This is a genomic window from Ligilactobacillus equi DSM 15833 = JCM 10991, assembly GCF_000615765.1.
Taxonomy (GTDB): domain Bacteria; phylum Bacillota; class Bacilli; order Lactobacillales; family Lactobacillaceae; genus Ligilactobacillus; species Ligilactobacillus equi.
Genome location: NZ_BAMI01000006.1, coordinates 1 through 57671, shown reverse-complemented (window position 1 = coordinate 57671; position 57671 = coordinate 1). Strand labels below are relative to the sequence as shown.

Below are 57671 nucleotides of genomic sequence, written 5' to 3'. Positions count from 1 at the left end.
CAACAAATGACCTGGATATTGGGACTTTAACGGTTTTAGAAGATTACCTGGATAATTTTAATGGTACGGTTATCACCGTTTCTCACGATCGTTACTTCTTAGACAAGGTAGCTGATAACCTTTTGGTTTTCCAAGGGCAGGCACAAATTGACCATTATAATGGGCTCTTTACAGAATACCTCGCTAAGACTTTGAATACTAGCAAGAAGAAGCCAACTAAGGTTAAGGTGGCAGTGACGGAAGAAGTAGCAGAAAAAGCGAAAGTTAAGACCAAATTAACTTATGCCGAACAGATTGAATACGATAAATTAGAGGGTGAAATTGAAGCTTTGGAGGAAAAACAAGCCCAGCTTCAAGCAGAAATGGAACAAACCCCAGGAACCGACTACGGAAAACTAGGAGAGCTTCAGGCACAAATTGATGACCTGGAAGTTCAAAGTTTAGAAAAAATGGAGCGTTGGGAAGAACTCAGCCAGTATGTATAAGGAGAGATTTGATGAGTTTAGAAGAACCATATCTACAATTAATCCGCGATGTTTTAGATCACGGATATGATAAAGATGACCGGACTAATACTGGAACGAAAAGTTTATTTGGTTATCAGATGCGTTTTGACTTGAGTCAAGGTTTTCCCTTGTTAACTACCAAGAAAGTGGCTTTTGGTCTAATTAAAAGTGAATTACTATGGTTCTTAAAAGGTGATACTAATATCCAGTATTTACTTAAACATAAAAACCATATTTGGGATGAGTGGGCCTTTAAAAATTGGGTAGAGAGTCCTGAGTATCATGGTCCTGACATGACCGATTTTGGCTTGCGTGCCCAAACAGATGTAGATTTTAACCAAGTATACCAAGCTGAAAAGGTAAAGTTCTGTCAAAAAATTGTAGCTGATGATGACTTTGCCCAAAAGTATGGGAACTTAGGGGATGTTTACGGGGCTCAGTGGCGGCAATGGAAAACAAGTCAAGGTGAAACTATTGATCAAATCAAAAATGTAATTAATGATATTAAAACTAACCCCAATTCTCGGCGCTTAATTGTGACTGCTTGGAATCCAGAATCTGTACCAACAAGTGCTTTACCCCCTTGTCATAGCCTTTTCCAATTTTATGTGGCCAATGGTAAGCTATCATGTCAACTTTACCAAAGAAGTGGTGATATTTTCTTAGGAGTACCGTTTAATATAGCTTCTTATGCTTTATTAACACACCTTATTGCTAAAGAATGTGGCTTAGAAGTTGGAGAATTTGTACACACTTTAGGAGATGCTCACATTTACAAGAATCATATTACCCAGGTGCAGGAGCAATTAGGGCGCACACCAAGTGAGAAGATTCCACGATTGTGGTTAAACCCCGACAAACAATCTGTTTTTGATTATGATGTCAAAGATATCAAGGTTAAAAATTACGATCCAGCCCCTGCTATTAAAGCACCGGTGGCGGTTTAAGGAGGAATTGAATGTTAATGTTTGTGTGGGCAGAAGATAAAGCTCATAATATTGGTTACCAAGGTCACCTACCTTGGCATTTACCAGATGATTTAGCATATTTTAAAAAAGTTACTATGGGGCATCCCATGATTATGGGGAAAACGACCTTTGCTTCATTTCCTAAGCTTTTGCCAGGGAGACTTCATGTGGTTTTAACTCACCAAAAGGATTTAGGTGTTGAGTCAGACCAATTAATTTTAGTTCATAATTTTGTGGAGCTCCAAGCCTGGATTAAGGCGCACCAAGATCAAGAAATCGCAGTTATTGGTGGTGCAGGACTGTTTGAACTTTTAAAAGACCAGGTTGAGATTTTGCATAAAACTGAGATTCAAGGGGTCTTTCCTGCTGATACCAAGATGGTGGCACTGGACTATGATCAATTTGAAGAAATTAGTCGGACGCCAGGTGTTGTGGATGCTAAAAATCAGTATGCTCATGATTTTGTGGTCTACCAACGGAGGAAAGAAGTTTATGAATAAGTTATCTAAAAGTATGGTCATACTTTTGATGGGAGTGTGCTTTTGGTTAGCTTTTAATTTACCAGTGCGGATAGCTGAAGCCAAGACAATTAACTTGGTTGCTGTCGGAGATTCTTTGACTTATGGGCAAGGTGATACCCACCATAATGGAGGCTATGTCGGCTTGATTAAGCAGGATTTAGACAAAAAGCAAAAAGCTAAGGTTAAGACACAGAATTTTGGTAAGGTGGGTGACCGCTCAGATCAAATCATGACGAGAGTCAAGAATAGCACCAAAATTCAAAAGGCCTTGGCACAGGCGGATGTGATTACCATGACCGTGGGTGGAAATGATATGATGAAGGTAATTCAAGATAACTTCATGTTGATGCTGACAGATCAATTAGATGGGGTTATGCCCAAGGAAAAAAAGAGTTATCAAAAAAAATTGCAAGCTTTAATCAGGACCGTGCGATACTACAATCCTAAAGCGCCAATATTCTTGTTTTCAATCTACAATCCTTTTTATGTTTATTTTCCAACGATTCAAGATTTACCTAAATACACAGCTGATTGGAATGATATTGCTTTAGAGCAAGCGGAAAATGATGGTAATATTTATTTTGTTGATATTAATGACCGTCTTTCTCAAGGACAGTATCTCAATAAGGATCAAACACAGCTCAAGAAAGAATCGCAACTTGATTTAAATAAAACTTCATCGACTAAAGTGGAGAAGATGTTGGCAGATGAAGAAGAAAAAATGATTATCTTTCGAGTGATGATCACTTTCACCCCAACGATAAGGGGTACCGTTACATGACAAGTCGACTCTATAAGGTTATGATAAAGCATAAGAAAACGTGGATGGGGTGAAAAAGTGGAAAGACAAAATATGCAAGTGAAAAAGCAAACTGTTAATTTTTGGAAATGGGCCTTTATTATTTTAGTAGCTACTTTGTTTTTGGTAAGTGGGACTGTAATCTCTAAAGTAATCACTCCAAGTGAAGCTCAAGTAAAAATGGAACAAACCAAGCTACCGACAAATGATTATACAAAAATCGACGTTTCGATGGACAAAAAGCAGCTTCAAGCGACTATTAATTACTATCTTCGTCAAAGTCAAAAGAAACAAAAGATTAAGTATCGGTTTATTTTAAATGATTCAGCTATTTTAATGGGAACGACCAAGGTTTTGGGAAAAAACATTTCTTTTTCACTTTACACCATTCCTAAATTAGATAAGAATGGTAATATTGTGTTACAAGCTAAGTCTGTAGCAGTGGGTTCTTTAAATGCACCGGCAAGTTTTATCTTAGGATATATCAAAAATAATTATGACCTTAGTAAAGGGGTTACGATTAATACCAAGAAAGCAACGTTAACGTTAAATTTGAACCAATTTACCAAGAAACAAGGTATTGTGCTCAAAGGTAAGCAGCTTGATGTACCAAATAATAAGTTCTTATTTGAAGTTAACATCCCACTGGATTCAATTAAGTAGGTGAAGTATGCGTAGTCAAAGTTTTTACCAATATCTTATGACCTTGCGAAATCCGCATGCTCATGATGAAATTTCTCAGTTTGCCAATAATGCTTTTTTTGACCAGGCTTTTCCGAAACAAGCGCGGACTTATGAAGAAGTTTCGGAATATTTAGAATTAAATGCCGGTTATCTCCCAAGTATGACCATCTTTGATGAGGTCTGGCAACAATATCAACAGTAAAGAAGGATAAAATATGGCAGCAAAACCACAGAAAATAAAGCGGAGTTACCAACTTAAGCACTTGATTTTAACTGGTATTTTAGGCTTATTGTTGGGTGGAGGGTTAATGTTTGGCCTTGTCCGTCACCAACTTCAAGTCGCCAACGACGCTTACCGCTCTTTGGGTAAGGTCGCAACCGTTTACCAAACGCTTTACTACAATTATTATAAGAAAGTTCCAAGTTCTAAATTAGAGCAAGGAGCTATCGACGGGATGATTGAAAGTTTAGATGATCAATTTACGGAGTACCTCAATAAAGCAGAGACGGAAAGCTTGAATAATACCATTGATTCGAGTTTTTCGGGGATTGGAGCACAAGTTCAAAAAGCTGGTGAATATATCAAAATTTCTTCAGCTATTACTGGTACCCCAGCCCAAAAAGCCGGGTTAAAGACTGACGATATCTTATTAAAAGTTAATGGAAAGTCAGTTAAAGGACAAGCTTTAGATAAAGTAGTTACTAAAATTCGAGGAAAGATTGGCACTAAGGTTACCGTAACTATCAAGCGGGGCGACCAAGTATTTAACAAGACATTAACGCGAGCAAAGATTCCAATTCACACGGTCAATGCTAAGCTTATAAAAAAAGACGGTCACAAAGTAGGTTACTTAGAGGTGACAACTTTCTCTACTAATACAACTAAGGAATTTAAAACTGCTATTAAGAAATTACGTAAGCAAGGAGTAAGTGCCTTTGTAGTTGATATGCGTAATAACCCTGGTGGGCTAATGGACCAAGCTTTATCCATGTCTTCCATGTTCTTGAAAAACGGACAAAAGATTATGCGGGTCAAAGATCGTAGTGGTAAGGTCGAAACTTATACCGCTGGCAAAAAATTTGACAAGGGCTTTAAAGTGACCGAACCAACTGTCATCTTGGTCAATGGGAACTCAGCGTCCGCAGCTGAAATTTTCTCTGCCGCCTTGAATGAGTCAGGGCATATCAAGTTGATTGGTGCTAAGACATACGGTAAGGGGACTGTGCAAACAACGCAAGAATTTAAAAATGGCACTGAATTGAAGTTAACGATTGCTAAATGGCTAACAGCTAATGGTACTTGGATTCACAAGAAAGGTATTGAGCCAGATATTAAGGCAGATTATCCAGAAGTAGCTTACTTGGCTTTCATTGATACCACAAAGATCTATAAGGAAGGGCAAGTTTCTAAGCAGGTTAAAACTTTACAGATGTTCCTCAAGTACTTAGGATACTTTAATGGCAAAGCTAATGGCTACTATGGTCAAGATACTAACGCGGCCGTTCAAAAATTTCAAAGTGAAAATGGTCTCGATGTAAACGGCCAAGCTACTAAAGCAACAGTTACAAAAATCGAAGAGAAAGTTTCTCAAAAGCTTGGTGATACTGATCCAGCTTATGATGAGGCTCTGAAAACAGTAGTTCAAGAGTAGATGGAAAAGTCCTCAGTTTGAGGGCTTTTTTGCTGAAAATTGTGTTATAATGTGCTTTGTAAATGATTAGAAGAGGTGGAGTAAATGGAAAAAGCAGCTCAAATTCAAATGTTAAAGGATTTTTCCAATGCCAATGCGATTCCTGGTTTTGAACAAGAATTTGTCGAAATGTTTGTCGATAAAGTTAAAGATATGGCAGATGTGGAAATTGATGGGATGCTAAACGTTTATGCAAGTAAGAAAGAAAATCGTGGGAATCGGCCGGTTATTCAACTTGATGCACACTCTGATGCGGTGGGATTGATGACTCAAGCTGTGCGTCCTAACGGTTCTTTGAAATTTGTTCCGGTAGGTGGCTGGGTTAAATACAATTTACCAGACTCAAGGTCAAAATTCGTAACAAGGAAGGTCAATATGTTCCTGGAGTGGTAGCGACTAAACCCCCTCATTTTATGACTGCGGCAGAAAAAAATAGTTTACCTGAAATTGCTGATATGCAAATCGATGTGGGTTCATCAAGTCGCCAAGAAACGATAGAAGATTTTAAAATTGACACTGGCTGTCCTATCTTTGTTGATGTTGACTGCGATTACAATGAACGAACGGGAGTATTTTTTGGTAAAGACTTCGATGATCGTTTTGGTGCAGCCGTGATGGTAAATCTTTTAGATGAATTAAAAGGTCAAGAAACCAACTTCGACGTAGTTTGTGCCTTGTCTTCCCAAGAAGAAGTTGGCTTACGAGGAGCCTACGTGACGGCTCGTAAGATTAAGCCTGAGGTGGCGATTGTTTTAGAGTCTTGCCCAGCTGACGACACATTTGAACCTGAATGGCTATCACAAACCGGTATGAAACGAGGACCGATGTTACGTGATATGGATACGACCTTTATTCCTAACCCTATTTTCCAACAATATGTCTGTGATTTAGCTGACCAAAATGGCATTCCTTACACTCGTTCAGTGCGGACTGGTGGAGGACAAGACGGTGCAGCTATCTACTATGAAAATGGGGCGCCAACCATTGTGATTGGTATTCCGGTGCGCTATGAACATTCGGCTTATTGCTTTGCTTCCTACCATGATTACAAGGCATCGTTAGATTTAGCTTTGGCTTTAATCAGAGATTTAAATCAAGAAAAATTAGCCTCTTTTAAATTAGGTTAATGTCAACAGAACCATCATTAAAATTGCGGGTTTTTCGCTCTAAATAATAAATGATTCACTTAACGGTGAGTCATTTTTGCTTGCTTTAAAGTTAGAATGTCAGTAAAATAAAAGACAGAATTACTGAATTATAAAGTAATCAAAAGAAAGAAGTAATCAAAATTATGAATGAACAACAAAAAAAGCCCATTGGTTTTTTTGATTCGGGTGTGGGAGGCATCAGTGTCCTTAAAGAAGCGGTCAAACTCATGCCTCAGGAGGATTTTATTTTTCTTGGAGATTCTAAAAATGCTCCTTATGGGACACGGACTACGACGGAAGTCCGTGCTTTGAGTGAAAAAATTGTTCAAGATTTTCTTACCCAAGATGTTAAGGCTATTGTGATTGCCTGTAATACCGCTACAAGTGCTGCAGCTCAATATTTGCGGGGGAAGTATCCTGAGATTCCCATCATTGGCTTAGAACCAGCGCTCAAACCGGCGGTAAAACACGAGCAAGGGGGGGATGTGGTGGTTATGGCTACCGAGTTAACCTTGCGAGAAAAGAAATTTTCTGATTTAGTTGCACGATTTAAGGACCAAGCCACCATTCACCGATTACCAGCGCCTGATTTAGTAGAATTAGTGGAAGCTGGTAAAACTCAAGCGCCAGAAACCAGAGCTTACTTAGCTAATATATTAGCGCCTTACTTACCTAAAATGGATAGTTTGGTTTTAGGATGTACCCACTATCCTTTTGTCAAACCACTCTTACGTGAACTGGTAGGCCCAGAGGTGGAAATTATTGATGGCGGAAAGGGTGCTTCCCAACAACTTAAGCGTCAATTAGCTAAACGTGGTTGGTTACGGCCGGAAGGTGCCCAAGGTTCGGTGACTTTTCAAAATAGTAATCCAGATCCCTGTGAAATTGCATTGAGCCAAGCGCTCTTTACCATGGACCTAGGTCACTAACTTAATAAAAAGATATTTTTCCTAAAAAATTCTTGACCAATAATCATAATGATGCTAAACTATAGTAGTTGATGGAAAGAGATTAATCATCATGCTTGTTTAGCTCAGTTGGTAGAGCAACGCACTAGTAATGCGTAGGTCGAAGGTTCAAGTCCTTTAACAAGCATTTTTATATGCAGTTAAAGATAGTTAAAACCCGCAAAATATTGATTTTGCGGGTTTTTTGTAATTAAAAATAATTAATCATCTTAAGCTTGTTGACTCTAATTCAGACTATCGATTGCTTTGGAAATTAGCTTGTGTCATTCTTTGCTTGAAATTTATCAATTAGCTAAGCATACTGACGAGTAGTAGTGGTCGTATTAGCATGGATAAACCGTTTACAAATTATACATCTAATAATTTTAAGTATTCGGATTTGGCTTCTCAGTTTTCATTTTGCCTAATTTTCTGAAAAAGTAAGCTGATGATTCGAGTTGGCCAGTTCTAAATAATTGTTAAGACCATCTAGCACCTAAAAATAAAGTGAATATGGTAAAAGCGAATTGATAGTTAAATTTCTTAAAAAATTAATTACTTGACGAAGTTTGACCTTTATTAGAAAATATAAGTTAAGAAAATGTTTACACTTTGAGAAACATGGATTTTTGATTGAAAGATGAGGAAATTAAGATGCCAGTATCATTTCATGCAACTACCATTTGTGCCGTGCGGCATAACGGTCATACCGCAATGGCGGGGGATGGCCAAGTAACTATGGGAGAAAAGGTAATTATGAAAAATACCGCCCACAAGGTTCGCCGGATTTACAATGGTCAAGTAGTGGTAGGTTTTGCCGGTTCTGTGGCTGATGCCTTTAACTTAGAAGAACGTTTTGAAAAAAAATTAAATGAATTTAGTGGTAACCTACAAAGAGCAGCCGTCGAATTGGCTCAAGAATGGCGTAGTGACCAAGCTTTACAAAAATTAGAAGCCTTGCTAATTGTGATGGATAAAGAAGAAATTCTTTTGGTTTCTGGTTCTGGTGAAGTAATTGCTCCGGATGACGATGTTTTAGCCATTGGTTCAGGCGGTAACTATGCTTTAGCAGCGGCTAAGGCTTTGACTAAGCATACTACCCATATGTCAGCTAAGGAAATTGCAGAAGCTGCCATTAATATTGCGGGAAGTATCGATATCTTTACGAACCAAAATATTATTTCTGAAGAATTATAAGCGAGGTTAAAAAATGCTAGCAAGTGATAAAACTCCCAGACAAATAGTAAATGAATTAGATAAATACGTGGTTGGTCAAGACCAAGCTAAAAAAGCAATTGCGGTAGCTTTGCGTAACCGTTACCGGCGCATGCAATTGCCGGTGGATATGCAAGAAGAAGTGACACCTAAAAATGTTTTGATGATTGGACCAACTGGGGTTGGGAAAACTGAAATTGCCCGTCGTTTGGCTAAAATTGTTCATGCTCCCTTTGTTAAGGTTGAAGCAACTAAGTTTACAGAAGTTGGTTATGTCGGCCGCGATGTAGAATCTATGGTTCGTGATATGGTTGAAGTAGCTTATAAAATGGAAGAAGAAGAGAGCTTCAAAAACGTCCGTAGTCAAGCAACTTCTAAAGCTAACAAGCGTTTGGTGAAGCTTTTGGTACCTGTTAAGAAAAAGGAAACTAAGGCGAATGACCAACTGAACTTTACCAAGATGATGCGTGATTTACAAAATGGTAACTTTGCTGATTACCTAAACCAAGCTGGTTTGAATGGGCAAGAAGAAAACCCGAATGATGTGACCGATGAAGTGCGTAATGAACGTTTGAACGTCAATGAGCAGTTGCAAAAAGGTCTTTTGGAAAATACCGAAATTACCATCGATATGGACGATCCGGCTCAAGCCCTTCAAGGTCAAAATGACATGTTAGGCCAAATGGGCTTAGACCTTAATGCCCTAGGTTCCATGATGCCTAAACGGCGTGTGAAGCGGACGCTGACGGTCAAAGAAGCCCGTGAAGTATTTATTCGTGAAGAATCAGAAAAGATGGTTAACGCTGCTGATTTAGCTGACGCTGCCATTCAGCGAGCCCAAAACACTGGATTATCTTTATCGATGAAATTGATAAGATTACTTCAAAATTAAAACAAAACGCCGGGGAAGTTTCTCGTGAAGGGGTTCAAAGAGATATCTTACCAATCGTGGAAGGTTCCCAAGTTAAGACCAAGTACGGTTTGGTGAAGACCGACCACATGCTCTTTATTGCTTCTGGGGCATTTCATGAAAGTAAACCGAGTGATTTAATTGCCGAATTGCAAGGACGTTTCCCTATTCGGGTAGAATTAGAAGATTTAACAGCTCAGGACTTTATCCGTATCTTGACAGAGCCTAAGAATGCCTTGATTCGTCAATATGTGGCTTTGATTGGGACGGATAATGTCGATGTAACCTTCACTAAGGAAGCGGTGGAAAGAATTGCGCAAATTGCCTTTGATGTTAACCATGAAACAGAAAATATTGGGGCACGGCGTTTACACACGATTTTAGAAAAGCTCTTGGAAGACCTCTTGTTTGAAGGGCCTGACATGCAGATGGGTGAAATTACCATTACTGAAGCCTACGTTGATGAGAAAGTGGGCAAGATTGCTGGTGACAAGGATTTAAGTCGTTACATTTTGTAATAATCGCAAAGAGCACCACTCCTTTGATTTGACAGGAGTGGTGCTCTTTGTTTTAAGCATTCTTTTTCTTTTTAAGGTAGTAAACTAAGCCAAAAGGCACGAGGTTTTCTTGTCCAGAGAAAATCCTTTTCAAGTTACTAAAGTGGCGATAGTAAATGAAGATGGTTAAAACGACAGCAACAGTGGTTAAAATCCAATCATTAAAGAAGAAGGTAATTACAGTGACGATAGTAAAACCTACCATACTGGCCACTGAAACCATACTTGATAATAAAAGGACGGTTAAGAAAATAATCCAAGCTAAAAAGAAGAAGGGAGGGTTGTAGACTAGAAGCACCCCGACGCTAGTTGCGACCGCCTTGCCTCCTTTGAAACCGGCAAAAATGGGGAAAACATGGCCGATGATGGCGCCTAAACCAATTAACATGGCATTAGCTTGGGAGTGAAACATTAAAGGAAGTAGTCCAGCCACTGTCCCTTTGAACATATCCATAATCAGGACAATCGTCCCAGCTTTTTTTCCTAAGACGCGAAAGGTATTGGTAGTTCCCATGTTACCAGAACCAAAATCACGCGGATCCTTGTGGTAGAAAATTTTCCCAATCCAAACGCCAGAAGGGATGGATCCGATTAAGTAGCTCAAACAGAGCATTATAATAATTTGTATATCCATAAAAAATATCCTTTACAACAACTTAATTTTGCATAACAGTCTTATTTTAGCATTTATTTAGGATTTTGAAAATATGCTAAAGAGGTTTGACTTAGACTTAACTTTTGCGGTATGATTAATTATCGAAAAGACGTTCATCTTAGTGAACGAAAATGAAAGGGCTGAAAATATTAATGGTAAAAAATCCAAATTATGATGATAATTCCATTCAAGTCTTGGAAGGGCTTGAAGCGGTGCGCAAACGGCCCGGAATGTACATCGGCTCAACTGACAGCCGGGGATTACACCACTTAGTTTATGAAGTGGTTGACAATGCTGTTGATGAAGCTTTATCTGGTTATGGAAAAGAAATTAATGTTACGATTCACGAAGATAATGCTATAACAGTTTCTGATTATGGTCGTGGAATGCCCGTGGGGATGCACGCTATGGGGATTCCTACGGTTGAAGTTATTTTTACGGTGCTCCATGCTGGAGGAAAATTTGGTCAAGGAGGCTACAAGACTTCTGGTGGTTTGCATGGAGTTGGTGCGTCAGTTGTTAACGCTTTATCAACGCGTTTGACAGTTAATATCGTTCGTGATGGCATTGAATATCAAGAAGATTTTACCGATGGTGGTAAACCAGTCGGCACCTTGCGAAAGTTAGGTAAGACTAAGCGGCCTAATGGGACTACGGTGACTTTCAAACCGGATGATAAGATTTTCTCAACTACGAAATATAACTATGATACCTTAGCGGAACGTCTGCGGGAATCAGCCTTTCTTTTAAAGGGAGTTAAAATTACCCTCAAAGATGAACGTGGTGAGGGCAACGAAGATGTTTTCTTGTTTGAAGAAGGGATAAAAGAGTTCGTTGCTTACTTAAATGAGGATAAAGATGCCTTAGGGGAAGTTTTATATTTTGAAGGTGAAAAGGATGGTGTGCAAGTCGAAGTTGCTGGTCAATATAATGATGGTTACTCTGAAAACATCATGTCCTTTGTTAACAATGTGCGCACCAAAGATGGTGGGACACACGAAGCCGGGATGAAGTCTGGCTGGACCAAGGCTTTCAATGACTATGCGCGTAAGGTTGGTCTTTTAAAGGAAAAAGATAAGAACTTAGAGGGAACTGATGTCCGCGAAGGTTTAGCAGTCGTGGTTTCGGTGCGGATTCCCGAAGAAATCTTGCAATTTGAAGGTCAAACTAAAGACAAATTAGGTACCCCAGAAGCTCGTGCGATTGTCGATGCTTTAGTTAATGAACAATTAAGTTACTATCTTATGGAAAATGGGGAATTTGCTCAAGAATTAGTGCGTAAGTCTATCAAGGCCCGTGAAGCCCGAGAAGCTGCCCGCAAAGCCCGGGATGAAAGTCGTTCTGGTAAGCGTAAGAAAAAGACGGAACGTAATTTATCTGGAAAATTGACGCCGGCTCAATCCAAAAATGCTAAGAAAAACGAATTATTCTTGGTCGAAGGGGATTCCGCCGGTGGTTCGGCCAAGCAAGGTCGGGATCGGAAGTTCCAAGCCATTTTACCTTTAAGAGGTAAGGTCTTAAACACCCAAAAGGCTAAGTTACAAGATATTTTAAAAAACGAAGAAATTAACACTATGATTTACACCATTGGTGCGGGGGTCGGACCGGAGTTTGAAATTGCCGACGCTAATTATGATAAAGTTATTATCATGACCGACGCAGATACTGACGGAGCCCACATTCAAACCCTCCTATTGACTTTTTTCTACAAGTATATGCGTCCTTTAATTGATGCTGGTCGGGTCTATATTGCTTTGCCACCTCTATATCGGGTACAAAAGACCGTTAAAAAACAGCTGATAACTAAGTATGCCTGGACAGACGATGAGTTAGAGGTTGCTCAAAAAGAAATGGGAAAAGGCTATACGGTGCAACGTTACAAAGGTTTGGGAGAAATGAATGCTGATCAGCTCTGGGAAACAACCATGAATCCTGAAACGCGGACGCTTGTGCGGGTGAAAATCGATGACGCAGCTATTGCGGAAAAACGTGTGACCACCTTGATGGGTGATAAGGTAGAGCCACGGCGCAAGTGGATTGAAAAAAATGTCAAGTTTACTCTAGAAGAAGATGGCAGTTTGTTGGATAATGCCGTGGCCGCTGGTGCACACGGAGAAGTTAGTCAAGATGATGTTGAACAAATCCAACTTGATGTTTTGGGTCAGTTTAGTGATGACCTTAATGAAGGTTAGGGAGGAATTGGATGCCAAGTAATATTCAGGAATTATCTTTAGAAGCTGTGATGGGAGAACGGTTTGGCCGTTATTCAAAATACATTATCCAAGAACGGGCTTTGCCAGATATTCGCGATGGGCTAAAGCCGGTTCAAAGACGGATTTTATTTGCGATGAATGAAGATGGTAATACTTTCGATAAGTCTTTCCGAAAATCTGCTAAGTCCGTCGGAAATGTCATGGGTAATTTCCACCCTCACGGTGATAGCTCGATTTATGACGCAATGGTACGTTTAAGTCAAGATTGGAAGTTGCGGGAACCCTTGATTGAAATGCACGGGAACAATGGTTCGATGGACGGTGATCCTCCAGCTGCTATGCGGTATACGGAAGCTCGTTTGTCTGAAATTTCCGAGGAAATGTTACGCGATATTGAAAAGAAAACGGTCGACATGGTCTTGAACTTCGATGATACTGAATACGAACCAACTGTGTTACCAGCACGTTTTCCTAACCTTTTAGTTAATGGAGCCACAGGAATTTCAGCGGGTTATGCGACGGAAATTCCAACCCATAACTTAGGTGAAACGGTGGCGGCGACCATTTATCTTATGGATCATCCCCAAGCTAGCTTAGAGGAATTGATGGAATTTGTTAAAGGTCCAGATTTCCCAACAGGAGGGATTTTACAAGGTTTAGATGGGATTAAGAAAGCCTACCAAACCGGACGAGGACGCTCTATTTTACGGGCCAAAACTGAAATAGAAAGCCTTCGGGGAGGTAAGGAGCAAATTGTTGTTACTGAAATTCCTTATGAAGTTAACAAGGCCCTGTTAGTTAAGAAAATTGATGAATTACGGCTTTTGAAGAAGGTTGACGGTTTAGCTGAAGTCCGGGACGAAAGCGACCGTCAAGGCTTACGGATTGTGATTGAGCTTAAGAAAAATGCGGAAGCCCAAGCCATTTTAAACTACCTTTTCAAGAATACGGATTTGCAAATTTCTTACAACTTCAATATGGTGGCCATTCACAACAAGCGTCCGGAGCACGTAGGTTTAAAGACTATCTTGCAAGCTTATCTGGAGCATCAAAGGGATGTAACTCGAAAACGAACTGCCTTTGATTTAGAAAAGGCTCAAAGTCGCCAACATATTGTAGCGGGGCTAATTAAAGCCTTGTCTATCCTGGATCAAGTGATTAAAACTATCCGTGCTTCTAAAAACAAGAAAGATGCGCGTGAAAACTTGAAGACAACATATGACTTTACCGAACGTCAAGCCGAAGCCATTGTTTCCTTGCAACTTTATCGCTTAACTAACACAGATGTGACTGCCCTGGAAAAGGAAGCTTACGATCTAGCCCAAGCTATTGCTGGTTACGAAAAAATCTTAGCCAATGCTATGGAACTTGACCGAGTGATTAAGCAAGAGTTAGAGGCGATTGCCCAAAAATATGAGTCGCCTCGGAAAACTAAGATTGAGAAAGAAGTTGCGCAAATTAAGATTGCCACCCAAATATTGGTGGCTCAAGAAGATGTGAAGCTTTTGGTTTCTCAACAAGGTTATGTCAAGCGTTCATCACTTCGGTCGTTTAAAGCTACGGGGGCAGCAGACAATGGTTTGAAAGATGACGATCAAGTTATTTTGAATCAAACCGCCAATACTCGTGATCACCTTCTAATTTTCACCAATTTGGGGCATGTGATTTATCGACCGGTTCACGAAATTAAGGAGGAACGTTGGAAGGACACTGGAGAACACCTTTCCCAAAGTGTAGGTTTAGCAGCTAATGAATTAGTGATTTATGCCCGCGTCTTTACGGATATAAATCAAGCAGGGAACCTGGTCTTTGCGACGAAAAATGGGATGATTAAACAAACCGCCTTAATTGATTTAAAACCAGGACGGACCTACCGCTCGCGGGCCGCGGTCTTCATGAAGCTTAAGAATGAAGACGAAGTCATTTTAGCTCAATATGTGAGTCCTCAAGAAGGAGATTTGCAGGTCTTTTGTGTCAGTCATGGAGCTTATGGTTTAGCCTATTCTTTAACGGAAGTACCAGTGATTGGTGCAAAAACGGCCGGTGTGAAATCTATGGACTTACGCGACGATTACCTAGCTGCTGTACTCTTAGTCAAGGCCGGCGACGTTTTAGGTTTACTTTCTAGTCGCGGGGCCTTTAAGAAGATGAGTGTCGATTTAGTTGAGCCAAGTAGTCGTGCACGGCGTGGTTTACAAATTTTCCGTGAACTTAAGAAGAACCCACACCGGATTTTATTAGCGACGGTGTTGCCGTCTGAAGTGACGGGCTTAACGGTGACAACTGATCTAGGCTTAAAGGTTATGATTGATCCAAATATCTTTAAACTGGGTGATCGTTATTCCAATGGAAGTTATGTCATTGACGTTGAAAGTCAGGGACAGGCGTTTTCATGGGAAAAAGTGGTTGCCAAAGCGGAAAAAGACGAATAAAATGAAGAAGGTTAAGTTTTCTCAAAGGAGATTTAGCCTTTTTTATTTGAAAAATATTGAGAAAAATCTGGAAAAAGGTAGATTTTTTCTGAAAATAGCGGTAAACTATTAGGGTTTGAAAAAGTTAAATTATTAGATTCGAAAGGAGAAAAAGCGTGTCTTCAACCTTCTTGAAGCGCAAAAATAAACCACCTTGTTTAGATTTAAAATTTTAAAATTGTATTTAAAAAATTGAATTTACAAGGAGAGTATAATGCTTAATGAAAAGAAACATTACATGTCCTGGCCAGTTATTGCGCTTTTGGATTTTGTAACGATTATTAGTTTTGAAAATATCTTTTATCCATACCAAAATCAGGGACTTTCCGTGGTTATTTCCTGGATTTTCTTGCTGTTTACTTACGTGATTCCCTATGCTTTAATTGCGACACAATTAGGGTTAACTTTCGATAACCAAGAAGGGGGACTTGCTTCTTGGATTCGTCGGGGAACTAATAGTGACCTTTTTGGTTATGTAACTTCCTGGATGTATTGGACACAAACTATCCCATATTTGGTGGACGTGTCTAACTCCGTTATTGTTTCCTTAAGTTGGATCATTTTAGGTAACAATACTTTAGGTGATAAGATGTCAACGACGACTTTTGGTTTATTAACATTTGCGATTATTTTAGCCTTTATTATTTTTGAAAATGTCTTCCGCGACTCATTGGAAGTGCTCTCTATTATCGGTGGGGGAGCAATGTTTGCCATTTCCATGCTCTTTGTCTTCATGACTGGTTGGGCTTTGACACACGGTGCACACATTGCGACGCAACCATTTAACTTGGCAGCTTTCAAGCCAAACTTCAGCTTGCACTACTTCTCAACGACTGGGTTATTAATCTTTGCTATGTCCGGGGCCGAATTAGCGGCACCATACATTGCTAAGATGAAGAATCCGAAACGTGACTTCCCTAAGGCTATGTGGGCCTTGGCTATTATGACGGCCTTCTTAACGATTTTCGGGACTTTGGCAATTTCCGTCTTCTTTAACGCCAACGATATTCCTCACGATTTCAAGATGAACGGTCCTTACTATGCTTTCCGTTTATTAGGACAACAAGTTGGTTTAGGTAACAGCTTAATGTATGTCTTTGCAGTGGTGCAATTACTCTTTATGTTAGCGCAGTTAGCGATCTTAATTGATGCTTCTAGTCGGGTCTTTGCCTCTGATACGGCAGCTAAGTACATGCCAAGTTGGTTAACTAAGAAAAATAAAGCGGGTCGTCCCGTACATTCATACACTTTGACGGCCGGAATTAGTTTGCTTTTACTTTTGTTATCTGGAACTTTACCTGATATCAACTCTATCTACAACTGGTTGTTGAATTTGAACGGAATTGTTTCACCATACAAAACTGCTTTAGTCTTTGTAGCCTTCATTGCTATTCGGATGCAACAAGACAAGTTCCATTCTGATTATGTTTACATCAAGAACAAGAATGGGGCTTTAGTCGTTGGTTTCTGGTGCTTCTTATTTACCTTTGTTTGTGCAACGATGGGCTTCATTCCTCAAGATGCTGCGCTAGGGACTAAGGCCTTTGATCACCAGTTAATGATGAACTTCGCAACGGTTGGTTTCTTAATCGTTTTAGGTTTCTTACTTCCATTCTTACGGAAATTAGAAATGAAGAAAAACAAATAATAATTAAAAACAGCCAAGGATTGTGTCCTTGGCTGTTTTGCTATACTTGTAATTGTTTGATTAACTTTTCATCCGGAGTAACGTAGAGGGTTTGTTGCCCTTCATAAATGACATAACCAGGTTTAGCACCGTTGGGCTTACGGAGCTTTTTGACTTGCAGATAGTCGACTGCAACATTGGCGGAGGCCCGCGCTTTTGAGTAGTAAGCGGCGATTTTGGCAGCTTCAGCTAAAGTCTCTTCACTAGGCTGGTCACTATGAATAATAACGTGGGAGCCGGGTAAATCCTTGACATGTAGCCACCAATCAGTCTTTTGCGCTATTTTTAGGCTTAAACGGTCGTTTTGTAGGTTATTCTTTCCGACCGAGATAAAAGTCCCGTCACTAGCCTTAAACTGAGCAGGTTTTGCAACTTTATGTTTTTGTTGGCGCTTTTGTTTTTTAAGTCGCAGATAACCTTCTTGGGCTAATTCCGCTTCAATATCTGGTAAATCACTCGGACTAGCTAGTTCAATTTGACTTTGAAGATTTTCCAAATAAGCAACTTCGGCTCGGGTTTTTTTGCTTTGTTCTTCAATGTAGGCCACCGCATTTTTTAGTTTGGTGTAACGCTTGAAGTACTTTTGCGCATTTTGTGAAGGGGTTAATTGTTTGGAGAGGGCAATCTTAACCGGCTGATTATCAGCGTAGTAGTTTGGCAGTTCAATCTGCTCCATACTGCGGTCGACTTGATGAAGGTAGGTCGTTAAAAGTTCGCCTTTAATCCGATAGTCTTCCGCATTTTGGGTGGCGGCTAATTCTTGGTCTAGTTTTTTGAGTTTCTTGCGATTTTTACTCAAGTTAGTTTTGATAGTATGAATTAGCTTAGCGCCTTGTTGCATAACACGGTCGAAGTCAGCTTTTTGACGGTAGAAATCATCTAGCAGCATACTCAAACTTTCAAAAGAGGCGACGACTTGAGTTTCAGGGTAATTAAAGGCCGTAAAGTCGAGTTTTTGATTGAGTTTGACGATTTGGGCATGCTTCAAGTTTGCTAAGGCATCCGGGAAAGCTTTGGCTTGATTATCGTGTTGATGTAAGTAATCAGCTAAGTAAAGAGCCGAATTAAAAGCTAAGCCCTGATAAGTAATCTGAAGTTTTTGCGCAAGAACTTCACGGTTAGGGAAAGATTTTAGTAAGTTTTCCACTTTATCTAAGTCGGCTTTGAAGGGATTGACTTTTTCTTGCTTAGGTGCGGGAATATAATCGGCACCAGGAAGTAAGGTTCGGTAACGGTTTTGATCTATACCCACGTGTTTAATTGTGTCGATGATTTTATTTTCTTCTTGTTTGATTAAAATTACGTTGCTGTGGCGACCCATGATTTCAATACTTAAAATCAAAGGTAGACTATCACCTAGTTCATTGCGACTGGTGAAGTGTAGGTTAACTATCCGATCATTTTCTACTTGTTCAATCGTAAGTAGGTGGGCGCCTTCTAAGTATTTCCGTAACATCATGGTGAAGTTGGTGGGTACGGGGGGGTTAGTGAAGGGCTGTTGGGTTATTTGGAGACGCGCATAGGTCGGATGAGCCGACAAAAGGAGGGGATAGTTTTTTCTTTGGGCGCGAATTGTTAAAATGACCTCATTGGGATAAGGTTGCGAGATTCGCATAACCCGTCCGTTTTGTAAGGTGTGGTTCAATTCTTGAACCATAGCGTGTGTAAAAAGACCATCAAAGGCCACAAAAATCACTCCTTTTTCTTGATTTCTAAGCTATTTTACCATAAATTGCCGGTTAAAAGTTTAATTTAGCTTGTATATTACAATTTAAACTTGTATACTATAACATTGTATTATACAAATTAAAGGAAAGGAGGGATTTTGTGCTAACTGAATTTCTCGAAATTGAACGTAAGTATCAACGCCTTTTAAGTGAAATGACCCAACAATTTGGGGTGACTGTTTCGGAATGGTTGCTGTTAGTTAAAGTTAATGCCGGTACTAATACCCAAGCGAGTTTAGCTCGTGAATTAAGGGTTGATGTTTCGACATTAAGTCGGCAATTAAAAGGCTTGGTGGGAAAGGAGCTTTTGGCCAAAATCCCCACACATCAAAAACAGGTGCAGTATGAAATTAGTGCGACTGGAACAACTGTCTTTGCCCAAATTAGTCAAGCCGCTGAGAAATTAACCCAGCAGTTATTTGGACAGTTGTCAGCCGCTGATATGGCGAAGGTCCGTGAATTCATGACCTTGCTAGATCATCGCATGAATCACCTGGTATTAAAATCAAGAAAAGTAGGTATCAATTAAATGAAAATTGCTGTTGTTACAGATAGTAGCTCATATTTACCAGCTGAGTTGGTAGAAAAATATCAAATCAAGGTTGTGCCCATTCCCTTTATTTTAGAGGGACAATCTTACACAGAAGGCGTCGATATTACGACTGCTGAATTTTACGAAAAATTAGCAAATTCGAGTAGTTTACCAACTACATCTCAACCGGCTTTAGGGCAAATGATTGAATTATACGAATCTTTAGCACAAGAAGGTTATGATGCTGCCATTACGATTGTTTTATCGAAGACGATTTCTGGTTTTTACCAATCCCTGGTGAACTTACAAGACCAGGTAGAGGGGATTAAAATTGTGCCTTTTGATTCTCAAATGACCGTGTTGCCTATGGGTTACTTGGCGGTGGAAGCTGCTAAAATGGCACAAGCTGGTCAAGGTATAGATCAAATCGTTGCCCGTCTAGAAGATTTACGGGCAACTATTAATGAGTACTTTATTGTTGATGATTTACAAAACTTGGTTAAAGGTGGACGTCTATCTAATGCGTCAGCTTTTATCGGTAGCGTTTTGAAAATTAAGCCAATTTTAACTTTTGACAATGAAAGTCACGAAATCGTGGCTTTTGAAAAAGTTCGGTCTATGAAAAAGGCAATGCGACGGGCAGAAGAACTTTTCGAAGCTGATATGGCACAATTAGATTACCCAGTACGAATAATGGTAATTCATGCTAATGATGAAGAAAATGCTCTCAAGTGGCAAGCAAAGGTTCAAGCTAAGTATCCTGATTGCCAAGTCGATTTAAGCTACTTTGGACCAGTCATTGGAGCTCACTTGGGCGAAAAGGCCATTGCTTTAGCTTGGATGAAGGACGTTGAAAAGGCGTAGTCGTGAAAAAAAGTGAATTAAATTGCCAGATTTGTTATGTTTGAAGGTAGCTAGTGATTTAGCTCAAATGCGAGATTGACTGGTAGCAGATCTTATTATTTTTAAACTCATGAGTCGTGATAATTTACAAATTGGTTTGCAAAATTAAAACGACGCGTGTGAACAAGTAACAAATTACGGCTATTCTACAAAAACTAATTACTAGTAATCTCTAATTTTTAGCAATAGACAAATTTTAGGGCGACTTTTACCTCTAAAAACGTTATACTACTATGTGTAGTGTAGAATGAGGAAAGGATGGGAAGATTTTGTCAAAATTTAAGGCAGTGATGGGTTGGATTTGGCCAATTATTTTAGGTTTAGTGTTAGCTTTGGTGATTCGGACCTTCTTCTTTTCATTGGTAAGAGTGGACGGAACTTCGATGTACCCTAACTTACAAAATAATGAGCAGGTTATGATGGTCAAACAAGCGAAGATTAGACCTGGTTCGGTCGTGGTCTTTAATGCCTATGGAGTAGATGTCAAAAATACTACGGTAACACCTAAAACAAAGTATGTTAAGAGGGTAATTGGGATGCCTGGTGATCAGGTTAAATATACCAAGGCCGGAGAATTATATGTCAATGGGAAATTACAATCTCAAAGCTACATTTCTAAAGTTCAACAAACTACAGGGACGACAACGTTACAACTTGATGAAGCTAAAGGCGTTGATGTCGGTACTAATCATACATTCAAGGTACCACAAGGAAAATACTTTGTCCTAGGGGATAACCGGGCTAACTCCAATGATAGTCGCTATTATGGCTTTGTTCCACGCAAGAAAATTCTTGGGGTAGTGAAGGTTTGGCCATGGAATGCTCAGAAAGCTGTCATTAATTCTTTTAACCCTAACTAAATAAAAAATCAGAGTCAAGTTGAAGCTTGGCTCTTTTTTAATTCAAATGCGTAGACAAGTTTAAATCATGTTATAATTGAAAAGAAAGATGTGATAAAAAAGAAATCACGGCATAGAGTTACAGTTTTTTCATTGATTAATGTAACCACATATAGAAGTTAGTTTTACGCATTACTAGTAAATTTTTTGAGATGATTAAATTGTACTTAATAATTAGCGAGTTAGTGGAAATTAGAGTTTACCGTGAAATTTAAAATAACTCGAAGATAAAGAGTTAGGTTAATTAGAGTTCAAATAAAATGGTACGCTGAATATTAAGATATTACGAGAGGGATAAAGATGGAAATTGTGATTGCTTATTGGTTGTTATTGGGCTTTTGTATCATAGTAATTGATATTTTCTTACTGTTTATAATGAGTATTGATAAGCTAACTCAGAGTACTAAGTATCTGAAATTACTCTTTTTATCAGTTAATATACAAACTATTTTTGCAGGTTTGTATGTTTTTTATCAATACGCTGAGGTTAAACCGGATCCGTGGTTGGAAGTTGGCCAAAAAATTGTTTGGGTTGGGGAAAATTTTTTACCGTTGACGACGATGTACTTTGTTTTCAGATATTCTTTGGCTCATTATCGTCCGCTTTCTCAAGAGCACTTGTCACGCTATAGATTACTGCGTTTTTATTTTTTACAGGTGTTGTTGTTAGTGATTAATTTCTTTTATCCGTTAATTTTTAAGCTAAAACCTAACTATAGCTATGCAAATGGGCCCCTCTTTTTTAGCCAAGATGTAATTATTATAATGTACTTTGTATGGTTAATTGCTTACTTTTCAAAACGAATGAAATTGGGGAAGGACCAAGTCGATGATTCGCACGCTTATAACTATTTCATTAATCTTTTAGCTGTTATCGGCTTGTTTTTCTTTTTAATCGAAGGGTTCATTAATTATTTGCCTATGTCAGAAATTGCTACCCTATTAGTAATTTTGGCTTTAAGTCTAATGATTTTTCACCAACAAATAACTCGTGATCCTCTAACAGGTTTAAATAACCGTCGAGCCTTCTTCGAAAGAGTACCAGTTACTTTGCGTGATGATGAGCATCAATATGATATGTTAATGATTGATATTAATGACTTTAAGATGATTAACGATACTAAAGGTCACGCAGCAGGTGATGATGCTTTAGTTAAGTTAGCCGATTGTTTAAAAGAGACAGCTAAAAAAGATAATCAAATTATTAATATAGCGCGCTATGGTGGTGATGAATTTATTATGTTAGTTTTACGACAAGATGATGATAAGGTTGTACAATTGATTCAATTAATTAAGGAGACCGTCATTGAAAATAAAAGTGTGGATTTTACGATTAGCGTCGGGCAAGCGCACTGTGAACATAATGTTGATTTAGAAAAAATTATTTCTTGGGCCGACCAAGACCTTTACGAAGAAAAGCGCCGTATCGGTGCTGGTCGTTAAAAATACGCCTTTCTTAAGTTGAATTGACAGCTAGAGGAGGCGTATTTTTGATAATGATTTCTTTTTGACGATTAGCTGATTTGTATTTATGGAGCTAAGATGCTGAAAATAGTATGGACTAGCACTGATGAATTTTAACAGAAAAATAAAAGCAAATTACGTGACATCGACAAATAGATAGTGTTAAATAGGGGTAAGTGTTACGAGGAGGAATTTTTAATGAAAGTTATTGCAGGTGGAAAAGAAGTTTCTTTGGTGGGAAACCCACCCAAGATTGGGCAAGAGATGCCACATTTTAAGTTAACAGATGCCCAGGGAAATAGGGTTAAGACCCGAGATTTCGGCGGACAGTTGACTCTTTTTTCAGTGATACCAGATATTAATACTCGGGTATGTAGTATCCAAACTAAGTATTTTAATCAGGCCATGAATCAATATGCGACTGTTCGCTTTGTGACAGTTTCAACTAATACCATAGCAGAACAAGCAGCTTGGTGTGCAGCTGAAGGTGCCGAAAATATGGAGATGATGTCCGATAAGGAAGAATCTTTTGGTTATGAAATGGGACTCTTAATTCCGCAAACCGGTAATTTAGCGCGCTCTATTTATATATGTGATGCAAACAAACAGATTGTTTATGCTCAAATTGTAGAAAACCAAAGTGATGAACCTAATTATCAAGCGGCTTTAGCAAAATTGACAGAATTGCAAGCTAAATAAAAACGGCCATGGCCGTTTTTTATTTTCAAGTTAAATCTTTATCAGTTATAAATTATTTGTTATAATTAAAAGGGTGTTATAGGATAAAAAAGCTCACTTTGGTGAGATTGAGGGGGAAATAACGATGGAAACAAATAAGCAAGATAAAATATTTTCATCAAAAACATTAACTTATTTTTTACAGTTAACTAAAACTATGAGTTACACACAAGCTGCACAAATTTTAGGAATCACCCAACCTGCCTTGACTCAACAAATTAAAAAGTTGGAAAGAGCCGTGGGGGCACCCTTGTTTTATTCAGTAGGCAAAAAGTTACACTTGTCGGATGCCGGCTACACTATGTTAGACGCTACTCATCAAATTTATGAGACTTTAAATTGGGCTACTGATGAGATTCAGCAATCTACCAGTGCGACTCAAGGGGAGATTACCATTGGACTTTTATCTTCTTTGGACGAACGGATTTTTACTGATTTTGCTATTAAATTTTATCAAGCTAATCCTGGTATTAAGTTAATTTTGCATCAATTAACGCGGGATGAAATTTGGGAAAGATTGGAAGGCAATACGATTGATTTAGCGGTTATGTATCTGCCAGATGATAGTATTAAAAATTGGAAACCTTATGATTCTAAGAAGATTATCAATGAAGAGTTATTATTTTTACATAAGAAAGATAATCCTAGCTATGCTAAGCGTAAAAAGGTTAAGAACCGTGATACCTTGAAGGAACAGTGGGTAACTTATCCACCTGCATATTATCTTAATAGTTTAATTCGAGAAGCCTTTAAGAATACCTTGGCCGATCGACCTGAAAGTGTCGCACATTTCACCCAGCCAGAACAATTACTTTCCTTTGCAAAACAAGCTGGAGTTAACACGGCTTTACCATCTTCATTTGTTAAAGCGCATGCTGATGAAGAGATTGGTATTTTAAGCTTTGATCCTGCCATTAAATTTGAAATGGACTTTGTCTTTCGTAAAGATAAGCAAGAGGTACCACGGATTAAAGCTTTCTTTGATGCTTTCGATATTTATTTAAGTGAAAAATCTTATGATCAACATTTAAAAGAAATTCTCGCTAGTAAGTAAGTCTATGCTATAATGAATAGAGTAAGAAACTGCGGGGAGGCCCGCAAGAAAAGAGGATTATTCGTGAAAGAATTAGTTTTTGGACACCAAAACCCAGATACCGATGCGATTGTCGCAGCTAAAGCTTATGCCTACCTACAAAATCAATTAGGTGCCGACGTGGAAGCAGTGGCTTTAGGTACACCTAATGAAGAAACTAAGTTTGCTTTAGATTACTTTAATGAACCAGCTCCACGTGTAATTGAATCAGCTAAAGATGAAGTTGAAGCGGTAATCTTAGTAGACCACAATGAAGCGCAACAATCAGTAGCTGATATTAAAGATGTTACGGTTACGCATGTGATTGATCACCACCGGGTAGCTAACTTCGAAACTGCGGCGCCATTATACATGCACTTAGAACCTGTAGGTTGCTCAAGTACCATCGTTTACAAGGAATTTGTAGCCCACAATGTGGAAATTCCTGTTAACTTGGCGGGTTTGATGTTATCAGCCATTGTTTCTGATACATTATTATTCAAATCACCAACACTACGGATGACGATATTGAAATCGGAAAGAAATTAGCTGAAATTGCAGGTGTTGACTACCAAGCTTATGGTCTAGAAATGCTAAAAGCCGGCACTAACTTGGCAGCCAAGACAGAAGCTGAATTAATTGAAGCTGACGCTAAGTCCTTTGAAATGGCTGGTAAGACGGTACGGGTTGACCAAGTAAATACGGTTGATTTGGATGAAGTATTTGCTCGAGAAGTAGCTTTCCGTCAAGCAATTGAAAAAGCAAACCAAGAAAATGGTTATGATTTATTCTTATTGATGATTACTAATATTTTAGACTCGAACTCTCGTCTATTAGTTGTGGGTGAACCTAAGGATGTCGTAGAAAAGGCATTTGGTCAAAAACTTGTTGATGACAAGATGGACTTGGCTGGGGTTGTTTCACGTAAGAAACAAGTGGTACCACCATTGCAAGATGCGTTTGAAGCCTAATAAATTAATTCCTTGCTCTTTTTGGAGCAGGGTTTTTTTGAAAGGAGGAATTATGATAAAAAGACAAGCGCTGCCTTTGGAAAAAGGGGTAAATTTTCGTGATTTAGGTGGCTATCAGACCAAAGATGGTCACAAAATTAAGTCCCACAAAATTATTCGATCAGCACGTTTGCACGAATTGACAAGCAAAGATTTAAATTTTCTGGCTGACTATGGGGTACGTTATGATGTTGATTTTCGTACCAAAAAAGAAATAAAAGATCATCCAGACAAGTTACCAGCAGGGACCCAATATTTTTTCATGCCTGTTATGAAAGATGATGCGACTAATAGTCAGGAAGAAGAAAGAATCGGTGATCAGGCTCTAAAGAATGTTGTTAACGCGGGGTTAGAAAGAATGGGATGGTTTTATAGTCAGATTACACGTTTATATTCAGCGAACCAGGCTTATCGTGACTTTTTTGACCTATTATTGGCTAACGATAAAGATGCTGAATCTTTGCTTTTCCACTGTACGGCGGGTAAAGATCGGACAGGTATGGCAGCGGTTTACCTTTTGACAGCCTTAGGGGTACCGCAAGAAATAGTTGAACAAGACTATTTGCTCTCTAATATTTATTTGGAAAGTCTGGTGAAGCGTCAAGTCGCTACTGCTCGCGCTATGGCAGGAGATATTTTTGCCACTAATACTCAACAACTTAATTCCGTCTCTAGGGATTATCTAGCGCAAGCCTATCAAGCTTTAGAAGTGGAATATGGAGGAATTGATAATTACTTACACCAAGTTTTAGGCTTAACGGAAGGGCAAAAGCGAGATCTTCGCAAGCTTTATCTTGAATAATACAAAAAACGCAAAGTCCCACACTTTGCGTTTTTTTCATATTAGTTATTACTCTGCGCTGATTTATGTAAGTATCCCCATACTTGCATGAGAACGACAACAAATCCGAAAAGAAACTTTTAATATATAGTTGTCGCTTAGCCAGATTCGCGCAAAACTGACTGGAATAACTAAGGCCTCCCACAGCACTGAGTTATTCTACATGAAAATGAATAAAAAATATATTTTATAGAAAAATTATGCATAATTATCAATAAAAATATTGGAAGACGTCATTTTATCTCTTCCGTACATCTTTATTATATCCCCTCTAATCCCTGATGTCTAGCGGTTTTTCAAATTTTTTTCTTCTTTAAAATTTGTATGTACAAGTTATTTTTATGCAAAATTTAAGTGGGTGCAAAAATAAATGTGATATTTAAGGTGAAAATAACACATTTATAAAAAATAATTATTCTTCTTCAAACTTGTAAAGTCATGATTAAATTTAAAAAAATTACCATGACTGCTGGAGAAATCATAGTTAGGAAAAGTAAGTACTGATAAATACTTATTTAAATCACACTGTAAAAAGTGTATACTTAAATATGAAGATGAAAAAGAAGGTGAAAGTTAAATGAGTCAAGAAAAAAGAGTTGAGATGATAAAAAAGTTGCTGATTGAGCGGCAAGGCTTAAGTACCAGAGATATTATGGAGGAATTTAATGTTTCACAAGATACAGCTCGTCGTGATATTGTACTTTTAACCAAGCGTGGTGAAGTGAAGCGAACCCATGGAGGAATTTTACCACTTGATTTTGGACGTAGTGTGCCTAACTTTCAAAGTCGACTTTCGCATTTTACCAAGGAAAAAACCAATATTGCTTTGGCAGCAGTTAATTATTTTTTGCCTGAGCACGTTTACTTTGTTGATTCTTCCACGATTTTGTTGAAGACTTGTCAAAATATTACCAGTCCGATGACGATTGTGACCCATTCATTAGATAATTGTTTAGCTTTAGCTGAGCAAAGTCGGGTGACGGTTAAGGTCTTAAGTGGGACGCTAAATCATGAAAACCGCTTCTTTTATTCCAATAATGCTATTCAGGAATTACAGCGCACCCGATTTGATACGGCCTTTATTGCAGCCTCTGGAATTGATGCCACAGGTGCCTATCTTTTAGATCAAGGGGATGCTGAAATTGTAGAAACGGCAGTTAAGCGGGCTGATAGGGTGATTTTAGTTGCAGAACACCAAAAGTTTACCAATCGTTCTTATTACCGTATCTGTCCTTTAGATAAGATTTCAATTTTTATCACTGATCGTAAGTTAACTCCTCAGCAAAGAGCCATGTTTCCGCGGGAAACCGAAATTATTGTGGTAAATAATGCAGAAATTAAAGAATAGACTAACAATTTTGTAAAAGTAATGATATACTTAGAAAAAAGTTGTCAATAATGAGAATTCAATGAGGTGAAGTTTATGTTAGCAAACAAGTTCAACCATCAAGTCGAAAAAATTGCCGTCTCAGATATTCGCCAATTTGACCAAGAAGCTAGTCAGATTGAAGGGATTATCAAACTAACTTTGGGTGAACCAGATTTCAATACACCCGAACACATTAAGCAAGCGGCGATTACGGCCATTAATGATAATCAATCGCACTATGCGCCTAATCCGGGTTACATGGAATTACGGCAAGCGGCGGCGGATTATTACAATCAAAAATTTAATTTGCATTACCGAGCTGACCAAGTAGTAACAACTTTAGGGGCAACTGAAGGGATTGCAGCGGCTATGCAAACCATTATGAATCCTGGTGACAAACTTTTGATGCCAACACCTGTTTTTCCAATCTACGCAGCCAGTGCTTCGGTAAATCATGCAGAAACAGTGATGATTGATACAAGTGAAGATAACTTTATCTTGACTCCCGAAAAGTTACAAGTAGCCTTAGATACTAACCCTGAAACTAAAGCCCTGGTTTTGGTTTATCCAAGTAATCCAACGGGAGTGACTTACAGTCGCGAGCAGCTACAAGCTTTAGCAGCAGTGGCTAAAAAAGCTGGTATTTGGGTATTGTGTGATGAAGTTTATGCTGAGTTGCTTTACCAAGGTCAACACTACTCCATGTCAGAGTTTTTATTTGATCAAGTTATTTTGATTACTGGTTTATCTAAGTCACATGCTATGACTGGTTGGCGGGTAGGTTTCTTATTAGGTCCGGATGATTTTATTAATGAAGTTATTAAATCCCACCAATACTTAGTGACGGCTTCACCAGATAATGTTTTGTATGCAGCTTTAGAAGCCATGCAACACGGTCAAAATGACAGCAAGGCCATGTTAACTGAATACCAGGTACGGCGTGACTACGTAGCACAAGCTTTAAATGAAGCGGGATTTGAATTGGCTAGTCCCGATGGTGCCTTCTACATTTTTGCCAAAATTCCTGCTATTTTTGACGATTTAGATGGGTGGCAATTTGTCCGTCTTTTAGCTCGAGAAGCGCGTGTGGCCTTAATTCCAGGTTTATCTTTTGGCCCTGGGGGCGAACGTTATGTTCGGTTGAGTTACGCGGCTTCAATGGAAAACCTTCAAGAAGCATGTCGTCGGATTAAAGAATTTGTGCAAAATTACCAAAATTAAACTTGTAGGCAGGAGTGACATCCTGCCTATTACTTTGGAGGAAAAAGATGTTAATTTTTCTAAATGTTATGTTACCAGTGCTCTTAATTTTTGCCAGTGGCTTTATTTTGCAAGCTTTTATGCACTTAGAAATTAAGCCAATTTCAACTTTAGCAATGTATCTTTTATTACCATTTCTAGTTTTTAAAATCTTCTATCAACAAGAGTTAAATGCTAACTTTGGTTACATTTTTTTAATTTTATTGCTGATTTTAGGTGTTCTAATTATCTTAGGTTTGTTAGTGCTAAGGTCTTTAAGTTTAGTTCTCAAAGGCGTAATGCTTTTTTATTAGCAACAATTTTTTCTAATAGTGGTAATTTTGGGATTCCCCTGGCCATGTTTGCCTATGGTAATCGGGCCATGCAATATGCTATGCCAATCATGGTTATTCATACCTTGTTTATGAGTTTTGTGGGGATTTATATTGCTGCCAGTGGTTCAGGTAAGGGAGGAATTAAAGACGCTCTCGCCAGTGTTTTACGCCAACCAATGAACTATGCGATTATTCCGGGGATTCTATGCAACCAATTAACTTGGGAAATTCCTAGCAACCTCATGAAATGGGTTAATATGATTAGTAAAACGGCAATTCCAATTATCATGTTGACACTGGGAATGCAACTGTATGAAGTGATTGGTAAAAAGATTAATTGGTCAGAAATTGCTTTTGCTTCAGTAGTCAAACTTCTAGTAGCACCCTTAATTGCCTGGGTCTTGTGTGGTCTGTTCCCAATTAGTCCACTCTTAAAAAGCATTGTGATTATTATGACGGCCATGCCCAGTGCAGCTAATACCACTATTTATGCCATTCAGTATGGTTCTGATCCGCAATATGTGTCGGCTTGTACATTTGCAACCACGATTTTGTCTTTTTTAAGTCTGACGTTATTACTTAACATTTTAATTTAAAACTTAAAATTTTTGTTTTGAAGGCAGTTAAGGTTGTATAATTAGAAAAGGAAATATGTGTGAAAGGCGGGAAAAAATGGAAAATTACTTTTTTGATTTTGATGGAACTTTAGCCGATACTCGTCAGGTCGTGGTGGCTGCAGTTCAGGACAGTTTTACCCAATTTGGTTTAACACAGCCAGATTCAGTAATCATCCTAGGTTACATTGGAGTACCCCCAGAGACTTCTTTTCCGCAAATGGGAGCGGACTTACCTCCGGAAAAACTAGCTACTCTCTGTCAGTTTTTTCGTCAAGCATATAGTCAACATGCCAGTGAAATTGAGCTTTTTGCAGGAATAAGTGAAGTTTTAGGTGAACTCCAAGCCCAGGGTAAACGTCTCTTTATCATAACGAGTAAAACCAATACAGCATTACAAGAAAGTGCGGAATTGTTAGGGATTTTAGATTATTTTGAAGATGTCATCGGTTGTGATGATGTAGAAAATTATAAGCCTGATCCCGATGGAATAGAACTCTTAGTTAAGCGATATGACTTAGAAAAGGCAGCTTCAGTTATGATTGGAGATGCCATTTACGATATACAAATGGGCCAAGCTGCTGGGGTGGCGACTTGCGGTGTTAAGTGGGGTTCCCAAAAGTGGGCCCAAGTTCAAGCCTTAAATCCTACTTACCAATTAACTGACCCTGCTGAAATTTTAAAACTCTAGATAAGGAGGCAATTATGAGTCAGCAAGACGCTTTGGTCTTTAAAGTGCAAACGGCCAAGCAAAAACCAGAAAATATTCGCAATAAGCAAGGTTACTGTCCTTTTTGTGACCTTGTGAATCTTAAAGATTTTTTAGCTCAAGACGAAGATCGTATTTGGTTGATGAATAAGTACCGGACCCTAGAAAAGACGGTTCAAACCTTAATTATTGAATCTAGCCAACATGAAGGTGATATCCACGTCCAGACTCAAGCTACAAATGCTAAATTACTTAATTTTATTCAAACTTGTTATGAAAAAATGCAGACCTGGGGGCAGTTTAAGTCGATTGTGATTTACAAGAACTTTGGTCCCAAATCTGGAGGGAGTTTGCGCCACCCTCATTTTCAAATTGTAGGGATGGAAGAAGTGGACGCTTATGCCCAGATTGCTCCCCGAAATCTTACTGGTATTTCCATCCTTAAAGAAGGGGGAGCCGAGTTAAATATTTCTGATCAACCTGTTTTAGGTTTTACGGAGTTAAATGTGCAACTTCCGGTTCAGGAAAACTGGGGGCAGATGGCAGATTTAATCAAGTTTGCCATTCGTTATTTTATGGAAGATCATCTTAAGGGACGGGTAGTGGTGGATTCTTATAACCTCTTCCTTTACCCCTTAATGGACAAGGTAACTTGCAAAATTGTGCCATGTTTTAACTTATCCCCATATGGTCGGGGGTATCTTTTAGCTCAGGTCAACGATCAACAAAATCTTTTAGAAATTAAGGACTTTTTACAAGAGAAGTATCGAAAGGAACAAAATTAATGCCGAAAATTGCAGTTTTTAGTGATGTCCATGGAAATTATACCGCCTTAGCGGCCGTATATGCTGATGCTCAAAGTCAAGGGGTTAGTGATTATTGGTTTCTTGGCGACCTTTATTCACCCGGACCGGGAGCCAACGATTTATGGAAACTTTTCCAAAAAATGAATCCTAGTGTTCGTCTTAAAGGAAATTGGGAGGATCTCTTGTTAAAAGGAATTGCCGGGCAGATGTCGCCTGTAAAGCCCAGTCGAGTTTACTTTTCTAAATTAGCCCAAAGTCTTGGGTCCCGCTTGCAGCCGGAGATTTTAACTGAGATTGCCAACTGGCCAGCCACGGCCCAGGTCCAAGTAGCAGGACAAACGATTAGTTTATCACATAATTTACCGGATGAAAATAAAGGACAAAAGTTGTATCCAACCGCACCACAAGTTAATTTTGAAGGCTTGTTTGTTGAAAATTCTCAGGCGGATATGGCGATTTACGCCCATGTTCACCATCCACAAATGCGCTATAGTCTGGCCGAACAATTAATTTTAAATCCTGGCTCGGTTGGTCAACCTTTTAGTCAGTGGGCCAAGCAACAGGCCGACTTACGTGCTAGTTACTTAATTTTGGATATTAATGCTCAAGGCTTTAGTGACATTGACTTTCGGAAGGTTTCCTATGACCATGAAGTAGAATTAGCGCGAGCACAAGCCGTGCAAATCCCTTACCTGGATTTATATAAAGAACAACTAACTACTGGCCGGGTTCATAGCCATGACCATGCCTTTTAACCAAGTTAAATAATCAAAGGGGCTATCTGGCTGATGTGATGGCTTACAATGCTGCTCATCAAAAACAAAATTAAGGTTAGGAAGTCGTGATCACAAGGTGACGGCTTTTTGGTTTCAAAAATTGAAAAACTTTGTTAAAAAATCAGATTTTTTGCGTATTTAATATATAGAGGTGAAAAATATGCAAGTAAGAGATTTTTTGGTCCGGGCACATCTAAGTACTGGTTTTAACCAAAATTATATGCAGCGTTTGGTAACTTTTTTGAAAAAGACTCACCACCTTCCTAATCAAGAGGAGATGGAGTTGATTATCAGCAAAATGTCTCCGCAAAAACAAGTCCGCTTTTTAACAGAATTTTATGGATTTGAGTCGCAAAAGCGTTTAGCTGAAAATCGACAGTTTGCGCCTTTTGTAACAATTTTTGATGATAATTATCCGACATTATTAAAAGAATCTAATCAAGCGCCTGCGGTCCTATTTTATCGAGGAAACTTAAGTTTGACGGAAAGTTTTAGTCTGGGTGTTGTTGGCGCCCGTCAAGCTACCAGCTATGGCAAGCAGAGTTTGGAGGAGCTGTTGCCTACGGTAGTTGCGGCCAAAATTACAACGGTTTCGGGTTTGGCGCGGGGAATTGATGGCTTGGCTCATCAAATTACATTAGACTGTGGTGGGCAAACCATTGCGGTAATTGGAACGGGGCTAGATGGCTATTACCCTCGTCAAAATGCTCGACTTCAAGAAATGGTTGCTCAAAAAGGATTGTTGTTAAGTGAATACGGTTTAGGCACGCCTAGTTTACCTTATCATTTTCCTCAAAGAAATCGTATTATTGCTGGTTTGAGTCAGACTTTACTGGTGGTCGAGGCCCAAAAGCGTAGTGGAAGTTTGATTACAGCTAATATGGCCGCTGATGATAATCGTACTGTATTGGCTATTCCAGGCCAAATCACGACAGGTAATTCAGATGGTTGTAATGAATTAATCTTAGCAGGGGCGAAACCGATTTTATCTGCCAAAGATATTTTGGAGGAATACCAAAATTGGTAGGAATTTAGGGATAAATTTAATCTGGAAAAAGTAGTAATAATAGTAGAAAAAATAATTGTGCTTGACAAAGTGACTTTAAATGCAATACGATAAGATGGAATTTTAAGAACAAAAGGAGTTGGGTGACAGTGCCATCCCAAACAGCTGAAAAAAAGAAAACAACGACTAAGAAAAAAGTTACTAAGAGAAAGGTCAAGAAAAACCTTGTGATTGTGGAATCACCATCCAAGGCGAAGACTATTGAAAAATATTTGGGTTCTCGCTATAAAGTGATGGCTTCCATTGGTCACTTACGGGATTTACCTAAGTCAAGCATGGGGATTGATTTTGAAAATAATTATGAACCGCACTATATTTCTATTCGAGGAAAAGGTGACGTTATTAAGGAGTTACGTAAAGAAGCCAAAAAAGCTAACCATGTTTATCTTGCATCTGACCCCGATCGGGAGGGAGAAGCTATTGCTTGGCACTTATCATTTCTTTTAGGTCTTAATCCGGAAGATAAAAATCGGGTGGTTTTCAACGAAATCACCAAAGATGCGGTAAAAAGTGCTTTCAAAGCTCCGCGGGCTATTAATATGGACTTAGTTGATGCTCAACAAGCCCGGCGAGTCTTAGATCGGCTAGTGGGTTATTCTATTTCGCCTTTGCTATGGGCTAAGGTGAAAAAAGGTCTTTCCGCCGGACGGGTGCAATCCATTGCCTTAAACATGATTATTAAGCGTCAAAGAGAGATACAAAATTTTGTGCCTGAGGAATACTGGACGATGGAAGCCGACTTCAAAAAAGGTAAATCTAAGAAATTCGGAGCAACTTTCTATGGTATCAGTAGCCAAAAACAATCTTTAGCTAATTTGAACGATGTCCAAGCAATTTTGGCTAAATTTGATAAGCAAAAACCTTTTAATGTCAAAAATGTGGTTAAAAAGGAACGTAAGCGTCAACCAGCGGCGCCTTTTACGACTTCTACCATGCAACAAACAGCCAACAACACATTGAAATTTAGAACGGCTAAAACTATGATGGTAGCTCAACAACTGTATGAAGGTATTAGCCTAGGAAAAGGGGGACCTGTGGGGTTAATCACTTACATGCGAACGGACTCTACGCGAATTTCAGCGGTGGCTAAACATGAAGCTGCCCAATTTATTCATGACGAATACGGGGAGGAATATGCCGCTATTAAGCCAGTTAAAGGTAAGATGCCGGAAGGAGCCCAAGATGCTCACGAAGCGATTCGTCCGTCTTCAGTTTTGCGGACCCCAGAAAAAGTTGCACCATACCTAGACAAGGACCAATTAAAATTGTACACTTTAATTTGGTCGCGTTTTGTGGCCAGTCAAATGACACCGGCGATTATTGATACGGTTCGGGTTGATTTAGACCAAAATGGGGTAACTTATCGGGCCAATGGTTCTCAACAAAAGTTCCCCGGTTTTACCAAGGTTTACCAAGATGCTAAGCGCAAGGATAATATCTTACCTGACTTAGCCGTTGGAGATGAGGTCTTGATGCAGGCAAATAACCCTAGCCAACACTTCACTTTGCCTCCAGCCCAATACACTGAAGCTTCCTTAATTAAAAATTTGGAAGAAAATGGGGTAGGTCGACCTTCAACTTATGCACCAACTTTGAGTGTAATTCAGAAGCGTTACTATGTGAAACTGGTCAGCCGGAAATTTGAACCAACTGAATTAGGTGAGATTGTTGATCGGATTATGGAAGACTGTTTCCCAGACATTCTCAACATGAACTTCACTGCTGATTTAGAAAATTCTTTAGATGAAATCGAAGATGGTAAGTTGGAATGGATTAAGGTTATCGATGATTTTTACCAGCCATTTGCTAAAGAAGTGACTGCTGCCGATCAAAAGCTAGCGAAGGTTAAGATTAAAGATGAGCCAGCTGGGGTTGATTGTGATATTTGTGGTGCCCCAATGGTGATGAAACTTGGACGCTATGGTAAATTTATTGCTTGTTCTCGCTTTCCTGATTGTCGTAACACTAAGACAATTTCTAAGGAAATTGGGGTTTTATGTCCAACTTGTCATCAAGGTCAAGTGGTGGAAAGAAAATCGAAAAAGAATCGGACCTTTTATGGCTGTGACCGCTATCCTGACTGTGAATTTATTTCCTGGGATAAGCCTGCTGGCCGTGATTGTCCTAAATGTCAGCATTTCTTAATTACTAAAAAAACCAAAAAAGGAATGCAAGTTAAATGTAGTCAATGTGATTACGAAGAAGAAATTCAAACGAATTAATAATTTGAGAGGAAGATGTCTGTGACGACTAAAAGTGTAAACGTGATTGGGGCCGGTTTGGCCGGAAGTGAAGCCGCTTGGCAAATTGCTAATCAAGGGGTGCATGTTAATTTATATGAAATGCGTCCGGTAAAAATGACTCCTGCACACCACACGGAAAATTTTGCTGAAATGGTATGTACGAACTCCATGCGAGCTAATCAATTAACTAATGGAGCCGGACTTTTAAAAGAAGAAATGCGACGCCTGAACTCTATTATTATGCAAGAAGCTGATAGTCATGCCGTACCTGCTGGGGGGGCTTTAGCCGTTGATCGTGATACTTTTTCGGCAGGGGTAACGGAAAAGTTAAAGAATCACCCTAACATTACGGTGATTTCTGAAGAAATTACCGAAATTCCGGAAGATGAGATTACCGTTGTGGCCTCCGGTCCTTTAACTTCTGATGCTTTAGCAGAATCCATCGTTAAGTTTACCGGTGATTCTGGATTATATTTCTACGATGCAGCTGCGCCAATTTTAGCCAAGGATTCCATTGACATGGACAAGGTCTACTTGAAGTCCCGTTACGACAAGGGGGATGCAGCCTACCTTAACTGTCCAATGACTAAAGAAGAATTCGAAGCCTTCTACAATGAATTAGTTAAGGCCGAAATGGCGGAATTAAAGGATTTCGATAAGAATGAAAAGTTCTTTGAGGGATGTATGCCAATTGAAGAAATGGCGCGACGGGGTGAAAAGACTATGTTATTTGGACCTTTGAAGCCGGTTGGTTTAGAAGATCCTAAGACGGGTAAAACTCCTTACGCGGTAGTGCAATTACGTCAAGATAATGCGGTTGGAGATCTATACAACATTGTTGGTTTCCAAACCCACTTGAAGTGGGGTGAACAAAAGCGGGTCTTCTCCATGATTCCTGGTTTGGAAAATGCCCGCATTGTGCGTTATGGGGTAATGCACCGGAACACTTACCTTCGTTCACCAGAAATAATGACGGAAACTTATCAAACTAAAAAGCGCAGTAACCTCTTCTTTGCGGGTCAAATGACTGGGGTGGAAGGTTACGTGGAATCTGCAGCTTCCGGTTTATACGCTGGGATTAATGCGGCCCGTTTAGCTAAGGGGCAAGACCCAGTAGTCTTTCCTGAAAAGACGATGATGGGAGCCATGGCGCACTACATTACCCACGCCTCCAAGTCTAACTTCCAACCAATTAATGCCAACTTCGGGATTGTACCGCGCTTGGATCAAAAAATTCGTGACAAGCGCGAAAGAAATACGCAAGTATCATTACGTGCTTTAGATGTCTTGGAAGCCTTTAAACAAGAAACATTAGAAGCTTAAAAGAGTAAAAGGGGGCTGGCTTACCAGTCTCTTTTTTTGGAAAGGAAGTAGAGATGCTTTTATATTTGTTAATTATGACGGGACTGATTATTGCTGATCAGGGGTTAAAAGCCTATATTGTCAATTATCTAGCCTTGAATACCAGTCAAAGCGTGCTACCGGGAATTTTCTCCTGGGCACATTTGCGTAATTACGGGGCGGCTTGGTCGATGCTGATGGGGCAACAATGGCTTTTTGTAGTTATTTCGCTAGTGTCTTTAGTGGCTTTTAGTTACTTTTTTAAAAAGGAGTATGCTAAAGTCTGGTACCGTTGGTCGTTTACCTTTTTGATTGCCGGGACCATTGGGAATTTTATTGACCGCTTACGCTTCGGTTATGTTGTAGATATGTTTCAATTAGATTTCATAAATTTCCCCATTTTTAATCTGGCTGACGTGGTTTTGACAACGGGGGTTATCTTACTGATAATTGCACTTTTAAGAGATGAGGATGAGGAATGATAGAAGAAAAAATTGTTACGATTGAAAATGAAAGTGGACGTTTAGACAAAGTGGCGGCCCAGATTTTTAGTACCTTGTCACGCTCTCAATTAAAAAAATTGCTAGCTGAAGGTCACCTAACTGTTAACAACCAAGTGGTAAAGGCCAAATACAAGGTACAAGCAGGCGATGTCATTAAGGTTATGATTCCAGAACCGAAGCATTTAGACATTGTGGCCGAAAAGATGGATTTAGATATTGTTTATGAAGATGAGGACGTTTTGGTAGTTAATAAGCCTCAAGGTATGGTGGTGCACCCTGCCCCTGGGCATGAAAGTGGTACTTTGGTTAATGGTTTGTTAGCTCACAGTCCGCTATCGACAATCAATGGAACTTTTCGGCCTGGGATTGTCCATCGTATTGATAAGGATACCTCGGGTTTATTGATGGTAGCTAAAAATGATTTAGCCCACCAGTCCTTAGCACAACAGTTAAAGGAAAAAACAAATTTACGGGAATATTTAGCTTTAGTTCACGGTAATCTGAAAGAAAATGAAGGTACCATTGATGCGCCGATTGGACGACACCCGATTGATCGTAAGAGACAAGCTGTTGTTAAAGATGGTCGGCAAGCGGTGACACACTTCAAGGTACGCGAACGTTTTGGGGATTATACCTTAGTGAGTTGTCGTTTAGAAACTGGTCGGACCCACCAGATTCGGGTGCATATGAAATATATCGGTCATGCTTTGGTTGGTGATCCGGTTTACGGACCCAAGAAAACAATCACGGGTAAAGGCCAGTTTTTACATGCTGCTAAATTAGGTTTCACCCATCCGCGGACGGGCGAATGGTTAGAATTTGAGGCTCCACTTCCGGATGTTTTTGCCCAAACTTTGGATCGATTAGAAAAAAGTTTTAAGAAAATATAAGTAAAGGCTTTTAACAAGCTATTTAGTATCTTGACAATTTTCAATAAAATCGGTAATATAGTGTCAAGCAAATATAAGACCTTTAAAAATAGTCCCGTGAGGCTAGGAAGGTGCGGTTCTAGGGGTGTAGGCTAAGTATACCTATACCTAAATCAAGCCACCAAGACTTACGGAGAAGTTTTGGTGGCTTTTTTGAGGTCGAAAAAGGAGATTTATAAAAATGGCAAAAGAAATTGTAGACGCACTCGCTATGAAGCGAGCTTTAACCCGGATGACTTACGAAATCATCGAAAAGAACAAGGGAATTGAAAATGTTGTTTTAGTTGGGATTAAGACCCGTGGTGTTTACTTGGCTCAAAGAATTGCCGAAAGACTGAAGCAATTAGAAGGTGCTGATATCTCTGTTGGCGAATTAGATATCTCTTTATATCGTGATGACCGTCACACCACAGAATTAAAACAAGAACCTGTCGTGAAAAATGCCCAATTAGATTTTGATATTAATGATAAGCAAGTTATTTTGATTGATGATGTGCTCTTTACGGGTCGGACCATTCGTGCCGCATTAGATGCTTTGATGGATCAGGGGAGACCACAAAAGATTAACTTGGCTGTCTTGGTTGACCGTGGTCATCGCGAATTACCAATTCGGGCGGATTTTGTTGGTAAAAATATTCCTACAGCCATGGATGAACAAGTTTCTGTCTATGTAGAAGAAATTGATGGTAAAGATGGCATCGATTTGAAAAAATTAGCATAAAAATTAAACCACAACCATTTTAATTGACTCCAGAGAGGGCAAAAAGGTTAGGGTTGTTTAAGGCGACCCAAACAAGCAAACCTGGAGGCAAAACGTTTCCAGGTTTTTGTTTTAGAAAGGAAAAATTATGTCAAAGAAAAATAATGAGTTCCGCAATGAAGATGCGGTTTTAGATATTAAAGATCAACCAAGTTTTTGTCACTGGTTAGTTTTATCAGTGCAACACCTCTTCACCATGTTTGGGGCGACCGTGTTAGTGCCACTCTTAGTGGGGATTAACCCAAGTATCGCTTTATTTGCTTCAGGGGTGGGGACCTTAGTTTATATCTTATGTACTAAGGCGCAAATTCCGGCTTACTTAGGTTCTAGTTTTGCCTTTATTGCTACCATGCAAGCTTTAATGAAAAATTATGGTTATCCGGCTGTTGGCCAAGGGCAATTGCTGCGGGGGCAGTTTACTTGCTAGTTTCCTTAATTGTCAGTCGTTTTGGTTCAAACTGGGTTGATAAGGTTTTACCGCCTGTAGTGGTCGGACCTATTATCATTGTAATTGGTTTATCCTTAGCCTCTACGGCTGCCAATGATGCCATGATGAACGGTAACGTTTATGATTTGAAATATTTTGGGGTTGCAATTTTTACCCTGGCAATCACAATTATCTTCAATATGTTCCTCAAAGGTTTTCCAAGTATGATTCCGGTTTTATTAGGAATTGTTTCTGGTTACTTGATGGCTTTAGTCGTTGGTATTGTTGATTTATCTGGAGTTCAAGCAGCTAAGTGGTTCTCTTTACCAGCTTTTAACGTGATGGGTGTTAATTATGATTTTAAATGGTATCCAGCGGCTATTGTTGGGATGGCACCAATTGCCTTGGTCACGATGACTGAACATATGGGGCATGTTATGGTTTTAAACAAATTAACCAAGCGAAACTTTTTTAAGGAACCTGGTTTACACCGGACCTTACTTGGTGATGGGCTTTCGAGTGTAATTGCTGGTTTTGTCGGTGGTCCTCCCACAACTTCTTACGGTGAAAACATTGGGGTTTTAGCTATGACGAAGGTGCACTCTGTTTGGGTTTTAGGTGGGGCTGCCATCTTTGCTATTATTTTCTCCTTTGTTGGAAAAGTTGCGGCGGTGATTCAATCGGTACCATCACCGGTTATCGGAGGGATTTCCTTCCTCTTATTTGGGATGATTGCTGCCAACGGTTTACGAATTTTAATTGATAATAAGATTGATTTTGAACTGAAGCGTAATTTAGTTATCGCCTCAGTTATCTTGGTAGTTGGTATCGGGGGAACTTACCTACAATTAGGTAATTTTCAGTTGACTAGCATTGCTTTAGCCACACTTTTTGGAATTATTTTAAACTTAGTTCTCCCAGAAAAAGCGTTAAGCGAACGTTAGAAAGGAATTCACAATGTCACAAGTAAGTCTCCAACATTTTGTCAACATGGAACAACTAAGTTCTACGGATGTGTTAACGTTAATCAAACGTGCTCAAGCTTTTAAGGCCGGGGCCCCCGTACCGAAGCTGAGCCAGCCGGTTTATTGTGCTAATCTCTTTTTTGAAAATTCGACACGGACCCATACTTCCTTTGAAATGGCGGAAAGAAAGTTGGGACTTACGGTAATTCCCTTCGATACGGCTCATTCCTCGGTCAGCAAGGGTGAAACGTTGTATGACACGGCTTTAACGCTAGGGGCTATCGGTGTTGATTTAACCGTGATTCGCCATAGTCAAAATGATTACTATCAAGACTTACTTGATTTAAAGCCAGAACAACACTTAGAAATGGGAATTATCAATGCGGGGGATGGTTCCGGTCAACACCCATCCCAATCCATGTTAGACCTGATGACAATCTATCATGATTTCGGCTATTTCAGAGATTTAAAAGTCTTGATTGTCGGTGATCTTCTGAATTCACGGGTAGCTCGTAGTAACATGCAGATGTTAAAAAAATTAGGGGCCAAGCTTTATTTCGCTGGTCCGAACTACTGGTTTGACGCCCAGGAATTTGGACAGTACGGTCAAAAAGTGGAAGTGGATCAAGTGATTAATCAAGTTGATGTGGTCATGTTGTTGCGGGTACAACACGAACGTCATGGAGGGTTGGAACAAGTTCAAAATTTTGATGAACATGAGTACAACTACTTATATGGTATGAACCAAAAGCGCTATGATAAGCTGAAAAAAACAGCCATTATTTTACACCCAGGTCCAATTAACCGGGGAGTTGAATGGGATGGTTATTTAGTCGAAGCAGCGAAATCACGCTTTGTCACCCAGATGGAAAATGGGGTTTTCATGAGAATGGCCATGTTAGAAGCCGTCTTGCGTGGCCGTAAATTAGGAGGACTTGCGTAATGAAAACAATTTTAAAGAATGGGTTAGTTTACCAATCAGGGAAGTTAAGTCACCAAGATTTGTTAATTGAAGATGATAAGATAATGGCGCTAGGACAAAATCTTAGTGAATTAATTCCAGAAGCCCGAGTGATTGATGTAACCGATAAGTTAGTGACACCTGGTTTTGTTGATGTCCACGTTCACTATCGTGATCCAGGTTTCACTTATAAAGAAACGATTACGTCAGGTTCCAAGGCGGCCGCTCATGGCGGTTATACGACGGTTTGTGCTATGCCAAATTTGGATCCAGTTCCTGATGATGCTCAAAAAGTTGCTAACATGGTGCAAAGAAACCAAGCTGATGGGGTGGTTCACATCAAGCAATTCGGTTCCATCACCAAAGATTTGGTCAGTGAAGAACTTGTAGATTTTGCAGGCTTGAAAAAAGCGGGAGCCTGGGCTTTCTCCAACGATGGCAAGGGCGTACAAACGGCAGGAGTCATGTATGAAGCTATGCGGGAAGCAAAGCGTTTAGACATGGCTATTGTCGCGCACGTCGAAGATAATTCCTTGCTTTACGGGGGGGTTATGAATGCTGGTAAGCGTGCCGAAGAACTAGGCCTCCCGGGAATTTTAGGGATTAGTGAATCCTCCCAAATCGCGCGCGATCTACTCTTGGCAAAAGAAACGGGTGTTCACTACCATGTGTGCCATTTGTCAACCAAAGAAAGTGTAGAATTAATCCGCATTGCGAAGGCTCATGGTATTAACGTGACCTGTGAAGTGGCTCCACATCACTTGTTGTTAAACGAAGATGATATTCCTGGCAATGATGGTTACTACAAGATGAACCCACCATTGCGAGCTAATGAAGACCAAGACGCCTTGATTGCGGGACTTCTAGACGGAACGATTGATATGATTGCTACCGACCATGCACCGCACTCTATTGATGAAAAAACCGGTGATATGAGGCAAGCGGCTTTTGGAATTACTGGTTCTGAGACCGCTTTCCCCCTCTTATACACTCGTTATGTCAAGACTGGGGTTTTCAAGTTGGAACAACTCTTAGATTGGATGAGTTACAATCCAGCCCAAACTTTTGGTTTTGATCAAGCAGGTATTCTCTTACCTGGACGCCAAGCAGATATTGCGGTCATTAACTTAGATCAAGCAGAAGTTTTGCAAGAAAGTGACTATCTTTCCAAGGGAATCAACACCCCATTTACCGGCCAGACAGTTTGGGCCAACACGGAAATGACCTTTGTCTCAGGTCAACTTGCATATCAAAAGGAGGCCAAAGCCTAATGGAACGTTACTTAATTTTAGATGATGGCACGGTTTTTAAAGGTCAGGGATTCGGGGCTAAAATCGCTACTACCGGGGAAGTGGTTTTCACAACGGGGATGAGCGGTTACCAAGAAGCCATTACCGATCAATCCTATGCTGACCAAATTTTGGTCTTTACTAACCTTTACTCGGAAACTACGGGGTTAATCTCGATGATTACGAATCGCTCCAACCAAATTGTAAAGGGGTGGTTTGTCGTGAAGTGGCTCGAGTGGCAACCAATTGGCGCATGCAAGATAGCTTACCTCATTTCATGGAAGAAATGGGAATTCCCGGAATTTCCGGAATTGATACGCGGGCTTTAACCAAAAAATTACGGTCACGCGGGACTATGAAAGGTGCCATTATTGATGCCACTGATGACTTGGAACATGCTTTTGCTCAACTACATGCTACGGTGCTATCGGATCAATTAGTTGCTAAGGTTTCAACTACGAAGCCTTATCCAAATCCTGGAACGAAGAAGAATATTGTTTTGATTGATTTTGGAGTTAAACACTCTATCTTGCGAGAATTAGCAGCTCGCGATTGTAACACAATTGTTTTACCGTATACTGCGACGGCCCAAGATATTTTGAAACTTCATCCCGATGGGGTTCTTTTATCGAATGGTCCTGGGGATCCAGAAATGATGACAGAGGCTGTAGCGATGGTAGCTGAAATTCAGGAGCATTTACCGGTCTTTGGGATTTGTTTAGGGCACCAAATTTTAGCACGGGCAAATGGGGCCAAGACTTTCAAAATGAAATTTGGTCACCGCGGTTTTAATCATCCAGTTCGGGAAAATGCTACAGGACGGATTATGTTTACCTCCCAAAACCACGGTTACGCAGTTGACCCGGCTTCGATTGACCCGGAAAAATTGATTGTAACTCACACGGAAATTAATGATAACGTGGTCGAAGGGATTAAGCACCGCCACTACCCAGCCTTTTCCGTTCAATTCCACCCAGATGCAGCGCCAGGACCCATGGATGCTGTTGATTTATTCGATGATTTCTTACAGATGATTGATATGAGAAAGGAAGACAAGACAAATGCCTAAACGAACAGATATTCGCAAAATTATGGTGCTTGGTTCAGGGCCAATTATTATCGGGCAAGCTGCGGAATTTGACTATTCCGGCACGCAAGCTTGCATGTCCTTAAGAGAAGAAGGCTACGAAGTTGTTTTGGTCAACTCTAATCCAGCGACTATCATGACTGATAATGAAATTGCTGATAAAGTTTATATCGAACCTTTAACGGTTGAATCTGTATCACGGATTATGCGTCAAGAATTTCCCGATGCGCTTTTGCCAACTTTAGGGGGGCAAATTGCTTTGAACTTGGCGATTGAATTACATGAAACCGGGATTTTAGATGAATTGAATATTCAACTTTTAGGGACGAAATTACAGGCCATTGACCAAGCTGAAGATCGAGAAAAATTTAAGGAATTAATGCAAGCATTAAATGAACCTGTACCACCATCCTTAACGGTTAATACTGAACAAGAGGCAGTTGATTTTGCGCAAGAATGTGGTTACCCCGTAATTGTACGTCCAGCCTTTACTATGGGTGGTACAGGCGGTGGTTTATGTGCTAACGAAGCCCAATTACGTGAAATTGTTGCGAATGGTTTGGAACTCTCACCAGCCACTCAATGTTTAATTGAAAAATCAATTGCAGGTTATAAGGAAATTGAATATGAAGTAATGCGGGATTCTGCTGATAATGCTATGGTAGTTTGTTCCATGGAAAATTTTGATCCTGTGGGGATTCACACTGGGGATTCTATTGTTTTTGCGCCCACACAAACTTTAAGTGATCGTGAATACCAAATGTTGCGGGATTGTTCTCTTAAGTTAATTCGTGCCTTGAAAATTGAGGGAGGCTGTAACGTTCAATTAGCTTTGGATCCTGAAAGTTACAACTACTACGTTATCGAAGTTAACCCACGGGTTTCGCGGTCTTCTGCTTTAGCTTCCAAAGCTACAGGTTACCCAATTGCCAAGTTAGCAGCTAAAATTGCCGTCGGTTTAACTTTAGATGAAATTAAAAACCCGGTTACGGGGACTACTTATGCTATGTTCGAACCTGCCTTGGACTATGTGGTTGCTAAGATTCCGCGCTGGCCTTTTGACAAGTTCTCCAAGGCTGACCGTCACTTAGGGACGCAAATGAAAGCAACAGGGGAAGTTATGGCTTTAGGGCGCAACGCTGAAGAAGCCTTGAACAAGGCGATTCGTTCCTTAGAAATTGATGAAAAAGACCTCTTAGGTCACGACTTACGCAATGTGAGTGATCAAGTGGTTGAAGAAAAGTTACTCAAAGTGCAAGATGACCGTATCTTCTACTTAGCTGAGGCTTTCCGCCGTGGTTATAGTTTAGAAGAGTTACATGAAATGACCAAAATTAACCTTTATTACTTAGATATTGTTAAGCATTTGACAGAATTAGAGGTTGAAATTTGCCGTTCTCCGCAGGATGAAACTATGCTACGATTGGCTAAGTATTATGGCTTTTCAGATTACACAATTGCCAAATTATGGAATGTCAGTGAAGATGAAGTTCGCCAAGTCCGTAAAGCAGCCAAAATTTTACCAACGTACAAGATGGTGGATACATGTGCGGCGGAATTTAAATCAGCTACACCATACTTCTATTCGACTTATGATACTGAAAATGAATCACTCAAGTCTGACAAAAAGTCCGTGATTGTTTTAGGTTCTGGTCCGATTCGGATTGGGCAAGGGGTGGAATTTGATTACGCTACGGTGCACTCAGTAAAAGCCTTACAAAAATTAGGCTATGAAGCCATTGTCATTAACTCCAATCCCGAAACAGTTTCGACTGACTTCTCAGTTTCTGATAAGCTTTACTTTGAACCTTTGACCCTAGAGGATGTTTTAAATGTCATTGATTTAGAACAACCTGAAGGGGTTATTGTCCAGTTTGGGGGCCAAACAGCTATTAATTTAGCTGCAGGCTTAGAAGCCCATGGTGTCAAAGTACTTGGAACAACCGTAGCCGACTTAGACCGTGCTGAAGACCGGGAGTTATTCGATCAAGTTATCAAATCATTAAATTTAAAACAACCAATTGGAAAGACCGCGACGACTCGTCAAGAGGTTATTCAACATGCAACTGATATTGGCTATCCAGTTTTGGTTCGTCCTTCTTACGTTTTAGGGGGGCGGGCCATGGAAATTGTCTACAACCAAGAAGAACTTGAAGAATACCTGGACTTAAATGAACCTGCCGCTGTTGACCACCCAATTTTGGTTGATTCCTATCTCGAAGGGATGGAAGGGGAAGTTGATGCTATCTGTGATGGGACTGACGTCTTATTACCAGGAATTATGGAACATATCGAGCGCGCTGGGGTGCACTCCGGGGATTCCATGGCGGTTTACCCACCACAACACTTTAGTCAAAATGTGATTGACCAAATTGTCTCTACTACGCAAAAATTAGCTGTCGCCTTAAACTGCCGGGGAATTATGAATATTCAATTTATTATCCACCAAGGTGACGCTTATGTCTTGGAAGTTAACCCACGGGCTAGTCGGACGGTACCATTCTTAAGTAAGATTACCAGTGTTGAAATGGCGCAAGTTGCTACGCGGGTGATTATGGGGCAAAGTCTCAAGGAACAAGGATTCCAAAGCGGTCTTTACCGGCAAAGTAATAGCATTCATGTCAAAGCACCGGTCTTTTCCTTTAGTAAGTTGACCGATGTTGACAGTCTTTTAGGACCAGAAATGAAGTCAACTGGGGAAGTTATGGGGACTGATCACACCTTCGCCAAAGCACTCTATAAGGCCTTTGCAGGGGCTAATATGTCCATGCCTGAATACGGTAGCCTCTTGTTAACTGTTGAAGATCAGGATAAAGAAGAACTCTTGCCTTTGGCGAGCCGTTTTGCCAAAATTGGTTACCGGCTCTTTGCGACTGCCGGCACGGCCAAGTACTTGCAAGATTATGGTTTACACGTTGAAGAAGTAGCTAAGGTCCATGAAACAAATGGTCAGGCTATGCCAATTCTCGACACCATTACTGAAGATGTTGTAGATGCGGTGATTAATACCATGGGTCACGATTTAGAAGCTAACTCAGACGGTTATATTATTCGCCAAACGGCAATAGAGCACAATGTACCAGTTCTAACTTCTCTAAATACTGTGGAAGCTATGGTGACAGCTTTAGAAAATCGTTCCTTTGCCACGAATGCTTTATAAGAAAGGACAGATGAGATGACGGCTTTAAATGTAAAATTACCTGGCTTAGAGTTGAAAAATCCTGTGATGCCAGCCAGTGGGACCTTTGGTTTTGGCGATGATGCTTCTAGTAAGATGTATTCTTTAGATCGTTTAGGAGCTGTCGTGGTAAAAACGACAACCTTAGAAGAACGCCTTGGTAATCCTAATCCTAAAATCGGTTTAGTCCGCGATGGTGCCATGAATGCTGTTGGTTTGCAAAATCCTGGTGTTGAAGCGGTGATTGCTAAGAAATTACCGGCTTTACGTGCCAAATATCCTCATTTACCGATTGTTGGTTCCGTTGGTGGATCTAGTGTCGAAGATACGTTACCGTGGCGCAAAAACTAAGCAACAGTGGTCTAGTTAATGCTTTAGAACTCAATATTTCTTGTCCAAATGTACATGAGGGGGGCATGGAATTTGGGACGGTACCAGAAGTGGCGCAAAAAGTAACTGCTGCAGTCAAGGCGGTCTCCAAGGTTCCCGTCTACGTAAAGCTCTCACCTAATGTGACGGATATTGTGGCGATTGCTAAAGCGGTGGCAGCTGGGGGTGCCGATGGTTTAACCATGATTAACACTATCTTAGGAATGCACATTGATGTTGAAAGTGGCAAGCCTAATTTAGGTAATATCATGGGAGGTTACTCCGGCGCTGCCGTCAAGCCTGTGGCCATTCGTATGATTTACCAAGTTAGCCAAGTAGTTGACTTACCAATCATTGGAGTTGGGGGTATTGAATCTGTGGATAATATCATTGAAATGTTTTTAGCTGGGGCCAGTGCTGTTCAAATCGGTTCCGCTCACTTTAAAGATCCCATGATTTGTCCTCACTTAATTGATCAATTACCTGCCGCCTTAAAGAATTGGGTTATGATAGCATTGCGGATCTTCAAGCTAAAGCCAAAGCACGGCGACCATTTCAACGGGGGGATTACTAGTGGATATTACGAAACCTATTATTGCTTTGGATTTTCCAGGTGTACAGGAAGCACGGGAATTTTTACAAAAGTTTCCTAAAGACGAACAACTATTTGTCAAGATTGGTATGGAGCTCTTTTACGGGGCCGGTCCTGATTTGGTACGTGAGGTCAAAGCATTGGGCATGATGTTTTCTTGGACCTTAAGTGTCATGATATTCCACATACGGTGGGCCAAACCATGAAGGTTCTGGGAAAACTAGGAGTTGATTTGACCAATGTTCATGCGGCCGGAGGCTATGAGATGATGCAAGCTGCTAAAGAAGGCTTCTAGATGGCGCGGCCGGTTTACAAGTGCCACGTCTGATTGCGGTAACACAGTTGACTTCCTCATCACCTAAAATGGTAGCTGAAGAACAAAAAAGTGCTTTGAGCCTGCAAGCAAGTGTTTTAAACTATGCCCAATTGACTCGAACAGCAGGCTTGGATGGAGTGGTTTGTTCCGCTCACGAAGCTAAGCTAATCCGAGAAGCTACTGACCCAGATTTCTTACGCGTCACGCCGGGGATTCGTTTGGCTAATGATGCCTTAGATGATCAAAAGCGGGTAATGACTCCAGGTCAAGCCAAGTTAAACCAGGCTTCAGCCATTGTGGTTGGACGTAGTATTACTAAAGCTGCGGATCCTTACCAAACATATCGCCAAATTAAGAAAGAGTGGAATCAATAATGCAAATAATCGCCAAAAGTTTATTAGATATTAAAGCTGTCAAATTATCACCGCAAGAACTTTACTTGGGCTTCGGGAATTAAGAGTCCTATTTACTGTGACAACCGTTTAACGATTTCTTATCCTGAAGTTAGAAAAGCGATTGCCAAGGGTTTAGCTCAAGTTATTAAGGAAAAGTGGCCTCAAGTTGAAGTTATTGCCGGAACTGCTACGGCAGGCATTCCTCATGCTGCCTGGATTGCTCAAGAATTAGATTTACCGATGGTTTATGTCCGCAGTAAGCCCAAGGACCATGGAACTGGCCGGCAGATTGAAGGGGTATTAAAGCCTGGTCAGAAGACGATTTTGATTGATGACTTAATTTCAACGGGTGGCTCAGTCCTCCAAGCTGTTGCGGCTGCACGTAAAGAAGATGCCGATGTTATCGGGGTTGCCGGTATCTTCTCCTATCAATTACCCGCAGCCGATGAAAATTTTGCCCAAGCTGGGGTAGAATTTACGACTTTAACCGGTTACCAAGAATTAATAAAGGCAGCCATTGAAGCGAACTATATTAGTGCGGATCAAGAAGAAGTCTTAGAACAGTGGCGTCAAGATCCGGCGGCTTGGCTTAAATAAAAGATATTGGGAGATACGATAGGTGGTGTAGCCTATCGTATTTTTTATACAATTTAAGCAGTTTGAAAATGATAATATGTTATAATTGAGGAAAATTAATGAAATGAGGCGAGAAAAGTGCTTGAAATTGGGAAATGGAAAATTTCCTTTCCAAAATTTTTAACCGGTGGTTTTATCGTCATCGCTTTGATAGGGACTACTCTTTTGATGTTGCCGATTGCGACTACCTCGGGGAAGAGTGCGGGTTTTATGACGGCTTTTTTCACCGCAACCAGCGCGACCTGTGTGACAGGACTCGCTATTGTAAATCCGGCGACTTATTGGTCGCTTTTCGGGCAAACGGTGCTCTTATTTTTAATTGAAATTGGTGGTTTGGGCTTCATGTCTTTTGCTGTACTAGGTTTCATGTTAGCCCGCCAAAGAATTGGGGTTTCAACTAAACTACTCACCCAAGAATCTTTGAGTTTGAAAAGTGCCTCCCAGTTTGATGTCGTCTATTTGGTTTTACGGATGTCTTTTTTGATTCAATTGATGGGAGTTTTGCTACTGTTAATTGATTTTTGGCCTCGCTATGGTTTTGCTAAGGGGTTATGGTTTAGTATTTTTCATGCGGTTTCGGCCTTTTGTAATGCTGGTATTGACTTGTTTGGTAATAGCCTCCAAGATTTTGCTACTGATACTTATCTCTTAGTGGTTTTTGCCTTGTTAATTTTAGCGGGTTCTTTTGGTTTTTTAGTTACCAAGGATTTGTTAGCCTATCCTCGCAAGAAGAAACTATCGTTACACACGCGATTATCCTTGACTACAGGTTTAGTCCTTTTTGGGGTTTCTGTGCTTACTTACTTCATTACGGAGAATAACTTGGCTCAGTTTGCAAATCGCTTGGATTTTAAAGACCGGATATTTAATACCATTTTTATGGCAATTACACCACGGACGGCTGGTTTAGTGGCTTTACCTTATAATAATATTAGTGCGGCTGGTTTAAGTTTTACTGCTATCTTGATGTTTATTGGGGGAACACCAGGTTCAACGGCCGGAGGAATTAAAACTACGACGGTTGGTTTGTTAGCGATGCAAAGTATAGCTACTTTACGGGGAAAAGCCGAAACGACTTTTGCTCATCGGCGCTTTACTATGGAAAATATTAACCGTGCTTTAACATTGATTTTTGTGTCCCTAACCTTGATGTTTTTAGCGGTTTTGATTTTAACCAAAACTCAAACTTTGCCAGAACATGATCAGCTCCAATTAGTAGTTTTTGAAGTCATGGCAGCTTTTGGTACTAGTGGAATTTCTTTAGGAATTACGGAAAATCTTAATGTTTTGGGGCAGGCTATTATTATGTTTTTAATGTTTATCGGACGGGTTGGTCTATATACCGTGATGTACTCTATCTTTAATGCTAAACCACAACAAAAGACATATCACTATCCAGAGGAGGAGATTATGATTGGCTAAAGAAAGTTATGCCGTAATTGGTTGGGACAATTTGGTACAGCTATTTGTGAAAGCTTATTGGAAGCTGGGCAGGATGTTTTAATTGTCGATCACAATGAAGAAGTTATTAATGACTTTGCAGGTAAAGTTTTACGGGCTGTGATTGCTGATGCGGAAGATGAGGAAGCTTTGCGTGATTTATCTATTGGTGATTTTGATCACGTGTATATTTCCATCGGACGTAATGTTGAAGCTAGTATCATGGCGACTCTAATTGTCAAAGAACTTGGGGCTAAACATATTATTTCTCGGGCAGAAAACGAACGTCACGCCAAAGTTTTAGATCGAATTGGAGCAGATTTAGTTGTCCGACCGGAAAAAGATATTGCTGAAAGAATTGTTTACCAACAACTTCATCCTAATATTACTAACTATTTGCAATTAAGTAAGATGCTGACTTTGGCTGATGTGGTGGTACGTAATAAGGACTTTTTTTATAAGACTCTGGAGCAGTTAGACCTAACCAACCGTTTTGGTGTCAATGTCATTTTAATTATTAGTCGCGATGAAAAGCGGGTTAACCAGCGACCTCACGCTCAAGATGTAATCCATCCATATGACCGTATTACAGTAGTTGGTAGAATTGAAAATATTGAACGATTAGAAGAATATTTAAAAAAAGGAAAGTAAAAGCATACGTCAACGTAATTTATTTATGTTAAAATAATCTTAAAAGTTATAGATTGAAGAAATTGAAATCAAGGTGGGATTTGTGTATGCATGAATTAGAAAAGAAGGTGGGCCTCGGGGATAAAAACCGGAGCTTGGAGCTAACAGAGAGCATTCGCCTTGAATGGCAGTCGATTGTTGATTTACTAGCTGAGATTGCAGGGGTTAAGGCTGCCTTGATTAAAAGGCTAAACTACAATGGATTGGAAAATATCATTGTTAATACAGGGGGAGATGAATATTATCAAGTTGGCAGTATTGTTCAACCGATTAACAATAATGTTTATTGCCAAAAGGTAATTGAAGAGGATGCGGCAGTTGAAATTGTGGATGCTAATCAGGATGAAATTTGGCGGCATTCTTCAGGGGCTAAGAAGGGACTGACTAACTATTATGGTCTTCCAATTCACAATCCAGAAGGTCAAATTTATGGGACTGTGTGCGTTTTAGATGATAAGTCTGAGCCTATTAGTCCTGAAGTTAAGGAGTTTATTGCTAAGACTGCTAAGATGATTGAAGGTAACCTTGGAATCTTGAAGATGGGAATCACTGATGGTTTAACTGGGGTTTATAATCGTCGTTCCATGGATGAAACCATGGAGATTTTAACCAGTAATTTGATGCCAGCCGATATTATGTTAATTGATGTTGACCACTTTAAAGAGTTCAACGACCATTATGGGCATTTGACTGGAGACAAAATTCTTAAAGAGGTTGTTGTCACCATGAAGGATTGTTTACCCCAAGAATCTCTGATTTTCCGTTATGGGGGAGATGAATTTTTTGTGATTTGTTTACCAACTAGTCGAGAAATTAAGGCACAAGCTGCCCAAAATTTGATTAATCAGGTTCATGAAATTAAAGCACCTCGACAACTTACTATAAGTGTAGGGATTGCGGAGATTGCTGAATGTCAAGATGCTAAGAAAGTTTTTGAACAAGTTGATGAAGCTTTGTATCGTGCAAAAAATAAGGCACGTAATACTTATTCATTTTAAGTACAGGGCTGTTGTGTGTGGCAAAATAGCCCAAATTTTTATGAAATAGTGGAAATTTTTCATTGTTACAATGGAATTTTCACTATTTTTTTGTTATTGACGGTATTACATTATTCTGATATTAAGGGATTAGCGATATGATATGAAAGATTAGTGAAGAAAAAAGTTAACTTTTGCTAGGGGGATGAATAGATGTCGTAAGGTTATCAGGGGGGAATTATTATGAAAAAATGACAGTACTTTACAACTTTTTGATTAAAAATTTAAAATAAAACTCAAACTGCAAATATAAGTTAGCTACTTTATCTCAAAAAGCTACTTCTTGATTCTAAGGAGTAAGTCATTGACTGCATCTTCTACGAATTGAATGTAATCATCAGTATATGATGAAATGGCAGTGCTTTTATGGATAAATCGTCTAATAATACGAATTACATTCTCATTTGAACAGTGTATGGAGTCGCATAATAAGTGTTACTGTGAACTTATTAAAGGCGTGAAAATTCTAGTCCGTTATCTGAGGTTAAAGACTTGAAAATCTGATAGAACACTTTTTCACCCATACTAGATTTCAACTCTTCGAGTTTCTTATTAACGGATTCAGAACTCTTATCTTTGATACGAAAAATCATAGTATAGCGAGATAAACGGTCAGTTAAGACTATTAAAATGTTGTCCATAGAGTCTTTCTTGCCAACGACAGTATCAATTTCAAAGTGTCCAATTTCAGAACGACTGTTAATGTAAGCAGGACGTTCATTAATACTGCGCCCCAATACACGTTTTCAGGAAAAGACCAATAAATAGATTTTCTTCCACATTGCGATTTATTAGATGCATAATGAATTTATCCAACTTCTGCGTAATATTGTTCGTTGTAATAGAGGTATTCTTTACCATTAGCTTTCTTTTGTATCTGCTTAGTGGTTTTTACCCATCCACGCTTAACCTTATTATTAATGGTTTGAGGGTCCCTATTGAACTTCTTAGCGATTTGACGATTAGATAAGCCCATTCCTTTGTAGGCTTGAATTTGTTCACGTTCTTGAATCGTTAAATGAGTTCCTTTTTAAAGGTGATTTATTACAATTTGTGCAATGTCATAAGTACTTTACCGTGCCTTTCATTTGTTTTATTTGGTTATTTTATGATAACACGGTAAATGCTTATGGCATTTTTTATATTTTAGGTGGCTAACTTAATTTTACAGTTTGCCACCTAAAATATAAAAAATAACCTTGTTGCTGAAATGGCGACAAGGTTATTTGTGATTAGAGTATAATCAATTTGATATTTTGTAAGCGAAACTTAAAAAACAATTGCTTGAAAATGGGGTACAATATAGCTTGTAAAAATAATTGAAAGGGAACTTTTTGATGAGCAGACTAATAAAATTTATTTTGGTAGGATTCTTAGTCTTTGCCATGTTTGAAAGCTATCAATTGATGGATGGTAATAATAGTTCTGTACAAGCTATCAAGGAAGAAAAGGTTGAGGTAACATCGTCTTCTACATCGTCAGCGCGAGCTAGCTCAAGCTCCCGAAATGTGACTAGTGTAACAAAAAAATCTAGGTCCTCAACGATGCGCACCCCCATCAATTGGCGTTTATCCTCAGAAACTAAGGACTATCCCAATGTTAGACAACTCAAAAATTTTTGGGTGAAAGTATCAATTTCTAAAAATCGTACTTATTTGATGGATGGTGACAAAGTTGTTTACACTATGTATTCATCTGCGGGGCAATATAGCAAAAATAGTAATGGTAAAATGGTTAGCGATACTCCTACAGGTACCTTTTATGTACAACAAGAGCGTGGTAATTCATTTTATAACTCTGAGTTAAATGAAGGTGCCAATTACTGGGTTTCTTGGTTGAATCACGGCGAGTACCTTTTCCATAGTGTACCGACTAATAGTGATGGTTCCTATAATGAAACTGAGGCCAAGAAACTTGGCGTGCAACCAGCTTCTCATGGTTGTGTACGCCTTTCGGTGGCTGATGCTAGGTGGATGATGGAAAACTTAACAGTTGGAACTAAGATTGTTGTTCAAGACTAGAATAAAAGTTATTTCAACGACTCGCGAAAAATTACTATGCTCAATAATTTCTAATCAATTTAAGAATCGGAGCTTGGATTCTTAAATTGATTTTTTTGGTTGTGTACAAAAATTTGTGTTTATACAAAATTTTAACCTCAATATTTTTAACCTCAATATCTTGTATATATTTGTAAAAAAGTTATATAATAAAGAGAATATGTTGAGCGTAATGAAATGATGCAAGGTCAAAAAGTTTTATAGAAAGAAGTTTTATCGTATGAAAAAGAAAAAATTTTTCACCGATTATCAGGAAACTGATCGAAAAGTACGTGCTAAAATGTATAAAGCAGGGAAACACTGGGTACGTGTTTTACTAAGTCAAATTGGGCTGATTAGGGTAGTAACACCTATTAATCAAGATACCAAAAAAATTGTAGTTGATACACAAGGAGAAGTTAAAAAGATTAAAAATATCGCACTCAGAAGTATTACTACAGCTGGATTAATTACTGGTGGTACATTAGTAGCGTCAGTTATGACTGCTCAAGCCGATCAAACGGGTCTAGTTGAGAAAAATCAAATTCAGTTAAGTTCAACTTCTGAAAGTGATTTAACAAGCGAAAGTCAAGCGAGTCATTCTGAATCTACCAGTATTTCAGATACCATAAGTAATAGTGGTAGTCAGTCAATGATTCAAGGTAATAGTCAAGTATCAACACCGCAGGTCATTAACCATACTCATATTTACTCAACAGCGTTGGTTGATGACGGTGGTAGTGTATCATTTTCAGAAAGAATGATGGCAGAATCGGTTAGTACATCTACATCTGTAAGTGAACATGAAGAACAAAGAAATTCCCAATCAATGAGTGCTAGGAAATCTAAATCAGAATTGCTGGAACAATTAGATTTTAACTCACGTTCTGCTTCTGAAAGTAATCGAGATTTCATGTCAATTTTGAGTTCTCAGTCTGTGAGTACTTCTGAGTACGAAAGTTCTTTAGACAATGAAGAAATATCTCAATCGACCAGTGCATCCTGGAGCAGTAGTGATTCGTTGTCCTTAGAGGCTTCCATGTCACAAAGTGCGGTTGAATTAAGTCAATCTCTGAGTCAAAGTGAGGCAGATTATCAATCAATAAAGCAATCCGGTTCCCGCTTAGTTTCTGAATCTCTCTCAAATTCTTTAAAGACTTCCGAATCAACTAGTATTTATCGAGCTAGTAATGCATCCTTGAGTACGATTGATTCTATGAATTCTCTTTACCAAAGTCAAGAGGCAAGTAAAGGGTTCAAAGTTGTCTCTAATGGCAATATTTTAGGTAATGCCTATAGCGCTTACCGCAGTCATATGTTGAGTAATATTCAAGGATATTTAAATCCTGATACCCATACTGTAACCTGGAAAGCAACTTATGATGCAGTTACAGGTTTTAAGTATTTCGGCTTTTATGTTAACAGCATGTCCGGTTTAGATAAGGCGACAACAATTACAATTACCAATGCTAAAACAGGAGAAGTCCTAGCTTCTTATGATGTAGCTAGCTCACAAAATAACCTGAAAAACATTGATGATATGTACACAACTATGGAAATCAATAGTAAAACAGGTCAAGCTGAACGAAAAAATTTAGGATATACAACAACTGTTAGAAATGACAGCGTGGCGGCACAATTTGCGGGACGTTATTGGGGAAACGCATTCTCAACGACAGACAAAATTAATATGTCTGATGGCTTAGTAGTAACTTTCACAACCACAATTCCAGATACTAATGTGGCTAGTATGGCTGATATTTTTAATAATGTGGTGGTAGAATGCCAAGCAGGTTATGCCGATTTTCCTAATGTACAGGCTACAACTGGTCGAGAAAATGGTGGTGCTAGTCCAAGTGGTTTGAGTGCGATTATGGCCAGACCAGCTGATTTGGATGCTAATGCCTTTGTGAATGCAGAATCAGAAGAAATTTCAGTGGCAATCAGCCAATCTACAGTTGATTCACAATTTGAATTAGAAAATAGTCAATTACAATCGGTTGAAAACTTAAGTACTAGTCTGAGAGAAAGTCTACAAACATCGCAGGAGGATTCTTACGAAAATAGCCTATCACTTTCAATTTTAGTGAGCGATTCTGTTTTTGACTCAGTACGCTTATCGAATTCAGAAAGTACTTCTAAACATGAGAGTCGTTTGAATTCACGACAGACCTCCTTGCAAGAAAGCCAGGCATACTCACAATTGATTAGTAACAGTACCGAGGACTCTTTAGTAACTTCAAAGCAGAAACTTGATTCATTTAGTGAATCGTTGAGTGAAAGTGTAGAAGATTCACAAGTACAAAGTCAAAGTGTTGCACAAGCAAGGTTAGTAAGTATGAGTCGTATTGAAAGCCAATTTGCTTCACATAAAGCTTCTTTATCACAGAGTAACTTAACCAAAGAAAGTCTTTCTCGATTTGAAAGTCAGTCGCTTTCTGCAGTTGAAAGTTTGAGTCAATTACACTCAATGCAAACTTTTCAAAGTTTATTAGCTTCCAAAAGTATCAGTGAATTAGCGGAGGTGAATGCAAGCGCAGCTCAAAGTGCCATAGAATCAGGCTCTTTAAGTTTATTAAATTATCAAAGACAAAGTAGTAGCCAATCTGTAAGTGAAGCTATTGTCGAAAGCGTAAGCCAAAGTACTTCACTTTCTGAAAAGCAAGTGAGTCAATCGGTATCTGAATTAGACAGATTAAGTGTCTCGATAAATGAATCATTACGTCAAAGTCAGTCTATTAGTGATTTAATAAGTCAGTCTCAAAGTGTAGCAACAAGCAAATCTGAAAGTAAGCATCTTTCACTTTCACAAGCTACATCAACAAGTGAGTCAGTTAAAATTTCTAATAGTCTTTCACATAGTGTGTCAGTATGGCATTCAATCAGTTTGAGCCAATCTATTAGTCAAGCGGATAGTTTGGCAGTCTCACATAGCCAATTTATAAGTACCAAGATGAGCATTACACATAGTAAAAGTGTATCTCAACAACAGTCAACGTGGGAAAGAATTTTGACTTCACGCTCTATAAGTATTTCAATTACTAGTTCACAAAATGAATCTACGCAACTCTCTCAAAGTACATCCTTAAGTGAGAAATATTCGCTAGCAACTTCGGTTTCGAAGTCAAACTCAGTAGCAGCTTCTGAATTTCAAGCTGAGATTATTAAGAAAAATACCAAATTTTCTAAAGCTGCAAGTATTTCAGCTTCTCAAAGTCAACATGAAGCAAGTATAAGTGCATCTGAGTCAACGAGTGCAAGCACATCCTCATCAACAAGTACGAGCGGTTCAGTTTTAACGAGCGTAAGTACATCCTCATCAACAAGTATGAGTGGTTCAGTTTCGATGAGCGCAAGCACATCAGGATCAACAAGTACGAGTGACTCAGCTTCGAAGAGTGC

General features: G+C 39.4%; 41 protein-coding genes, 1 tRNA gene and 11 pseudogenes (1 of these 53 running past the window's edge). 49 read left to right on the top strand and 4 right to left on the bottom strand.

What is annotated here, in order from left to right; genetic code table 11:
- The 12 genes and pseudogenes from JCM10991_RS12355 to hslU form a co-directional block, all read left to right on the top strand.
- A pseudogene (locus JCM10991_RS12355) lies at positions 1-485 on the top strand (ABC-F family ATP-binding cassette domain-containing protein) (it extends 1401 nt beyond the left edge of the window).
- Positions 486-493: 8 nt separating this feature from the next.
- Positions 494-1453, top strand: coding sequence for a thymidylate synthase (locus JCM10991_RS02730; protein WP_025020475.1), 960 nt, complete (start codon positions 494-496; stop codon positions 1451-1453).
- A gap of 11 nt (positions 1454-1464) precedes the next feature.
- Positions 1465-1974: a dihydrofolate reductase gene (locus JCM10991_RS02725; protein WP_023859505.1), complete on the top strand. Its 510-nt coding sequence runs from the start codon at positions 1465-1467 to the stop codon at positions 1972-1974.
- Entirely contained in the window at positions 1967-2776 is an 810-nt protein-coding gene (locus JCM10991_RS12350; protein ID WP_225349905.1) for an SGNH/GDSL hydrolase family protein, read from the top strand. Before JCM10991_RS02725 ends, JCM10991_RS12350 begins: the two co-directional genes overlap by 8 nt.
- 57 nt (positions 2777-2833) lie before the next feature.
- Positions 2834-3457: a YpmS family protein gene (locus tag JCM10991_RS02715; RefSeq protein ID WP_338086214.1), complete on the top strand. Its 624-nt coding sequence runs from the start codon at positions 2834-2836 to the stop codon at positions 3455-3457.
- A 7-nt stretch (positions 3458-3464) separates the two neighbouring features.
- Entirely contained in the window at positions 3465-3680 is a 216-nt protein-coding gene (locus JCM10991_RS02710; protein WP_023859508.1) for a YozE family protein, read from the top strand.
- Positions 3681-3693: 13 nt separating this feature from the next.
- Positions 3694-5130, top strand: coding sequence for a S41 family peptidase (locus JCM10991_RS12345; protein WP_035187840.1), 1437 nt, complete (start codon positions 3694-3696; stop codon positions 5128-5130).
- An 84-nt stretch (positions 5131-5214) separates the two neighbouring features.
- Positions 5215-6296: pseudogene (locus JCM10991_RS12340) on the top strand (M42 family metallopeptidase).
- Positions 6297-6460: 164 nt separating this feature from the next.
- Positions 6461-7246 (top strand): glutamate racemase, encoded by a 786-nt coding sequence (gene murI / locus JCM10991_RS02695; protein ID WP_025020473.1) that lies wholly within the window; start codon positions 6461-6463, stop codon positions 7244-7246.
- Between the two features lie 93 nt (positions 7247-7339).
- Positions 7340-7412: transfer RNA gene (locus JCM10991_RS02690), tRNA-Thr, on the top strand.
- 506 nt (positions 7413-7918) lie between these two features.
- A complete protein-coding gene (gene hslV / locus JCM10991_RS02685) occupies positions 7919-8461 on the top strand; it encodes an ATP-dependent protease subunit HslV (protein ID WP_025020472.1) in 543 nt (180 codons plus the stop codon).
- A 13-nt stretch (positions 8462-8474) separates the two neighbouring features.
- Positions 8475-9907 (top strand): annotated as a pseudogene (hslU, locus tag JCM10991_RS12335) (ATP-dependent protease ATPase subunit HslU).
- Between the two features lie 52 nt (positions 9908-9959).
- Here the strand turns inward: hslU and plsY are convergent.
- Positions 9960-10580 (bottom strand): glycerol-3-phosphate 1-O-acyltransferase PlsY, encoded by a 621-nt coding sequence (plsY, locus tag JCM10991_RS02675; RefSeq protein ID WP_023859435.1) that lies wholly within the window; start codon positions 10578-10580, stop codon positions 9960-9962.
- Positions 10581-10753: 173 nt separating this feature from the next.
- On the opposite strand from plsY, the gene parE reads away from it, so the two are divergent.
- The 3 genes from parE (at position 10754) to JCM10991_RS02660 (ending at position 16933) form a co-directional block, all read left to right on the top strand.
- Positions 10754-12793 carry a DNA topoisomerase IV subunit B gene (gene parE / locus JCM10991_RS02670; protein WP_025020471.1) on the top strand — a complete coding sequence of 680 codons (2040 nt, stop codon included), beginning with the start codon at positions 10754-10756 and terminating at the stop codon, positions 12791-12793.
- 11 nt (positions 12794-12804) lie between these two features.
- Positions 12805-15246, top strand: a complete 2442-nt coding sequence (gene parC, locus JCM10991_RS02665) for a DNA topoisomerase IV subunit A (protein ID WP_025020470.1) — start codon at positions 12805-12807, stop codon at positions 15244-15246.
- 253 nt (positions 15247-15499) lie between these two features.
- Positions 15500-16933, top strand: a complete 1434-nt coding sequence (locus JCM10991_RS02660; RefSeq protein WP_025020469.1) for an APC family permease — start codon at positions 15500-15502, stop codon at positions 16931-16933.
- Positions 16934-16973: 40 nt separating this feature from the next.
- Here JCM10991_RS02660 and JCM10991_RS02655 read toward each other — a convergent pair whose 3' ends face one another.
- Positions 16974-18659 (bottom strand): NFACT RNA binding domain-containing protein, encoded by a 1686-nt coding sequence (locus JCM10991_RS02655; RefSeq protein ID WP_025020468.1) that lies wholly within the window; start codon positions 18657-18659, stop codon positions 16974-16976.
- A gap of 140 nt (positions 18660-18799) precedes the next feature.
- Here JCM10991_RS02655 and JCM10991_RS14290 point away from each other — a divergent pair, with 140 nt between their 5' ends.
- The 32 genes and pseudogenes from JCM10991_RS14290 (at position 18800) to JCM10991_RS02500 (ending at position 52191) form a co-directional block, all read left to right on the top strand.
- The gene (locus tag JCM10991_RS14290; protein ID WP_025020467.1) at positions 18800-19228 is read left to right on the top strand and encodes a MarR family winged helix-turn-helix transcriptional regulator; all 429 of its coding nucleotides are present in this window, start codon (positions 18800-18802) and stop codon (positions 19226-19228) included.
- Positions 19229-20095 (top strand): DegV family protein, encoded by an 867-nt coding sequence (locus JCM10991_RS02645; RefSeq protein ID WP_025020466.1) that lies wholly within the window; start codon positions 19229-19231, stop codon positions 20093-20095.
- 308 nt (positions 20096-20403) lie between these two features.
- Complete coding sequence (gene lepB, locus JCM10991_RS02640; RefSeq protein ID WP_025020465.1) at positions 20404-20994, top strand: signal peptidase I; 591 nt, start codon at positions 20404-20406, stop codon at positions 20992-20994.
- A 339-nt stretch (positions 20995-21333) separates the two neighbouring features.
- On the top strand, positions 21334-22476 hold the full coding sequence (locus JCM10991_RS02635; RefSeq protein WP_023859427.1) for a GGDEF domain-containing protein: 1143 nt from the start codon (positions 21334-21336) through the stop codon (positions 22474-22476).
- A 219-nt stretch (positions 22477-22695) separates the two neighbouring features.
- On the top strand, positions 22696-23196 hold the full coding sequence (locus JCM10991_RS02630) for a thiol peroxidase (RefSeq protein WP_023859426.1): 501 nt from the start codon (positions 22696-22698) through the stop codon (positions 23194-23196).
- Between the two features lie 124 nt (positions 23197-23320).
- Entirely contained in the window at positions 23321-24289 is a 969-nt protein-coding gene (locus JCM10991_RS02625) for a LysR family transcriptional regulator (protein WP_023859425.1), read from the top strand.
- Between the two features lie 63 nt (positions 24290-24352).
- Positions 24353-25278 (top strand): annotated as a pseudogene (locus tag JCM10991_RS12325) (manganese-dependent inorganic pyrophosphatase).
- 52 nt (positions 25279-25330) lie between these two features.
- On the top strand, positions 25331-26119 hold the full coding sequence (locus JCM10991_RS02615; protein WP_051527936.1) for a tyrosine-protein phosphatase: 789 nt from the start codon (positions 25331-25333) through the stop codon (positions 26117-26119).
- 616 nt (positions 26120-26735) lie between these two features.
- Positions 26736-27506 (top strand): DeoR/GlpR family DNA-binding transcription regulator, encoded by a 771-nt coding sequence (locus tag JCM10991_RS02610; RefSeq protein WP_025020463.1) that lies wholly within the window; start codon positions 26736-26738, stop codon positions 27504-27506.
- A 75-nt stretch (positions 27507-27581) separates the two neighbouring features.
- Positions 27582-28748: an aminotransferase class I/II-fold pyridoxal phosphate-dependent enzyme gene (locus tag JCM10991_RS02605; protein ID WP_023859421.1), complete on the top strand. Its 1167-nt coding sequence runs from the start codon at positions 27582-27584 to the stop codon at positions 28746-28748.
- 47 nt (positions 28749-28795) lie between these two features.
- Positions 28796-29080: a hypothetical protein gene (locus JCM10991_RS15625; RefSeq protein WP_225349904.1), complete on the top strand. Its 285-nt coding sequence runs from the start codon at positions 28796-28798 to the stop codon at positions 29078-29080.
- Positions 28990-29697 carry an AEC family transporter gene (locus JCM10991_RS15620; protein WP_369384691.1) on the top strand — a complete coding sequence of 236 codons (708 nt, stop codon included), beginning with the start codon at positions 28990-28992 and terminating at the stop codon, positions 29695-29697. The genes JCM10991_RS15625 and JCM10991_RS15620 overlap by 91 nt, the downstream gene beginning before the upstream one ends.
- A 76-nt stretch (positions 29698-29773) precedes the next feature.
- The gene (locus JCM10991_RS02595) at positions 29774-30406 is read left to right on the top strand and encodes an HAD family hydrolase (RefSeq protein WP_025020462.1); all 633 of its coding nucleotides are present in this window, start codon (positions 29774-29776) and stop codon (positions 30404-30406) included.
- Between the two features lie 14 nt (positions 30407-30420).
- Entirely contained in the window at positions 30421-31209 is a 789-nt protein-coding gene (locus tag JCM10991_RS02590; protein WP_023859418.1) for a DUF4931 domain-containing protein, read from the top strand.
- Complete coding sequence (locus JCM10991_RS12315; protein ID WP_369384690.1) at positions 31209-31985, top strand: metallophosphoesterase family protein; 777 nt, start codon at positions 31209-31211, stop codon at positions 31983-31985. The genes JCM10991_RS02590 and JCM10991_RS12315 overlap by 1 nt, the downstream gene beginning before the upstream one ends.
- Positions 31986-32166: 181 nt before the next feature.
- Positions 32167-33033 (top strand): DNA-processing protein DprA, encoded by an 867-nt coding sequence (gene dprA / locus JCM10991_RS02580; RefSeq protein ID WP_025020461.1) that lies wholly within the window; start codon positions 32167-32169, stop codon positions 33031-33033.
- A 128-nt stretch (positions 33034-33161) separates the two neighbouring features.
- On the top strand, positions 33162-35294 hold the full coding sequence (gene topA, locus JCM10991_RS02575; protein ID WP_081708768.1) for a type I DNA topoisomerase: 2133 nt from the start codon (positions 33162-33164) through the stop codon (positions 35292-35294).
- Positions 35295-35315: 21 nt separating this feature from the next.
- Complete coding sequence (gene trmFO, locus JCM10991_RS02570) at positions 35316-36638, top strand: FADH(2)-oxidizing methylenetetrahydrofolate--tRNA-(uracil(54)-C(5))-methyltransferase TrmFO (protein ID WP_025020459.1); 1323 nt, start codon at positions 35316-35318, stop codon at positions 36636-36638.
- Between the two features lie 53 nt (positions 36639-36691).
- A complete protein-coding gene (gene lspA / locus JCM10991_RS02565; protein ID WP_025020458.1) occupies positions 36692-37138 on the top strand; it encodes a signal peptidase II in 447 nt (148 codons plus the stop codon).
- On the top strand, positions 37135-38049 hold the full coding sequence (locus JCM10991_RS02560; protein ID WP_025020457.1) for an RluA family pseudouridine synthase: 915 nt from the start codon (positions 37135-37137) through the stop codon (positions 38047-38049). Before lspA ends, JCM10991_RS02560 begins: the two co-directional genes overlap by 4 nt.
- Positions 38050-38269: 220 nt before the next feature.
- Positions 38270-38809, top strand: coding sequence for a bifunctional pyr operon transcriptional regulator/uracil phosphoribosyltransferase PyrR (gene pyrR / locus JCM10991_RS02555; RefSeq protein ID WP_023859411.1), 540 nt, complete (start codon positions 38270-38272; stop codon positions 38807-38809).
- Between the two features lie 127 nt (positions 38810-38936).
- Positions 38937-40219 (top strand): annotated as a pseudogene (locus tag JCM10991_RS12310) (uracil-xanthine permease family protein).
- A gap of 13 nt (positions 40220-40232) precedes the next feature.
- Entirely contained in the window at positions 40233-41183 is a 951-nt protein-coding gene (locus JCM10991_RS02545) for an aspartate carbamoyltransferase catalytic subunit (protein WP_025020456.1), read from the top strand.
- On the top strand, positions 41183-42472 hold the full coding sequence (pyrC, locus tag JCM10991_RS02540) for a dihydroorotase (protein WP_025020455.1): 1290 nt from the start codon (positions 41183-41185) through the stop codon (positions 42470-42472). Before JCM10991_RS02545 ends, pyrC begins: the two co-directional genes overlap by 1 nt.
- A gap of 223 nt (positions 42473-42695) precedes the next feature.
- A pseudogene (gene carA, locus JCM10991_RS12305) lies at positions 42696-43559 on the top strand (glutamine-hydrolyzing carbamoyl-phosphate synthase small subunit); the annotation flags it as partial.
- Complete coding sequence (carB, locus tag JCM10991_RS02530) at positions 43552-46737, top strand: carbamoyl-phosphate synthase large subunit (protein ID WP_023859745.1); 3186 nt, start codon at positions 43552-43554, stop codon at positions 46735-46737. The pseudogene carA and the gene carB, both read left to right, overlap by 8 nt.
- A gap of 15 nt (positions 46738-46752) precedes the next feature.
- A pseudogene (locus JCM10991_RS12300) lies at positions 46753-47698 on the top strand (dihydroorotate dehydrogenase).
- Positions 47698-48406: pseudogene (gene pyrF, locus JCM10991_RS12295) on the top strand (orotidine-5'-phosphate decarboxylase). The pseudogenes JCM10991_RS12300 and pyrF overlap by 1 nt, the downstream one beginning before the upstream one ends.
- Positions 48406-49024: pseudogene (gene pyrE, locus JCM10991_RS12290) on the top strand (orotate phosphoribosyltransferase). The pseudogenes pyrF and pyrE overlap by 1 nt, the downstream one beginning before the upstream one ends.
- 117 nt (positions 49025-49141) lie before the next feature.
- Positions 49142-50485 (top strand): TrkH family potassium uptake protein, encoded by a 1344-nt coding sequence (locus JCM10991_RS02510; protein ID WP_025020454.1) that lies wholly within the window; start codon positions 49142-49144, stop codon positions 50483-50485.
- Positions 50478-51154: pseudogene (locus JCM10991_RS12285) on the top strand (potassium channel family protein). Before JCM10991_RS02510 ends, JCM10991_RS12285 begins: the two are co-directional and overlap by 8 nt.
- A gap of 86 nt (positions 51155-51240) precedes the next feature.
- Positions 51241-52191, top strand: a complete 951-nt coding sequence (locus JCM10991_RS02500; RefSeq protein WP_025020453.1) for a sensor domain-containing diguanylate cyclase — start codon at positions 51241-51243, stop codon at positions 52189-52191.
- Positions 52192-52679: 488 nt separating this feature from the next.
- Here JCM10991_RS02500 and JCM10991_RS02495 read toward each other — a convergent pair whose 3' ends face one another.
- Positions 52680-52967, bottom strand: a complete 288-nt coding sequence (locus JCM10991_RS02495; protein ID WP_025020452.1) for an IS30 family transposase — start codon at positions 52965-52967, stop codon at positions 52680-52682.
- 71 nt (positions 52968-53038) lie between these two features.
- Positions 53039-53248, bottom strand: a pseudogene (locus tag JCM10991_RS14780) (helix-turn-helix domain-containing protein); the annotation flags it as partial.
- Positions 53249-53567: 319 nt separating this feature from the next.
- Between JCM10991_RS14780 and JCM10991_RS02485 the strand changes: the two are divergent.
- Together JCM10991_RS02485 and JCM10991_RS02480 are read left to right on the top strand one after the other, a co-directional pair.
- A complete protein-coding gene (locus JCM10991_RS02485; protein WP_025020451.1) occupies positions 53568-54251 on the top strand; it encodes a L,D-transpeptidase in 684 nt (227 codons plus the stop codon).
- Between the two features lie 259 nt (positions 54252-54510).
- A partial coding sequence (locus JCM10991_RS02480) for a KxYKxGKxW signal peptide domain-containing protein (protein WP_025020450.1) occupies positions 54511-57671 on the top strand: 3161 nt, incomplete at its 3' end.

What these genes read in the sequence shown, in the direction of transcription:
- plsY (WP_023859435.1), bottom strand. Translation starts at nt 10,580, where the DNA reads ATGGATATACAAATTATTATAATGCTCTGTTTGAGCTACTTAATCGGA.
- JCM10991_RS02610 (WP_025020463.1), top strand. Translation starts at nt 26,736, where the DNA reads ATGAGTCAAGAAAAAAGAGTTGAGATGATAAAAAAGTTGCTGATTGAG.
- JCM10991_RS12315 (WP_369384690.1), top strand. Translation starts at nt 31,209, where the DNA reads ATGCCGAAAATTGCAGTTTTTAGTGATGTCCATGGAAATTATACCGCC.
- pyrC (WP_025020455.1), top strand. Translation starts at nt 41,183, where the DNA reads ATGAAAACAATTTTAAAGAATGGGTTAGTTTACCAATCAGGGAAGTTA.
- carB (WP_023859745.1), top strand. Translation starts at nt 43,552, where the DNA reads ATGCCTAAACGAACAGATATTCGCAAAATTATGGTGCTTGGTTCAGGG.
- murI (WP_025020473.1), top strand. Translation starts at nt 6,461, where the DNA reads ATGAATGAACAACAAAAAAAGCCCATTGGTTTTTTTGATTCGGGTGTG.
- pyrR (WP_023859411.1), top strand. Translation starts at nt 38,270, where the DNA reads ATGGCAAAAGAAATTGTAGACGCACTCGCTATGAAGCGAGCTTTAACC.
- JCM10991_RS02545 (WP_025020456.1), top strand. Translation starts at nt 40,233, where the DNA reads ATGTCACAAGTAAGTCTCCAACATTTTGTCAACATGGAACAACTAAGT.
- dprA (WP_025020461.1), top strand. Translation starts at nt 32,167, where the DNA reads ATGCAAGTAAGAGATTTTTTGGTCCGGGCACATCTAAGTACTGGTTTT.
- JCM10991_RS02615 (WP_051527936.1), top strand. Translation starts at nt 25,331, where the DNA reads ATGATAAAAAGACAAGCGCTGCCTTTGGAAAAAGGGGTAAATTTTCGT.
- parC (WP_025020470.1), top strand. Translation starts at nt 12,805, where the DNA reads ATGCCAAGTAATATTCAGGAATTATCTTTAGAAGCTGTGATGGGAGAA.
- JCM10991_RS02605 (WP_023859421.1), top strand. Translation starts at nt 27,582, where the DNA reads ATGTTAGCAAACAAGTTCAACCATCAAGTCGAAAAAATTGCCGTCTCA.
- JCM10991_RS02630 (WP_023859426.1), top strand. Translation starts at nt 22,696, where the DNA reads ATGAAAGTTATTGCAGGTGGAAAAGAAGTTTCTTTGGTGGGAAACCCA.
- JCM10991_RS02500 (WP_025020453.1), top strand. Translation starts at nt 51,241, where the DNA reads ATGCATGAATTAGAAAAGAAGGTGGGCCTCGGGGATAAAAACCGGAGC.
- JCM10991_RS02725 (WP_023859505.1), top strand. Translation starts at nt 1,465, where the DNA reads ATGTTAATGTTTGTGTGGGCAGAAGATAAAGCTCATAATATTGGTTAC.
- lspA (WP_025020458.1), top strand. Translation starts at nt 36,692, where the DNA reads ATGCTTTTATATTTGTTAATTATGACGGGACTGATTATTGCTGATCAG.
- JCM10991_RS02635 (WP_023859427.1), top strand. Translation starts at nt 21,334, where the DNA reads ATGGAAATTGTGATTGCTTATTGGTTGTTATTGGGCTTTTGTATCATA.
- JCM10991_RS02560 (WP_025020457.1), top strand. Translation starts at nt 37,135, where the DNA reads ATGATAGAAGAAAAAATTGTTACGATTGAAAATGAAAGTGGACGTTTA.
- JCM10991_RS02595 (WP_025020462.1), top strand. Translation starts at nt 29,774, where the DNA reads ATGGAAAATTACTTTTTTGATTTTGATGGAACTTTAGCCGATACTCGT.
- JCM10991_RS02710 (WP_023859508.1), top strand. Translation starts at nt 3,465, where the DNA reads ATGCGTAGTCAAAGTTTTTACCAATATCTTATGACCTTGCGAAATCCG.
- parE (WP_025020471.1), top strand. Translation starts at nt 10,754, where the DNA reads ATGGTAAAAAATCCAAATTATGATGATAATTCCATTCAAGTCTTGGAA.
- JCM10991_RS02485 (WP_025020451.1), top strand. Translation starts at nt 53,568, where the DNA reads ATGAGCAGACTAATAAAATTTATTTTGGTAGGATTCTTAGTCTTTGCC.
- JCM10991_RS02660 (WP_025020469.1), top strand. Translation starts at nt 15,500, where the DNA reads ATGCTTAATGAAAAGAAACATTACATGTCCTGGCCAGTTATTGCGCTT.
- hslV (WP_025020472.1), top strand. Translation starts at nt 7,919, where the DNA reads ATGCCAGTATCATTTCATGCAACTACCATTTGTGCCGTGCGGCATAAC.
- JCM10991_RS02645 (WP_025020466.1), top strand. Translation starts at nt 19,229, where the DNA reads ATGAAAATTGCTGTTGTTACAGATAGTAGCTCATATTTACCAGCTGAG.
- JCM10991_RS02625 (WP_023859425.1), top strand. Translation starts at nt 23,321, where the DNA reads ATGGAAACAAATAAGCAAGATAAAATATTTTCATCAAAAACATTAACT.
- JCM10991_RS02590 (WP_023859418.1), top strand. Translation starts at nt 30,421, where the DNA reads ATGAGTCAGCAAGACGCTTTGGTCTTTAAAGTGCAAACGGCCAAGCAA.
- JCM10991_RS12345 (WP_035187840.1), top strand. Translation starts at nt 3,694, where the DNA reads ATGGCAGCAAAACCACAGAAAATAAAGCGGAGTTACCAACTTAAGCAC.
- JCM10991_RS15625 (WP_225349904.1), top strand. Translation starts at nt 28,796, where the DNA reads ATGTTAATTTTTCTAAATGTTATGTTACCAGTGCTCTTAATTTTTGCC.
- JCM10991_RS12350 (WP_225349905.1), top strand. Translation starts at nt 1,967, where the DNA reads ATGAATAAGTTATCTAAAAGTATGGTCATACTTTTGATGGGAGTGTGC.